This is a genomic window from Kitasatospora sp. NPDC030952 (assembly GCF_055571335.1).
The window spans coordinates 223,744-281,002 of sequence record NZ_JBVIFM010000009.1 but is presented as its reverse complement, the minus strand read 5'-3'; the positions used below and the strand labels follow the sequence as shown (position 1 = coordinate 281,002).

General features: G+C 72.9%; 48 protein-coding genes and 3 tRNA genes (2 of these 51 running past the window's edge). 17 read left to right on the top strand and 34 right to left on the bottom strand.

Translation table 11 applies throughout. From position 1 onward, the window contains the following. Positions 1-252, top strand: partial view of a phosphoenolpyruvate carboxylase gene (gene ppc, locus ACZ47G_RS18685; RefSeq protein ID WP_465743934.1) — the 3' end only. It extends 2,544 nt beyond the left edge of the window; 252 of the gene's 2,796 nt are visible here — the last part of the coding sequence; the start codon falls outside the window, past its left edge; its stop codon occupies positions 250-252. 64 nt (positions 253-316) lie between these two features. Here the strand turns inward: ppc and ACZ47G_RS18680 are convergent, their stop codons facing one another. The 6 genes from ACZ47G_RS18680 to ACZ47G_RS18655 form a co-directional block, all read right to left on the bottom strand. Further along, positions 317-640, bottom strand: coding sequence for a hypothetical protein (locus tag ACZ47G_RS18680; RefSeq protein WP_465743932.1), 324 nt, complete (start codon positions 638-640; stop codon positions 317-319). 138 nt (positions 641-778) lie between these two features. After that, entirely contained in the window at positions 779-1,357 is a 579-nt protein-coding gene (gene pth, locus ACZ47G_RS18675; protein ID WP_380457239.1) for an aminoacyl-tRNA hydrolase, read from the bottom strand. Between the two features lie 105 nt (positions 1,358-1,462). Next, positions 1,463-2,050 (bottom strand): 50S ribosomal protein L25/general stress protein Ctc, encoded by a 588-nt coding sequence (locus ACZ47G_RS18670; protein WP_465743929.1) that lies wholly within the window; start codon positions 2,048-2,050, stop codon positions 1,463-1,465. A 301-nt stretch (positions 2,051-2,351) separates the two neighbouring features. After that, positions 2,352-3,329, bottom strand: a complete 978-nt coding sequence (locus ACZ47G_RS18665) for a ribose-phosphate diphosphokinase (protein WP_465743927.1) — start codon at positions 3,327-3,329, stop codon at positions 2,352-2,354. 202 nt (positions 3,330-3,531) lie between these two features. Next, positions 3,532-4,986, bottom strand: a complete 1,455-nt coding sequence (gene glmU / locus ACZ47G_RS18660; protein WP_465743925.1) for a bifunctional UDP-N-acetylglucosamine diphosphorylase/glucosamine-1-phosphate N-acetyltransferase GlmU — start codon at positions 4,984-4,986, stop codon at positions 3,532-3,534. Positions 4,987-5,140: 154 nt separating this feature from the next. Further along, a tRNA-Gln gene (locus tag ACZ47G_RS18655) sits at positions 5,141-5,211 on the bottom strand. A 267-nt stretch (positions 5,212-5,478) separates the two neighbouring features. Between ACZ47G_RS18655 and ACZ47G_RS18650 the strand changes: the two genes are divergently transcribed. Both ACZ47G_RS18650 and ACZ47G_RS18645 read left to right on the top strand, forming a co-directional pair. Then, positions 5,479-6,471: an acyl-CoA desaturase gene (locus ACZ47G_RS18650; protein ID WP_380457231.1), complete on the top strand. Its 993-nt coding sequence runs from the start codon at positions 5,479-5,481 to the stop codon at positions 6,469-6,471. A gap of 230 nt (positions 6,472-6,701) precedes the next feature. Further along, positions 6,702-7,304 carry a TetR/AcrR family transcriptional regulator gene (locus ACZ47G_RS18645; protein ID WP_380457256.1) on the top strand — a complete coding sequence of 201 codons (603 nt, stop codon included), beginning with the start codon at positions 6,702-6,704 and terminating at the stop codon, positions 7,302-7,304. An 85-nt stretch (positions 7,305-7,389) separates the two neighbouring features. Here the strand turns inward: ACZ47G_RS18645 and ACZ47G_RS18640 are convergent, their stop codons facing one another. Continuing rightward, complete coding sequence (locus tag ACZ47G_RS18640) at positions 7,390-8,181, bottom strand: methyltransferase domain-containing protein (protein ID WP_465743923.1); 792 nt, start codon at positions 8,179-8,181, stop codon at positions 7,390-7,392. Between the two features lie 110 nt (positions 8,182-8,291). Here ACZ47G_RS18640 and ACZ47G_RS18635 point away from each other — a divergent pair, with 110 nt between their 5' ends. After that, positions 8,292-8,789, top strand: a complete 498-nt coding sequence (locus tag ACZ47G_RS18635; RefSeq protein ID WP_380411794.1) for a MarR family winged helix-turn-helix transcriptional regulator — start codon at positions 8,292-8,294, stop codon at positions 8,787-8,789. Positions 8,790-8,805: 16 nt separating this feature from the next. Here the strand turns inward: ACZ47G_RS18635 and ACZ47G_RS18630 are convergent, their stop codons facing one another. From ACZ47G_RS18630 to ACZ47G_RS18610, 5 genes are all read right to left on the bottom strand, one after another. Further along, entirely contained in the window at positions 8,806-9,795 is a 990-nt protein-coding gene (locus ACZ47G_RS18630; protein WP_465743921.1) for a LuxR C-terminal-related transcriptional regulator, read from the bottom strand. Between the two features lie 294 nt (positions 9,796-10,089). Beyond that, entirely contained in the window at positions 10,090-11,052 is a 963-nt protein-coding gene (gene galE, locus ACZ47G_RS18625) for a UDP-glucose 4-epimerase GalE (protein WP_380457226.1), read from the bottom strand. Between the two features lie 313 nt (positions 11,053-11,365). Beyond that, a complete protein-coding gene (locus tag ACZ47G_RS18620; protein WP_188306005.1) occupies positions 11,366-12,034 on the bottom strand; it encodes a response regulator transcription factor in 669 nt (222 codons plus the stop codon). A 168-nt stretch (positions 12,035-12,202) separates the two neighbouring features. Then, positions 12,203-12,275 (bottom strand) — tRNA-Thr (locus tag ACZ47G_RS18615). Between the two features lie 171 nt (positions 12,276-12,446). Further along, a complete protein-coding gene (locus tag ACZ47G_RS18610) occupies positions 12,447-12,929 on the bottom strand; it encodes a winged helix-turn-helix transcriptional regulator (RefSeq protein ID WP_465743918.1) in 483 nt (160 codons plus the stop codon). A gap of 175 nt (positions 12,930-13,104) precedes the next feature. Here ACZ47G_RS18610 and ACZ47G_RS18605 point away from each other — a divergent pair, with 175 nt between their 5' ends. Then, positions 13,105-13,701, top strand: coding sequence for a flavodoxin family protein (locus ACZ47G_RS18605; RefSeq protein ID WP_465743916.1), 597 nt, complete (start codon positions 13,105-13,107; stop codon positions 13,699-13,701). Between the two features lie 15 nt (positions 13,702-13,716). Here ACZ47G_RS18605 and ACZ47G_RS18600 read toward each other — a convergent pair whose 3' ends face one another. The 4 genes from ACZ47G_RS18600 to ACZ47G_RS18585 all read right to left on the bottom strand — a co-directional run bounded on the left by ACZ47G_RS18600 (position 13,717) and on the right by ACZ47G_RS18585 (position 19,329). Then, positions 13,717-15,051, bottom strand: coding sequence for an MFS transporter (locus tag ACZ47G_RS18600; RefSeq protein WP_465743914.1), 1,335 nt, complete (start codon positions 15,049-15,051; stop codon positions 13,717-13,719). Between the two features lie 579 nt (positions 15,052-15,630). Next, on the bottom strand, positions 15,631-16,950 hold the full coding sequence (locus tag ACZ47G_RS18595; protein ID WP_465743989.1) for a S8 family serine peptidase: 1,320 nt from the start codon (positions 16,948-16,950) through the stop codon (positions 15,631-15,633). Positions 16,951-17,093: 143 nt separating this feature from the next. After that, positions 17,094-18,674: a WXG100 family type VII secretion target gene (locus ACZ47G_RS18590; protein WP_465743912.1), complete on the bottom strand. Its 1,581-nt coding sequence runs from the start codon at positions 18,672-18,674 to the stop codon at positions 17,094-17,096. Positions 18,675-18,768: 94 nt separating this feature from the next. After that, positions 18,769-19,329 (bottom strand): hypothetical protein, encoded by a 561-nt coding sequence (locus tag ACZ47G_RS18585; protein WP_465743910.1) that lies wholly within the window; start codon positions 19,327-19,329, stop codon positions 18,769-18,771. Positions 19,330-19,706: 377 nt separating this feature from the next. Here ACZ47G_RS18585 and ACZ47G_RS18580 point away from each other — a divergent pair, with 377 nt between their 5' ends. Further along, positions 19,707-21,515 carry an FUSC family protein gene (locus ACZ47G_RS18580; RefSeq protein WP_465743908.1) on the top strand — a complete coding sequence of 603 codons (1,809 nt, stop codon included), beginning with the start codon at positions 19,707-19,709 and terminating at the stop codon, positions 21,513-21,515. A 29-nt stretch (positions 21,516-21,544) separates the two neighbouring features. Here the strand turns inward: ACZ47G_RS18580 and ACZ47G_RS18575 are convergent, their stop codons facing one another. The 7 genes from ACZ47G_RS18575 to rsmI form a co-directional block, all read right to left on the bottom strand. Further along, the gene (locus tag ACZ47G_RS18575; RefSeq protein WP_465743906.1) at positions 21,545-23,374 is read right to left on the bottom strand and encodes an ABC-F family ATP-binding cassette domain-containing protein; all 1,830 of its coding nucleotides are present in this window, start codon (positions 23,372-23,374) and stop codon (positions 21,545-21,547) included. Between the two features lie 330 nt (positions 23,375-23,704). Beyond that, positions 23,705-24,619, bottom strand: a complete 915-nt coding sequence (locus tag ACZ47G_RS18570) for a 4-(cytidine 5'-diphospho)-2-C-methyl-D-erythritol kinase (protein ID WP_465743904.1) — start codon at positions 24,617-24,619, stop codon at positions 23,705-23,707. Continuing rightward, positions 24,616-25,497, bottom strand: coding sequence for a 16S rRNA (adenine(1518)-N(6)/adenine(1519)-N(6))-dimethyltransferase RsmA (gene rsmA / locus ACZ47G_RS18565; protein WP_380457208.1), 882 nt, complete (start codon positions 25,495-25,497; stop codon positions 24,616-24,618). The genes ACZ47G_RS18570 and rsmA overlap by 4 nt, the downstream gene beginning before the upstream one ends. A gap of 59 nt (positions 25,498-25,556) precedes the next feature. Next, the gene (locus ACZ47G_RS18560) at positions 25,557-26,435 is read right to left on the bottom strand and encodes a TatD family hydrolase (RefSeq protein WP_465743901.1); all 879 of its coding nucleotides are present in this window, start codon (positions 26,433-26,435) and stop codon (positions 25,557-25,559) included. Further along, on the bottom strand, positions 26,435-28,054 hold the full coding sequence (gene metG / locus ACZ47G_RS18555; protein ID WP_465743899.1) for a methionine--tRNA ligase: 1,620 nt from the start codon (positions 28,052-28,054) through the stop codon (positions 26,435-26,437). Before metG ends, ACZ47G_RS18560 begins: the two co-directional genes overlap by 1 nt. Positions 28,055-28,223: 169 nt before the next feature. Then, positions 28,224-28,649, bottom strand: coding sequence for a hypothetical protein (locus tag ACZ47G_RS18550; protein ID WP_465743897.1), 426 nt, complete (start codon positions 28,647-28,649; stop codon positions 28,224-28,226). Positions 28,650-28,884: 235 nt separating this feature from the next. Continuing rightward, entirely contained in the window at positions 28,885-29,754 is an 870-nt protein-coding gene (gene rsmI / locus ACZ47G_RS18545) for a 16S rRNA (cytidine(1402)-2'-O)-methyltransferase (RefSeq protein WP_465743895.1), read from the bottom strand. Positions 29,755-29,850: 96 nt separating this feature from the next. On the opposite strand from rsmI, the gene ACZ47G_RS18540 reads away from it, so the two are divergent. After that, positions 29,851-31,674, top strand: a complete 1,824-nt coding sequence (locus ACZ47G_RS18540; protein ID WP_465743893.1) for a dolichyl-phosphate-mannose--protein mannosyltransferase — start codon at positions 29,851-29,853, stop codon at positions 31,672-31,674. A gap of 198 nt (positions 31,675-31,872) precedes the next feature. Further along, positions 31,873-32,670 (top strand): NUDIX domain-containing protein, encoded by a 798-nt coding sequence (locus ACZ47G_RS18535; RefSeq protein WP_465743891.1) that lies wholly within the window; start codon positions 31,873-31,875, stop codon positions 32,668-32,670. Here the strand turns inward: ACZ47G_RS18535 and ACZ47G_RS18530 are convergent. Further along, positions 32,654-33,727: an XRE family transcriptional regulator gene (locus ACZ47G_RS18530; protein ID WP_465743987.1), complete on the bottom strand. Its 1,074-nt coding sequence runs from the start codon at positions 33,725-33,727 to the stop codon at positions 32,654-32,656. The genes ACZ47G_RS18535 and ACZ47G_RS18530 overlap by 17 nt on opposite strands. 389 nt (positions 33,728-34,116) lie before the next feature. On the opposite strand from ACZ47G_RS18530, the gene ACZ47G_RS18525 reads away from it, so the two are divergent. The 6 genes from ACZ47G_RS18525 (at position 34,117) to ACZ47G_RS18500 (ending at position 42,204) form a co-directional block, all read left to right on the top strand. Further along, positions 34,117-34,572, top strand: a complete 456-nt coding sequence (locus ACZ47G_RS18525; RefSeq protein ID WP_465743890.1) for a hypothetical protein — start codon at positions 34,117-34,119, stop codon at positions 34,570-34,572. A gap of 699 nt (positions 34,573-35,271) precedes the next feature. After that, positions 35,272-35,856, top strand: coding sequence for a hypothetical protein (locus tag ACZ47G_RS18520; RefSeq protein ID WP_465743888.1), 585 nt, complete (start codon positions 35,272-35,274; stop codon positions 35,854-35,856). Further along, a complete protein-coding gene (locus ACZ47G_RS18515; protein WP_465743886.1) occupies positions 35,856-37,169 on the top strand; it encodes a DUF3987 domain-containing protein in 1,314 nt (437 codons plus the stop codon). The genes ACZ47G_RS18520 and ACZ47G_RS18515 overlap by 1 nt, the downstream gene beginning before the upstream one ends. A gap of 1,210 nt (positions 37,170-38,379) precedes the next feature. Then, positions 38,380-38,613 (top strand): helix-turn-helix domain-containing protein, encoded by a 234-nt coding sequence (locus ACZ47G_RS18510; RefSeq protein ID WP_465743884.1) that lies wholly within the window; start codon positions 38,380-38,382, stop codon positions 38,611-38,613. 205 nt (positions 38,614-38,818) lie between these two features. Continuing rightward, positions 38,819-40,084, top strand: coding sequence for a tyrosine-type recombinase/integrase (locus ACZ47G_RS18505; protein ID WP_465743882.1), 1,266 nt, complete (start codon positions 38,819-38,821; stop codon positions 40,082-40,084). A 359-nt stretch (positions 40,085-40,443) separates the two neighbouring features. After that, complete coding sequence (locus ACZ47G_RS18500) at positions 40,444-42,204, top strand: penicillin-binding transpeptidase domain-containing protein (RefSeq protein WP_465743880.1); 1,761 nt, start codon at positions 40,444-40,446, stop codon at positions 42,202-42,204. Between the two features lie 106 nt (positions 42,205-42,310). Here ACZ47G_RS18500 and ACZ47G_RS18495 read toward each other — a convergent pair whose 3' ends face one another. From ACZ47G_RS18495 to ACZ47G_RS18470, 6 genes are all read right to left on the bottom strand, one after another. Further along, complete coding sequence (locus tag ACZ47G_RS18495; RefSeq protein WP_465743878.1) at positions 42,311-43,720, bottom strand: glycosyltransferase 87 family protein; 1,410 nt, start codon at positions 43,718-43,720, stop codon at positions 42,311-42,313. A 139-nt stretch (positions 43,721-43,859) separates the two neighbouring features. Then, positions 43,860-45,512, bottom strand: coding sequence for an APC family permease (locus ACZ47G_RS18490; protein WP_465743876.1), 1,653 nt, complete (start codon positions 45,510-45,512; stop codon positions 43,860-43,862). Between the two features lie 84 nt (positions 45,513-45,596). After that, the gene (locus ACZ47G_RS18485) at positions 45,597-47,135 is read right to left on the bottom strand and encodes a penicillin-binding transpeptidase domain-containing protein (RefSeq protein ID WP_465743874.1); all 1,539 of its coding nucleotides are present in this window, start codon (positions 47,133-47,135) and stop codon (positions 45,597-45,599) included. Then, positions 47,135-48,466, bottom strand: coding sequence for an FtsW/RodA/SpoVE family cell cycle protein (locus tag ACZ47G_RS18480; protein WP_465743872.1), 1,332 nt, complete (start codon positions 48,464-48,466; stop codon positions 47,135-47,137). The genes ACZ47G_RS18485 and ACZ47G_RS18480 overlap by 1 nt, the downstream gene beginning before the upstream one ends. A 169-nt stretch (positions 48,467-48,635) precedes the next feature. Then, positions 48,636-49,319 (bottom strand): ABC transporter, encoded by a 684-nt coding sequence (locus tag ACZ47G_RS18475; RefSeq protein ID WP_465743870.1) that lies wholly within the window; start codon positions 49,317-49,319, stop codon positions 48,636-48,638. After that, positions 49,316-50,161 carry an ATP-binding cassette domain-containing protein gene (locus ACZ47G_RS18470; protein ID WP_465743868.1) on the bottom strand — a complete coding sequence of 282 codons (846 nt, stop codon included), beginning with the start codon at positions 50,159-50,161 and terminating at the stop codon, positions 49,316-49,318. Before ACZ47G_RS18470 ends, ACZ47G_RS18475 begins: the two co-directional genes overlap by 4 nt. A gap of 174 nt (positions 50,162-50,335) precedes the next feature. On the opposite strand from ACZ47G_RS18470, the gene ACZ47G_RS18465 reads away from it, so the two are divergent. The 3 genes from ACZ47G_RS18465 (at position 50,336) to ACZ47G_RS18455 (ending at position 53,025) form a co-directional block, all read left to right on the top strand. Beyond that, positions 50,336-51,658 (top strand): VWA domain-containing protein, encoded by a 1,323-nt coding sequence (locus tag ACZ47G_RS18465; protein WP_465743866.1) that lies wholly within the window; start codon positions 50,336-50,338, stop codon positions 51,656-51,658. A gap of 2 nt (positions 51,659-51,660) precedes the next feature. After that, complete coding sequence (locus tag ACZ47G_RS18460) at positions 51,661-52,524, top strand: peptidase (protein WP_465743864.1); 864 nt, start codon at positions 51,661-51,663, stop codon at positions 52,522-52,524. Positions 52,525-52,590: 66 nt separating this feature from the next. After that, on the top strand, positions 52,591-53,025 hold the full coding sequence (locus tag ACZ47G_RS18455; protein ID WP_465743862.1) for a universal stress protein: 435 nt from the start codon (positions 52,591-52,593) through the stop codon (positions 53,023-53,025). Here the strand turns inward: ACZ47G_RS18455 and ACZ47G_RS18450 are convergent. The 4 genes from ACZ47G_RS18450 to sepX form a co-directional block, all read right to left on the bottom strand. Continuing rightward, on the bottom strand, positions 53,015-54,637 hold the full coding sequence (locus ACZ47G_RS18450) for a DUF2079 domain-containing protein (RefSeq protein WP_465743860.1): 1,623 nt from the start codon (positions 54,635-54,637) through the stop codon (positions 53,015-53,017). The genes ACZ47G_RS18455 and ACZ47G_RS18450 overlap by 11 nt on opposite strands. A 26-nt stretch (positions 54,638-54,663) precedes the next feature. Next, positions 54,664-56,010: a glycosyltransferase 87 family protein gene (locus ACZ47G_RS18445; protein WP_465743858.1), complete on the bottom strand. Its 1,347-nt coding sequence runs from the start codon at positions 56,008-56,010 to the stop codon at positions 54,664-54,666. 244 nt (positions 56,011-56,254) lie between these two features. Next, positions 56,255-56,328, bottom strand: a tRNA-Ala gene (locus ACZ47G_RS18440). 73 nt (positions 56,329-56,401) lie between these two features. Then, positions 56,402-57,259: the 3' portion of a divisome protein SepX/GlpR gene (sepX, locus tag ACZ47G_RS18435; protein ID WP_465743856.1), read on the bottom strand. Its footprint extends 156 nt past the window's final position; only the last 858 of its 1,014 coding nucleotides appear in the window; its start codon lies off the right edge, out of view; the stop codon is at positions 56,402-56,404.

Below are 57,259 nucleotides of genomic sequence, written 5' to 3'. Positions count from 1 at the left end.
GAGCACGAGCTCACCCTGCGCGAGGTGCTCCGGCTCACCGGCGAGAGCGAACTGCTGGAGCACAACCCGGTGCTGAAGCAGACCTTCACCGTCCGCGACGCCTACCTCGACCCGATCTCCTACCTCCAGGTCGCGCTGCTGCGCCGCCAGCGCGAGGAGGTCGCCGCCGGCCGCCCGGAGGACCCGCTGCGCGCCCGCGCCCTGCTGCTCACCGTCAACGGCGTCGCCGCCGGCCTGCGCAACACCGGCTGACCGCCGCCCGGACACGCGTCGGGGCCGGTGCTCTCCACGAGCACCGGCCCCTCGCCGTAGGTCCCTACTCCGCGGGCTCGCCCGCGCGCCGGCGCTTCAGCCACAGCGCCGCGCCGCCGGCCGCGACCACCAGGCCGCCGCCGACCGCCAGCAGCCCCGCGTCCGGGCCGACCGACTCACCGAGCACCGGGGCGAACTGGGCCGCCGCGGGCTCCGGCGAGACCACCGGATCCGGCTCGGCCACCGGTTCGGCGTGCGCCACCGCACCGCCGGACAGCAGCACCCCGGCCGCCCCCAGCGCACCGGCGGTGCCCATCCGTCGTCCGAGCTGCTTCAGCCGGACCACCCGGAGCCGCCGAAGTCGGCGGACCGGACGCAATCTGCGCATCGAGAACTCCCCAGGACCCGTTCGCCTACCGGGCCGACGCTATCCGATCCCGCACAGGCTTCTCACACGGATTCAGGTTTGCCGGGCAAGCGTTGTACGACTGTTGTGTACCCGGCACAGCGTGCACATGACGCCGCGTCAGGAGTTGTACGAACCCTGCGCCCGCTCCAGCCCCTCGGACAGCAGCGCCTCCACCGCGTCCGCCGAGCGGTCCACGAACCAGTCCAGTTCCTTGCGCTCGGTCGAGGAGAAGTCCTTCAGCACGAAGTCCGCGACCTCCATCCGGCCCGGCGGCCGGCCGATCCCGCAGCGCACCCGGTGGTAGTCCGGGCCGAGCGACTTGGTGATCGACTTCAGCCCGTTGTGACCGTTGTCGCCGCCGCCCAGCTTCAGCCGCAGCGCCGCGTAGTCGATGTCCAGCTCGTCGTGGACGGCGATCAGCGCCGAGGCGGGCGCCTTGTAGAAGTCCCGCAGCGCCGTCACCGGCCCGCCGGAGAGGTTCATGAAGGACTGCGGCTTGGCCAGCACCACCCGCTTGCCCGCCAGCCGTCCCTCGGCCACCTGGGCCCGGCTCTTGTGCGCCTTGAACTTGGCGCCCATCCGCTGCGCCAGCAGGTCCACCACCATGAAGCCGATGTTGTGCCGGTTGCGGGCGTACTGCTCGCCCGGGTTGCCCAGCCCCACCACCAGCCAGGGGCCGTCGTACTCGTCCGCCATCCTCTTCCTCCTTCGCGCTCGACGTCATCATCCCGGACACACCGCTGCCCCGGCCGCTCCAGGGGAGCGACCGGGGCAGCGGTCAAAAGCTCAGACGCGGGAGGCTCAGGCCTCGGCGCCCTCGGCCTCGGCGGCCTCGGCCTCGGCCGGGGCGGCCTGGGCGGCGATGACCTGCAGCACGACGGCGTCGCCGTCGACGGCCAGCGTGGTGCCGGCCGGCAGGACGATGTCCTTGGCGAGGATGGAGGCGCCGGCCTCCAGGCCCTCGATCGAGACGGTGACGGCCTCGGGCAGGTGGGTGGCCTCGGCCTCGATCGGCAGGGCCTGCAGGACGTGCTCCAGCAGGTTGCCGCCGGCGGCCAGCTCGCCCTCGGTGTGGACCGGAACCTCGACGCTGACCTTCTCGCCACGCTTGACCAGCAGCAGGTCGACGTGCTCGATGGTGCGCTTGATGGCCTCGCGCTGGACGGCCTTCGGCAGGACGTACTCGTCCTTGCCCTCGATCGGAACGACCAGCAGGGCGTTCGGAGTCTTGAGGGCCATCATCAGGTCGTGGCCGGGCAGGTTCAGGTGAACCGGGGTGTGACCGTGGCCGTAGACGACACCGGGGACGAAGCCGGCGCGGCGGGCGCGACGGGCGGCACCCTTGCCGAACTCGGTACGGGTCTCAGCGGCAAGGCGGATCTCGGACACGACTGCACTCCTCGTGAAGACTGGCGCGGGGGTGCAGGCAACGCGAAAAACCGCCGGGCCACACCCTCAGTACGTTCGGGGGTCACTCGGCGGCAACGAACTCTGCCGACGGACGGGATCCGCCACCGGCAGCGCGTCGATCACGGTGTCGGTGTCCGTCGAGCGGGCACACGGCATCCCTCGCCGAGCAGTTTCACGAGTCTAACCGCACCGGCCCCCTCCCGCGAAATCGGCCCCCGGCGGCCGAACGGCGGGCGGCCCCGGACCGACGTCGGTCCGGGGCCGCCCGCGTGGGGCTTCGTCAGTGCACGCCCTCGAAGAGGCTGGTGACCGAGCCCTCCTCGAACACCTCGCGGATCGCGGCGGCGATCGACGGGGCGATGGAGAGGGTGGTGATCTTGTCGAGCTGGAGCTCCGCCGGGGTGGGCAGGGTGTTGGTGAACACGAACTCGCTCACCCGGGAGTTCTTCAGCCGGTCCGCGGCCGGGCCGGAGAGCACGCCGTGGGTGGCGGCCACCACGACGTCCGCGGCGCCGTTCTCGAACAGCGCGTCGGCGGCGGCGCAGATGGTGCCGGCGGTGTCGATCATGTCGTCGACCAGGACGCAGACCCGGTCCTTGACGTCACCGACGACGTCGGCCGACAGGATGGTGTTGGCCCGGGTGATGTCGCGGCGCTTGTGGATGATCGCCAGCGGGGCGTCCAGCCGGTCGCACCACTGGTCGGCGACCTTGACCCGGCCGGCGTCCGGCGAGACGACGGTCAGCTTGTCGCGGTCGACCTTCCCGCCGATGTAGTCGGCCAGCAGCGGCAGCGCGAACAGGTGGTCCACCGGGCCGTCGAAGAAGCCCTGGATCTGCGCGGTGTGCAGGTCGACGGCCATCAGCCGGTCGGCGCCGGCCTGGCGCAGCAGGTCGGCGATCAGCCGGGCCGAGATGGGCTCGCGGCCGAGGTGCTTCTTGTCCTGGCGGGCGTACCCGTAGAACGGCAGGATCGCGGTGATGCTCTTGGCGGAGGCCCGCTTGAGAGCGTCGATCATGATCAGCTGTTCCATGATCCACTGGTTGATGGGAGCCGTGTGGCTCTGCATCACGAAGCAGTCCGCGCCGCGCGCCGACTCCAGGAAGCGGACGTAGATCTCGCCGTTGGCGAAGTCCAGGGCCTTGGTCGGGACCAGCTCGGTCCCCAGCGCCTCGGCAACCTCCTTCGCCAGCTCCGGGTGGGCACGGCCGGAGAAGAGCTTGAGCTTCTTCTCACCCGACGTCGTGATCCCGCTCACTGCACCGTCTCCTCGCGTTGCGGACGCTGAACCCCGTTCCCGACGAGGGCAGGCGCAGCCCGCACTCACGGAGGATCGGGGAATTGTCGGTACGCCTGGACACGGGCGGAAAGCCCAGTGGCGCACGTATGTCCCCCAGGTTACGCGCCCGCGCAGAAACCGTCCGCCCCGGGGACCGGCCGACCGGCCCCCGGCGGGAGCGTCAGGCCTGCGCGGCGCCGTCCGCCGCGGCCTTGGCGGCCTGCGCGGAGGTGCTCCCGGGGCGCTTGCGCTCCACCCAGCCCTCGATGTTGCGCTGCTGCGCGCGGCTCACGCCGAGTGCGCCGGGCGGAACGTCGGTGGTGATGACCGAACCCGCGCCGGTGTACGCGCCGTCGCCGACGGTGACCGGGGCGATGAACATGTTGTCCGAGCCGGTGCGGCAGTGCGCGCCGATGACCGTGCGGTGCTTGTTGACCCCGTCGTAGTTCACGGTGACCGAGGCCGCGCCGACGTTGCTGCCCTCACCGATGGTGGCGTCGCCGATGTAGGAGAGGTGCGGCACCTTGGCGCCCTCGCCCAGCTCGGAGTTCTTCACCTCGACGTAGGTGCCGACCTTCGCCTTGCGGGCCAGCTTGGCCCCCGGCCGCAGGTAGGCGTACGGGCCGGTGGCGGCCAGCTCGCCGATCTCGGCGCGGTCGGCCGTGGTGTTGCTCACCCGGGCGCCGGCGCCGACCAGGGTGTCCCTGAGGGTGGAGTTCGGGCCGACCTCGCAGTCCTCGCCGAGGTGGGTGGCGCCCTGCAGCTGGGTGTTCGGCAGCACGACGGCGTCCGGCTCGTACGTCACCTGGACGTCGATCCAGGTGGTCGCCGGGTCGACCACGGTGACGCCCGCGCGCATCGCCCGCTCCAGCAGGCGGTCGTTCAGCAGCCGGCGGGCCTGCGCCAGCTGGACCCGGTCGTTGATGCCCAGGATGTCCCGGTGGTCCTCGGCGACCACGGCGCCGACCCGGTGCCCGGCCTTGCGCAGGATCTCCAGGGTGTCGGTCAGGTACTCCTCGCCCTGCGAGTTGTCCGTGGTGAGCTCGGCCAGCGCCTCGGTGAGCAGCTTGGCGTCGAAGGCGAAGACGCCCGAGTTGATCTCGGCGATCGCGCGCTGGGTGTCGGTGGCGTCCCGCTCCTCGACGATCGCGGCGACGGTGCCGTCCTCGTCGCGCAGGATCCGGCCGTAGCCGAAGGGCTCGGGGACGACGGCGGTCAGCACGGTGACGCCGTTCTGCTGCGCCTCGTGCGAGCGCGCCAGCCGGCGCAGGGTGTCCCCGGTCAGCAGCGGCGAGTCCCCGGCGGTGACGATCACCGTGCCGTCCAGCGTCACTCCGTCGGCGGCCAGCACCTCCAGCGCGGTGCGCACCGCGTGGCCGGTGCCGTTCTGCTGCTCCTGCACCACCGGGCGGGCGGCCGGGTAGTGCGCCGCCAGGTGCTCCTCGACCTGCTCGCGCTGGTGGCCGACCACCACGACGAGCTGGCCGGGCGTCAGTTCTCCGGCCGCCGAGACCGCGTGACCCACCAGCGAGCGCCCGCACACCTCGTGCAGCACCTTGGGCAGCTTGTTCGACTTCATCCGGGTCCCGCCACCGGCGGCGAGCACGACAACGGCGGCAAGCGAATTGGCACCCATGCGGGGAGGCTCCTCAGTAGGTTCACAGAGAGGGCAGAGCAGGCCAGAACGCGGATCCGCACATGTGCTCTGGCAGTTCGAGGATAGTGCGAGCCCGCGGGCCGGAATGCCAGCAGCCCGGCTCGCGCATGCCTGCCCGCGGCCTTACTCAGTGCTCCCGGAGGAGGATTCGAACCCCCATAAGCTGGACCAAAACCAGCTGTCCTGCCCTTAGACGATCCGGGACCGGAGCTCCCGCCGCCGGAGGGCCGGCGGCGCGCTGGGCCAAGACTACGGGGTAGCGCGCTTCACATCTACCACCTGTGCCGACCGCCCCGGCCGCCGGATCCCTTGACCGGGGCGGCCCCCGGTTCATCCATCCAGTCGGGTGAATTCACTCAAGCGCCGCGCGGCGGTGTGTTCCCGCGGACACGGAGCGCAACCTACGATGCCGTAGGTTACGCCAACGTAGGTCCGCTCTGTCCCGCTCCGGGACGCCGCGAAGGGACGCCCATGACCATCCAGGCCGGCGAGGCGCGCGCGGGGTCCGCCGCGCACCCCGATCCCTCCTCCGATCCCTCCGCCGACGCCGCGACCCGGCTGTCCGCCACCCGCGGCGGGGAGAAGCAGGGTCTCGCCGAGCGGATCGCGCTCGCCCTGTTCATCCTCCTGCCGTTCACCGCGCTGGTCGCCGCCGTACCGGTGGCCTGGGGGTGGGGACTGGGGTGGACGGACGTGGCGGTCACCGTCGCCATGTACTTCCTCACCTGTCACGGCATCACCGTCGGCTACCACCGCTACTTCACCCACGGCGCCTTCAAGGCCTCCCGCCCGATGCGGCTGGCGCTGGCCGTAGTCGGCAGCCTCGCCGTCGAGGGCCCGCTGGTGCGCTGGGTGGCCGACCACCGCAAGCACCACCGGTTCAGCGACAAGGACGGCGACCCGCACTCGCCCTGGCGCTACGGGGAGAGCGTCCCGGCCCTGATCAAGGGCCTGTGGTGGGCCCACATGGGCTGGATGTTCGACGAGGAGCAGACCCCCCAGCTCAAGTACGCCCCGGACCTGATCGGCGACCCGGCGATGCGGCGGATCTCCCGGCTGTTCTGGCTCTGGACCACCATCTCGCTGCTGCTGCCCGCGCTGGTCGGCGGCCTGGTGAGCCTCTCCTGGGAGGGCGCGCTGTCCGCCTTCTTCTGGGGCTCGCTGGTCCGGGTCGCGCTGCTGCACCACGTCACCTGGTCGATCAACTCGATCTGCCACGCCGTCGGCCGGCGCCCGTTCCGCTCCCGGGACCGCTCCGGCAACGTCTGGTGGCTCGCGGTGCTCTCCTGCGGCGAGTCCTGGCACAACCTGCACCACGCCGACCCGACCGCGGCCCGGCACGGGGTGCTGCGCGGGCAGATCGACTCCTCGGCCCGGCTGATCCGCTGGTTCGAGCTGGCCGGCTGGGTCCGGGACGTCCGCTGGCCGGACGCGGAGCGGATCGCCGCCCGCCGCGCCGCATGAGGCGGCGCTTCCAGCATGATGTAGGGGTGAACGGGAGCAGCGCAGACAGCACAGGCGGTCACCACAGCACGCGGACGGACCCGGCGCCCGGAACGGCGCCGGCCCGTCCGCGGGCCGCTGCGGCGCCGGGCGCGGCCCCCGCCGGCGGTGCCCCCCACGGCGCGGCCGACCAGGCCGCCGACGGGCCCGCGACAGCGGCGGCCCCGCGCCGCCGGGGCGGCCGGGTCCGGATGACCGGCAAGCAGCGCCGGGAGCAGCTGCTGGAGATCGGCCGGACGGTCTTCGCCGAGCGCGGCTACGACGGCACCTCGGTGGAGGAGATCGCCGAGCGCGCCGGGGTGTCCAAGCCCGTGGTGTACGAGCACTTCGGGGGCAAGGAGGGGCTGTACGCGGTGGTGGTGGACCGCGAGATGCAGCTGCTGCTGGACATGGTGACCGGGGCGCTCACCGGCGGGCACTCGCGCGAGCTGCTGGAGCAGGCCGCGTTCGCGCTGATGGACTACATCGACACCTCGACGGACGGCTTCCGGATCCTGGTCCGGGACTCCCCGGTGGCCCAGTCGACCGGCACCTTCGCCTCGCTGATCAGCGACATCGCGACCCAGGTCGAGGACATCCTGGGCCTGGAGTTCAAGTCCCGGGGCTTCGACGCCCGGCTGGCCCCGATGTACTCCCAGATGCTGGTCGGCATGGTCGCGCTGACCGGCCAGTGGTGGCTGGAGGTCCGCAAGCCGGACAAGGCGACGGTGGCGGCGCACCTGGTGAACCTGGCCTGGCACGGCCTGGAGGGCCTGGAGCGGCACCCGAGGCTGGTCGGCGACCGCCTGGCCTGACCCGCCGGGTGCCGCCCGGGCCGCCGACTCGCCCGACTCCACGGCCCACCGCTCGACCCGATGGCCCACCGCTCGACCCCGACGGCTACCGCTTGACCCCGACGGCGAAGATCCGCCGGAACGGGAAGACCGTCCCGTACGGCCCGGCCGGGTAGGCCTCGCGCAGCAGCCGCCCGTACTCGGCGAGGAAGGCGGCCCGCTCGGCCGGATCGGTGAGCCGGCCGAGGACGGGGCGCAGCGCGGTGCCCTTGACCCACTCCAGCACCGGGTCCGGCCCGGGCAGCAGCGTGCTGTAGGTGGTCTCCCAGACGTCGACGGCGCAGCCGGCCCCGGCGAGGGCGTCCAGGTACCGCTCGGGCCGGTGGACGCCGCTGCGGACCGCCTCGGTGCCGAGCGCGTCGCGCCAGCGGGGGCTGCGGCGCAGGTCGGCGAGGAGGGTGTGGCTGGGGGCCTCGAAGTTGCCGGGCACCTGGAAGGCGACCACCCCGCCGGGCTTGAGGGCCTCCGCCCAGCGCGGCAGCACCGCGAGGTGTCCGGCCACCCACTGGAGGGTGGCGTTGGAGGCGATCAGGTCGGGCGCGGCCGGGGCCGGGTCGTAGTGGCCGGCGTCGGCGAGCAGGTAGTCGGCGCTGGGCTCGCCCTCGGTGCGGGCGGTCTCCAGCATCGGGGCGGAGTTGTCGACGCCGGTGATCCGGGCCTGCGGCCAGCGTTCGCGCAGTACGGCGGTGGAGTTGCCGGGGCCGCAGCCGATGTCGAGGATCGTCGCGGCGGGTTCGTTCGGCAGGGCGGGGACGCGGGCGAGCAGGTCGCGCAGCGGGCGGGTGCGTTCGTCGGCGAAGCGCAGGTACTGCGCCGGGTCCCAGACGGGGCTGGTCATGGTTCACCTCGCAGGTATCTCGACATCAAGATATCTCCGAAAGCCTCGCTGGCACATTTCTCGATGTCAAGAGACTTCACATCGACACATCCACCGATACACTGATCGTCATGGAGGACGAGGTCGACAGGCTGGTCGCAGCATGGCGCCGGGAGCGCCCCGACCTCGACGTGGAGCCGCTGGAGGTGCTCAGCCGGGTCAGCCGGCTCGCCCGCCACCTCGACCGCGCCCGCCGCACCGCCTTCGCCGAGCACGGCCTGGAGCCCTGGGAGTTCGACGTCCTGACCGCCCTGCGGCGGGCCGGCTCCCCGTACCAGCTCTCCCCCGGGCAACTGCTCACCCAGACCCTGGTCACCTCCGGCACCATGACCAACCGGATCGACCGCCTCACCGGCAAGGGCCTGGTCAAGCGGCTGCCCGACCCCGACGACCGGCGCGGCGTGCTCGTCCGGCTCACCGACGACGGCCGCGACCGCGCCGACCAGGCGCTGGCCGGCCTGCTGGCGCACGAACGCGAACTGCTGGCCCAGCTCAGCTCCGGCCAGCAGGGCGAACTCGCCGCCCTGCTGCGGCTGCTGGTCGCCCCCTTCGACAACATCCCGGGCTGAAACCGGACTCCGGCGGCTACGGCGCGGAGGCGATCGACGGCGGTACGACCGGCTCCGCCGGACTGACCCCGGCCCGGCGGGCCACCGCGACGGCGGCCAGCGTGGAGTGCACCCCCAACTTCCCCAGCACGTTCTGCATGTGGGTGCGGACGGTGTGCGGCGACAGGTACAGCCGCTCCGCCACCGCCTGCCGGCCCAGACCCGCCACCATGCAGCGCAGGATCTGCTTCTCCCGCGGGGTCAGGGTGTCGACCAGCCGCTCGCTCTCGGTGCGGTCCCGCCGGGCGGTGGTGAGCTCCCGGATCACCCCGGTGAGCAGCGCGGGCGGCAGGTGCGTCTCGTCCCGCAGCACCCCCCGCACCACCGCGAGCAGCCGGGCCAGCGAACTCTCCTTCGCCACCCAGCCGGTGGCGCCCGCGTGCAGCGCCCGGGCCGCGCGGTGCGGGTCGTCGGCGGTGGCCAGCACCACCGCGCGCAGCCCCGGGTGGGCCCGGCGGAGCCGGCCGAGCAGGGTGATCCCGTCCGGCGGCGGGGCGGCGGGGCGGAGCTGCTCGGCGCGCAGTGGGTCAGGGCGCGGCTGGTCGGCGCGCAGTGCGTCGGGGCGCGGCTGGTCAGGGCGCAGTGCGTCGGGGCGCAGCTGGTCATGGCGCAGTGGGTCATGACGCGACTGGTCCGCCGGTCGGGTGGCGGGCCCGGGCGGCACGGGTGCGGCGCCCGGGCGTCGCGGCGGCGGCACCGCCATGGCCTGCCGGCGGGCCTCCTCGGCCGCCTCGCCCGCGGGCCGCCCGCGCAGGCCCGCTCCGCCCGCCTCGGTGCCCAGGTCGGCGTCGACCAGCACCACGTCGTAGGCCCGCCCCTCGGCGGCGGCCCGCTCCAGCGCCCGCTCGGCGGCGGCCGCGCTGCCGGCCGCGCCCACCTCCACGTCGGGCTCGGCGGCGAGGGCCGCGGCCAGCGCCTCGGCGAAGATCCGGTGGCCGTCGACCACCAGGACCCGGATCCGCCCCATCGTCACTACCCCCTGCTCAGAGCGCCCGAGCCCGGGAGGCGGGGACCGGTACGGCGTCCGCGTTCCGGACCCGCCGCTCCGCCCGCCCACCGGTGGCCGGTGAAGCCGAAAGGGCGCCGGCCCCCACCGGTACCGCACTCAGCGTACGGGCCGGGAAACGCCCCCGTGGCGGTTCGGTGAAGTTTCGTCAGGAGGTGTGCGAGCGGCCGGACTTGTCCGGTCGGGCCGCCCCCGGGGGTGCCGTACGCGCCCCCGGGGCAGCCCGGTCGACCGGCTCGTCCGGGCCGTCGGCGGTTACTTCGCGCTCTTCTCCAGGGCGAACTTCCAGGCGTCGGCGACGATGTCGTCCAGGTTCGGCCGGCGCGGCGTCCAGCCCAGCTCCTGGTGGGCCCGCTCGGCGGAGGCCACCAGCACCGCCGGGTCGCCCGCCCGGCGGCCGACGACCTGCACCGGGATCTCCCGGCCGGTGACGCGCTTGACCGACTCGATCACCTCGCGGACCGAGAAGCCGCTGCCGTTGCCCAGGTTGCAGATCAGGTGCTCGCCCGGCTTGGCGGCGTCCAGCGCCAGCAGGTGCGCGTCGGCCAGGTCGGCGACGTGGATGTAGTCGCGGATGCAGGTGCCGTCCGGGGTCGGGTAGTCCTCGCCGAACACCGCGATGTGCGGACGCTGCCCGAGCGCGGCCTGGAAGACCAGCGGGATCAGGTGCGACTCGGGGTCGTGGCGCTCGCCGTAGGCGCCGTACGCGCCGGCCACGTTGAAGTAGCGCAGCGAGACGGCGGCCAGGCCGTGGGCGACGGCCTCGCTGGTGATCATGTGGTCCATGGCGAGCTTGCTGGCGCCGTAGGTGTTGGTCGGCGAGGTCCGGGCGGTCTCGGCGATCGGCACGACCTCCGGCTCGCCGTACACGGCGGCGGTGGAGGAGAACACCAGCTTGCGCACGCCCGCCGTACGCATCGCGGTGATCAGCTCCAGCGAGCCGGCCACGTTGTTGCGCCAGTACTTCTCCGGGTCCACGACCGACTCGCCGACCTGCGAGGAGGCGGCGAAGTGCAGCACGCCGTCGAAGGAGCCGTCCAGCACCCGGCCGGCCTCCTGGATCCGGCCCTCGACGAACTCGGCACCCGCCGGGACGCCCTCGCGGAAGCCGGTGGAGAGGTCGTCCAGGACGGTCACCTGGTGACCCGCCTCCAGCAGGTGGGCGGCCACCACGCTGCCGACGTAGCCGGCGCCACCCGTGACCAGGTACTTACTCATGATGAGACCTCCAGCGGGCGATGGTCCGCCCGCTCGGCGGGGCCATCGACGGAATGCGTGCGTACGACTGGGGTCAATTGTCCCTGTCCGACGGGGTGCTCGGGACCACCCGGGTGGTCGCCCGGGCGCATTCTCACCCACTCCTCAGGCGGCCCGGCCGGTTGTTCTCCGGCTGTTCTCCGGCTGCCCTCCGGCCGTTCCGGGTCATCGTTCCGGGTCACCGTTCCGGGGGTGGCCGTGCCCAGCCGTCGCAGGTGGGCCGTGCTCGGCCGCCTCGGGTGGACCGTGCTCAGTCGCCTCGGGTGGACCGTGCTCAGCCGCCGGCCAGCCGCTCCAGCAGACCGGTGCGCGCGGCCACCGCGGCCGCCTCCAACCGGGTCCGGGCGCCGAGCTTCATCAGCACCCGCTGGACGTGGGTCCGGGCGGTGCTCGCGGCGATCCGCATCCCGGCGGCGATCGCCGCGGTGTCCTCGCCGTCCGCGATCCGGGCCAGCACCTGCACCTCACGGCGGGTCAGCAGCCGCAGCAGCCGGACCGCCTCGTCGTCCGGTTCGGCCACCGGGCGCAGCAGCTGGTCGAAGGCGCCGCGGAGCACGTCCACCGTCACCGCGGCCTCGCCCGCCCGGGCCCGTCCGATCGCCCGCTCGACCACCTCGATCCGCTCGTCGCTGGGCACGTAGCCCGCCGCCCCGGCCGCGAACGCGCAGGCCACCCCCCGGAGTTCACCGACCGGCCCGAGCACGATCACGGCCACCTCGGGGCGCTCCCGGCGGATCCGGCGCAGCCCGTCGAAGGCCCCCGGCTCCCCCGGCGCGGCCACCCCCAGCAGGCACACCTCGGGCCGCCGCCCGGCGACCAGGTCGGCGGCGACCCCGGCCGGCGAACCGACCGCGAGCACCCGGTGGCCGCGCAGCTGCAGCGCGGTGGCCAGCGCCTCGGCCAGCAGCCGGTGGTCGTCGACAACCACGAGTCGAACGCCCATGACGCCCTCCCGGTCGGGGTCCGGCTCGCGCCCGCACCCCTCGGGCGGGCGGCCGATGACGCACCATCACAACGCATTCCGTACCCGACCCGCTAGGCCACCGTGTGCCGCCGGACCAGGTGCGGGAACGCGAAAGACCCCCGCCGTGAGGCGGGGGTCTTTCAGTTGAGCCCCCATGCGGAATCGAACCGCAGACCTTCTCCTTACCATGGAGACGCTCTACCGACTGAGCTATAGGGGCTTGCCGGGCTTTTGTTTTGCCGGGCCGGTCGAACAAGGAAGACATTACACGGCGGTCGGCCCGGAAGGGAAATCGGCTCCGCTCCGCCCCTCGGGCACCCTCGGGCACCCCGCAGCCGCCCGCCCGCCACCCGCTCGCCCGCCTGCCTGGACCATCCGGACCGGCGGGTCGCTAGCGGGGCGCCTCGGTGTGCGCCGCGTCGAACTCCTCGCGGGCCGCGAGCATCTGCGGAGCCCGCCGCTCCGTCCAGCGCCCGAGCGGCAGGACCAGCTCGGCCAGCTCCCGGCCCAGCGGCCGCAGGTCGTAGACCACCCGCGGCGGCGTCTCCGGGAAGACCGTGCGGAGCACCAGGCCACCGCGCTCCAGGTTCCGCAGGGACTGGGTGAGCATCTTGCGGCTGACCCCGCCGACCCCGCGCTGGAGTTCGGAGAAGCGCTGGGGGCCGCAGGTGAGGAGGCTCATCAGGATCAGGAGTGACCACTTGTCGGCGAGCTCGGCGAACAGGTCGCGGCTGGGGCAGAGCTGGGCGAAGACGTCCCACTCCTGCTCGTCGCGCTCCTGTTCCTCGCGCTCCTGCTCGCCGCTCCCCCGCTCCCCGCAGCCCCGCTCCCCGTGCCATCCGGCCCCGGTCCGGGCCGCTTCCTCCGTCGTCATACCGTCCAGGGTAGACCCACGGTCTCCGATCCATACCTGGTCTCCACTGGAGACCTGGTCTATATTGGAGACCGTTCGACGGTTCGGGCCGCACCGAGCCCCTCGGGGCCCCGCTGTGTCCGCCCCGCCCGTCCCATCCGTTCCCCTGTTCCTCCGCCCGCACAGGAGTGCCCGCATGACCGCCATCCGCCCGACCGTCGTCCTCGCCTACCACTCCGGCTACGGCCACACCGCCGTGCTCGCCGAGGCCGTCGCCCGGGGCGCCGCCGCCGCGGGCGCCGAGGTCACCCTGATCTCCGTCGACACCATCACCGAGGAGCAGTGGGCCCAGCTGGACGCCGCCGACGCGATCGTCTTCGGCTCCCCCACCTACATGGGCACCGCCTCCGGCGCCTTCCACGTCTTCGCCGAGGCCACCAGCAAGCGCTGGTACACCGACGCCTGGAAGGACAAGCTCGCGGCCGGCTTCACCAACTCCGCCTCCAAGAGCGGCGACAAGGCCGACACCCTCGGCTACTTCCAGACCCTCGCCGCCCAGCACGGCATGAACTGGGTCAACCTCGGTCTCAAGCCGGGCTGGAACGCCACCACCGCCTCCGAGAACGACCTCAACCGCCTCGGCTTCTCCAACGGTGCGGCCGCCTCCACCCCGGCCGACGCCGGCGTCGAGGCCGTCCACAAGGCCGACATCGCGACCGCCGAGCACCTGGGCGAGCGCGTCGCCCGGCACACCGCCGTCGTGCTGGCCGGCCGCGCCGCCCTGGCCGGCTGAACCACCCCCGCACGGCTACGCCGCCGGATCCGCCCCCAGCACGGGCGCCCGGCGGCGTCCGCCGTCCACCGCTGCCAACTCCGCACCCGTGGTCTCCGGCAGTAGCCACAGACAGCCCATCGCCACCACCCCCAGCACCGCCAGGTACCAGCCGACCGGCTGCGCCGTCCCGTACGCCTCCGTCAGCCGGGTCGCCACCAGCGGCGTCGTCGCCCCGCCCACCACGCCGCCCAGGTTGTACGTCAACGCGGCACCCGTGTACCGCACCCGGGTCGGGAACAGCTCCGGCAGGAACGCCGCCACCGGGCCCATCAGACAGCCCAGCACCACCATCGCCCCGGCCAGCGCCAGGAACATCAACGGCCGGCGCACCGTCTCCAGCAGCGGGAACAGCACCAGCGACCACCCCGCCGCCAGCGCCGTCGCCCACCGCATCGTCCGCCGGCGGCCCCACCGGTCACTGCGCGAGGCGCTCAGCCACACCGTCACCGCCCCGCCCACCGCGCCGACCAGCAGCATCGACAGCACCAGCGTGCTCGCCACCCCCAGGCCGGAGGTCGCGTACGCCAGCGCGTAGGTGGTGGTCAGGTAGAACAGCGCGTACCCGACCGTGATCGCCCCACCGCCCGCCAGCACCGGCCGCCAGTGCTCGCGCAACACCTCCACCACCGGCGGGCGGTCCCGCCGCTCGTCCGCCCGGAACAACGGCGTCTCCGCCAGCCGCAGCCGCACGAACAGCCCCACCGCCACCAGCGCGAGCGAGGCCACGAACGGCACCCGCCAGCCCCACTCCCGGAACGACCGCTCGTCCAGCCCCAGTTGAAGCGCCAGGAACGCCCCGTTCGCCAACACGAACCCGCCCGACGGCCCCAACTGCAGGAACCCCCCGTACCGCCCGCGCCGCCCGGCCGGCGCGTTCTCCGCGATCAGCAGCGCCGCCCCGCCCCACTCCCCGCCCAACCCCACGCCCTGGCACACCCGCAGCACCACCAACAGCGCGGGCGACCACCACCCCCACACCGCGAACCCCGGCAACAACCCCACCGCCGCCGTCGCCGACCCCATCAACAGCAACGACACCACCAGCGTGGCCTTCCGGCCCACCCGGTCCCCGAAGTGCCCGAACACCACCGCCCCCAACGGCCGCGCCAGGAACGCCACCGCGTACACCGAGAACGCCGCCAGCAACGCCCCCACCCGGCCCAGCCCGGGAAAGAACACCGGCCCGAACACCAAGGCCGCCGCCGTCCCGTACAGGAAGAAGTCGTAGAACTCGATCGCCGTCCCGATCAACGCCGCAGCCGCCGCCCGCCGCAACTGCCCGACCCGCCCAGCACCCTCCGCATCCATACCACCCACCCTCGCCACCCCCGGGCCACCCCCACCAGCCCCCACCCGAGTGACCCCGGCGCACACCCCCACCCCCACGCCCACCAAAAAGCCCGAGCGCCGCCCCACGGCGCCCGGGCCCACCCGCCAACCGGCCGGCGACGTCACATACGACTGGCCCGCCGCCGCCACACCACGAACACCGCCCCGGCGATCAGCACCAACCCGGCCACCACCCCACCCACGACCGGCAGCGCACTGCCCGCCCCGGACGACGCCTCCGCCTTCGGCCGCGCCGTCTGCGCGCCAACCGCCACGTCACTCGAACTTGCTGCAGGGCTCGGAGCTGACGACGCCGGAGTCCGGGCGCCCGCAGATGCGGACGGGCTCGCCGTAGGCACAGGATCCGTCACCGAAACCGGCGACACATCCGCCGGCTCGGGATCCCCCGGGTCCGTCAGCACAACCCGGGGACGCACAACTCCGTATCCGACATCACGACATTGGGTAGCGCGCCCGGGTACTCGACGAGGTTTCCGGACTGGGCCGAATTTCCGACGCTGGATACGCATCCCGCGATCCCCCACGTCACAACCTGACCTACTTCGCGTACGGGTTGTCCTCCGGCGGCGCCGTCGGTTGGTACGACGGCGGAACCGGCGGGGTCACATCGCTCATCGGCTGTCGCGGCGGGACAGCCGGCACGGCCGACTTCCGCCTCCGCACCATGGCGAACACCACCCCGGCGATCAGCACCAACCCGGCCGCCACCCCGCCCACGACCGGCAGCGCACTGCTCGACCCGGACGACGCCTCCGCCTTCGGCTGCGCCGTCGGCGCGCCGACAGCCGCTCCAGCCGGGCTAGGCGTCGAGGACACCGGAGCAGACACACTCGCCGAAGGCGACGGGGCAGCCGACGGCGTGACCGCATCGGCCGGCAGGGGCGATACATCCGCCGGCCCGGGGTCACCTGGGTCCGTCAACGCAATTCGAGGCCGTACCGCACCCCACCCGGCATCGTTTGTCCGGGCGTTCCCACCGTTCGCTCGGCCGGCCGTATTGATGAGCACCCGCAGAATCTGGTTCGGCGACCAGCCCGGATGGATCGACCAGACCAGCGCCGCCGACGCGGATGCCAGGGCGGTCGCGTCCGAGGTTCCATGGCCGGTGCAATACCCAGATGGGGCTGTGCAGGCTGCGATGGTGTCTGCACCAGGGGCAACGAGAGTCACCTGTGGCCCGACCTCTGATTCATCGGTCACATTCCCGTTCCGACCGAAGGCCCCGATGCCGACGACATTGGGCAATCCTCCTGGATAATCAACCGGGTTCCCCGACTTTGCCTCATTTCCCACTGCGGCGAAGACCAGTGCCCCCTTGGACCGCGCCGACGCGAGGGTTCGATTCAGCTTGGCCACGGACTCACTGGAGGCTGTGACAGAGTTCGTCCCCTGAGAAATACTGATGACCTTGGCGCCGTTTTCAACTGCATAATTTACGGCCTGCCCGACCTGCTCCAGGAAGTCAGCTGAAAGTACAGACCCCTCGGATCCGGTATTGATCTTCAAAGGCAGGATCTTGACTCCGGGCGCCAACCCATAAGCACCCTTCCCGTTATTCGCCTTTCCGGTCCCCGCGATCAGCCCAGCCATCTGCGTACCATGCCCATTGGCATCAGCGCCAACTCCCCCCTGACTACCGCTGAAGTCCTTTCCGGGCAAGAACTGCCCGGAAAGGTCAGGGTGATCCAGCTTGAACCCACCGTCGATCACCGCGACCGTAACGCCCTGCCCTGTGGAGACCTTCCACATCTCCGACGCATGCATGACATCCAAATGCCATTGGTCATCACGAACCGAACCATCTGCGGCAGCCGATGCTGCAACAGGGCCAACGACGACTCCAGCAGCTACGAGCATCGCCACGAACAGCCGTCCAGGCACCCGCCCTATCACTCGACTCATCACAACTCCTCGTCGATTTCCCCGCCTGCCGAAGCGGGGCCCTGAACAGAACTGCCCGGCCACTGGGCGAGCCCAGTGGCCGGGCAGACGATGCCGTCCTACTCAATCACGTCCGGATTGCTGTGCGGCGTACCGCTGATCCAGGTCTCCTCGTCCTCGTGCAGATAATCCGCACGGTCGCGGCGGTCGCGCTCCTTCCGGCTGCCGTGACCGCCGGCACCCGGGGCCATCATGCCGTTCTGCCCGGACCGGGCACCGCCCTCGGCCGCTTCCGCCGCGGCCGCACGGTTGCGCAGACCCGTACCGCCCGGGGTGAACTCGCCACCTGCGGAAGGTCCCTTTCGGCCGCCGACCGTACCGCCCGAGGTCGAGGTCAGGCCCCGGCCGCGCGAGCCGCCGGTGCCGCCGACGACGCCGTGGCCGCCGCCCATGCCCGGGTGCATGCCGCCCATGGACGGCCCGCCGGCCCGGCCTCCACCGGGCGCGCCCTCACGGCCGAAGACCGTTCCGCTCGGCAGGCCCGGGGTGCCGGACTTGCCGGGGATCGAGCTACCGCCGAAGGGGCCCGTGCGGAGCGGCACCGAGCTGCCCCCCTTGCCGGGGATGCTGCCGATGCCCCGGGTGGGAACGGGACCGCCACCGGGCCCGCCCGGGAAACCGGTGATCGGGCCGCCGCCGGGGAGTCCGGGCAGTCCCCCTCGGCCGTCGGGCCCGCCCGGGTAGCCGGGGTTTCCGCCGGGGCCACTCGGCAGCCCAGGACCGCTGCCAGGACCGACCGGGGTGGTCTGGTCCGGCAGGGTCGGGATGCTGTCGAGACCGGTGCCCGGGCGGGTGACCGGGTCCGACGGGTCCGACGGGTGGGACGGCGGGGTCGGGGTGCCCGGGTCCTGCGGCGGAGGCGGCAGCTGGCCTCCGCCGTACGGAGGAGTCGGGCCGGGGTGGGTCGGGTTGGACGGGTCCTGCCAGCTCGTCGCTGGGTCGCGGGGCTTCATGGAGACGCTGCCGTAGCTGCCATCGGGCGTGCTGTAGCTGCCGTTGCTCGTACGAGGACTGCGGGTGGCGCCATAGCCCCCGTAGTTGCTGGATGTCCCGCTGCCGCCGTACTCCGAAGCCGAGCCCTTGTCCTTGCCCGTGCCAGGAGTCCCCGGCAGCACCACGTTGTCGTCGATCCCGTTCAGCGTCGTCGTCGCCGCGCTGTACGCCTGCGCCAGCTTCTCCATCTGGAGAACGGCTTCCTGCTTCTCCTTCTCAATCGTCGCCGCGGCCTGATCGGCCTGGGCCTTGCTCACCCAGTTCGGGTTGAGGGAAAACATGAAGTCGTCGACTGACTTGCCGCCCAGGTTCACGCTCGACGGCATGTAGACCGACTGCGTCTTGGCCTTGGCCAGCAGATCGATCTCCGTCTGCGGAGGCTTGGGCACAGCCGACTGGGCCGTGCTCAGTGCCTCGCCGGCCTGGACCATGGCGTTGCCGGCGGTCGTGGAGTGCTGGGCGATGATCGCTGCGGACTTGTACAGATTCCCGACCCAGGTCTTGAAGCTCTCAGCCGCCGGCCCTTCCCAGCTGACCTGGCCCAAGTGCCCCTGGAGAGCCTGGCTGAGGTCCGTAAGGACGCGGCCGGCGTCCTGGAGCTGGTTCGCTCGCTTCAGTACATCGGCCGGCTTCCCGCCGTCGACCATCCCCTTGAGTACGGCGTGGTCGATACCGCTGAACTCCGTCGTTCCTGACATGGTCTGTTCCCCGTCTCCCCGTAGATCTCTCCCAGCGCCGTTGTCAGGCCGTCACGTTGGACGTCGGCGCCGTTCCGTTCGCCCCCGCCGGCGGCAGGTTGTTGCCCGTTCCCCTCGCGACCGCCTTCTGAGCCTCTGTCGCGTTGTCCTCGTTGCTCGTGTACTGGCTGTTCGTGTCCGAGACCGCCGCCTTCATCGCCTCGATCTGCGCCGCGAAGTCCTTGTGGAGCTTGACGAGCTGGTCATGGACCTTGTCGTAGGCGGTGTGCAGGGCCACGGCCTCCGGGAACTTCGCCGCGTCGGAGGCGTTGATGAAGCTGCCCTGGGAGACTTTCTGTTCCTGGAGCTTGTACGGCGCGGCCGCCGATCCCTCCATGGCCTGGAGCAGCGCTTCGACCTTGTTCGCGAAGGTCGTGAGCGTGTCGAGCTCGACCTTGACGTCTTGCTTGCCGAACGCCGTCACCAGGTCGTTGGCACTGAAGCTCGTCTGAATGGAGCTGATCGCGCGGCCGATCCCGAAGGGGCCGCCCCCCAACACGAACGGCGTCGAGTCCGGCGAACCCGGCGGGTTCGTCCCCGCGGCCGGCGTACTCGGATCCGTCACAGCAATCCACCTCTCCCCCGTACGGCCGGCGCGCCCCGGGCGTCTCCCGGGGCCCGCCGTGCCACAACACACCGTCAACTTCTGGGTCTTACCGTCCTGGTCGGTCAGACCGCCCGCCCTGTGGGCGGTCTGCGCCCCTGTCATCGTAGCCACCGCCCCTGTCGGGCGGGCAGGGCCCTTGGGCTGCCCGGGCTCGATCGGTACGAACTTGACACGTACGGTCCGTGCCCCGGGCCGCTGGGTAGACTGACCCGGTACGCCCCATCTGCCGCGCAATGTCGCACAGCAGCGACCCGAGGCCGCGGAACGGACGTGACATGCCGACCCCTACCCCTACCTCCTGGTGGGCCCGTGCCGTGCGGCCGGTGAGGCCGCCGGTGCCGGTGGTGTTGATGGTGCGGGCGGCGGTGGGCATGGCGGTGCCGCTGGCGGTGGGGTTGTGGGCGCACCGGTTGGATCTGGGGGTGTTCGCCGGACTGGGGGCGATGCACGCGACGATGAACGACCGGCTGGAGCCGGTGCGGTTGCGGGCGGTCCGGATCGGGTCGGCGGTGGCGGCGTCGGCGGTGGGGATGCTGGCCGGTACGGCGTTGCAGCACGCTCATGCGGGTGTGCTGGTGCTCGGTGCGGGGTTGACCCTGACGGCGTTCGTGTCGGGGGCGTTGAGTGCGACGGGTCCGCGGGGGTCGGCGGCCGGGATGCTGTTGCTGGTGTCGGCGGCGTTGGGCAGTGGGATGCCGTTGCCGGGCCCGTGGTGGGCTGCGGCGCCGATGATGCTGGTGGGGGCCGCGTTCGTCGTGCTGCTGGGTCTGCCCGGTCGTGCGGCCGAGCCGAGCCGTCGGGCGCTGGCCGCCGTGTACGAGGCGCTCGGCCGTACTCTGGCCGACCTGGGCACCGCGCGGGGTGCGGAGTCCCGCCGGGTGCTGACGACCAGCCTGAACCGGTTGCAGGACCTGCTTCCCGAGCAGCACCGGACCGGGACGGCCCTGCGCCCGATGTACGAGGCGGCGCTGGCCGCCACCGAGGCCGCGACCGGCCTGCTGTGGGCCCGGCGCCCGGTGCCGCCGGAGGTGGCCGAGGTCGCGAACCGGTTGGCGCGGGCCGTACGGCAGGGCGGCGGCGAGGTGACGGTGCCCGACTGGCGGCCGGACACCCCGGCCCGTCAGGCGCTGGACGTGGCGTTGCGCGCCGCCGCCGACACCGTGGCCGGGCGCGAGACCCGCCTCGGCACCGCCCCCGCACCCCCGCCCGACCCCTGGCGGCTGAGGGGCCGGCTGTGGCGGGGCCCGTCGGTCCGGTACGGCCTGCGGGTCGCGCTGTGCATCGCGGTGGGCTCGGCGGTCACGGCCAACTACCCGCTCAGCAAGAGCTACTGGGTGCCGATGACGATCGCGTTCGTGCTGAAGCCGGACTTGGGTTCGGTGTTCCTGCGCGCGGTGAGCCGCGCGGTCGGCACGGTGCTGGGCGTGGTGGTGGCGGCGGCGCTGCTGTCGCTGACCACCCAGGAGTGGGCGCTGACCGCGGTGGCGGCCGGCTGCGTGGCCCTGCTGCCGTACGTGACGGCGGCGCACTACGGGCTGAACACGGTGGCGATGACGCCGATGGCACTGGTGCTGCTGCAGTTGGGCGGGCAGTCCGGTGCGGCCGAGTTCTGGCCGCGGGTGCTGGATTCCGTGCTGGCGAGTGTGATCGTGCTGCTCTTCGGCTACCTGCTGTGGCCGGAGCGCCCGCGCCACCGGATCGAGCCCCGGCTGGTCGCCGCGACGACCGCCCTGCGCGCCTACCTGGACGCCACCACCGGGAACGGCGGCGCCGAGGCCCAGGTCTGGCTGCGCCGTACGGCCTACCGGTCGTTGGCGGACGCCCGGCAGGAGGTGCGGCAGGGCCTGGCCGAGCCGCCGCCCACCGGCCGGCTGGCCGAGCAGTGGCTGCCGGCCACCGCCGCGCTGGAGCGGCTCGGCGGCGCGGTGGCGGCGTTCGCCGCGCAGATCCGGTACGGCGGCCGGGTGCCCGACCCCGTCGAGACCGAGCGGGTCCGCCGGGCGCTGGACGAACTGACCGCCGCCGCCCGGGAGCACCGCCCGCCGACCAGGCCGGCGGCCCGGCCGGACGCACCGCACGACCCGGCGCTCAGCGCGCTGGGCCGTGCGGCGGACGAGCTGGAACTGCTGCTCAGGAAGCCGTAGTCCCGAACTCCCGCTCGAGAAGCAGCAGTTCAGACCTGCTCGGCCAGCTCCAGCCAGCTCATCTCCAGCTCCTCCTTCTCCTCCCGGACGGCCCGCAGCTGCCCGTCCAGTTCGGCGACCTTGGAGAAGTCGGCGGCGTGCTCGGCGAGTTGGGCGTGCAGCTTGGACTCCTTCTCGTCCAGCTTGGCGATCTGCCGCTCGATCTTCTGCATCTCCTTCTTCGCCGCCCGCAGGTCCCCGCCGGACAGCGCCGGGGCGCCGCCCTCCTCGGCCACCGGAGTGCCGGCGGAGGCGGACGGGGAGGATGCGGGAGCAGCCGTGGCCGCCATCCGCGCCCGTCGCTCCAGGTACTCGTCCACCCCGCCGGGCAGCATCCGCATCTTCTTGTCGCCGAGCAGCGCGTGGACGACGTCCGTGGTGCGCTCGATGAAGAACCGGTCGTGGCTGATGACGACCATCGAGCCGGGCCAGCCGTCGAGCAGGTCCTCCAGCTGGTTGAGGGTCTCGATGTCCAGGTCGTTGGTGGGCTCGTCGAGGAACAGCACGTTGGGCTCGTCCATCAGCAGCCGCAGCAGCTGGAGCCGGCGCCGCTCGCCGCCGGAGAGGTCGCCGACGGGCGTCCACTGCTTGTCCTTGCCGAAGCCGAACTGCTCGCACAGCTGGCCGGCGCTCATCTCGCGGCCCTTGCCGAGGTCGACCCGCGAGCGGACCTGCTCGACGGCCTGCAGCACCCGGATCTCCGGGTCCAGTTCGGCGATCTCCTGGGACAGGTAGGCCAGTCGTACGGTCTTGCCGACCTTGACCACGCCCGAGGAGGGCTGCACGTCGCCCTCGGAGACGTACGCGTCCCGGAGCGCCCGCAGCAGCGAGGTCTTGCCGGCGCCGTTGACGCCGAGCAGGCCGATCCGGTCGCCGGGGCCGAGCTGCCAGGTGAGGTTCTCGAGCAGCAGCTTGGGGCCGGCCTTGACGGTGACGTTCTCCAGGTCGAAGACGGTCTTGCCGAGCCGGGCGTTGGCGAACTTCATCAGCTCGCTCTTGTCGCGGGGGTCCGGCACGTCGGCGATCAGGGCGTTGGCGGCCTCGATCCGGTAGCGCGGCTTGGAGGTGCGGGCGGGGGCGCCGCGGCGCAGCCAGGCGAGCTCCTTGCGGGCGAGGTTCTGGCGCTTCTGCTCCTCGACGGCCTCGATCCGGGAGCGCTCGGCGCGGGCGAAGACGTAGTCGGAGTAGCCGCCTTCGTACTCGTGCACCTCGCCGTGCTGGACGTCCCACATCCGGGTGCAGACCTGGTCGAGGAACCACCGGTCGTGGGTGACGCAGACCAGTGCGGAGCGGCGCTTCTGGAGGTGCTGGGCGAGCCAGTTGATGCCCTCGACGTCGAGGTGGTTGGTGGGCTCGTCGAGGATGACCAGCTCGGGGGAGCCGAGCAGCAGCTTGGCGAGGGCGATCCGGCGGCGCTCGCCACCGGAGAGCGGGCCGATGACGGTGTCCAGGCCGTCGGCGAAGCCGGGCAGGTCGAGGCCGCCGAAGAGCCCTTCGATGATGTCGCGGATCCGGGCGTCGCCGAGCCACTCGTGGTCGGCGCGGCCGGCGATGACCTCGTGCCGGATGGTGGCCTCGGGGTCGAGCGAGTCGTGCTGGGTGAGGACGGCCGGTTCGAGGCCGCCGCTCCAGGTGATCCGGCCGCGGTCGGGCTCCTCCAGCTTGGCGAGCATCCGGATCAGGGTGGTCTTGCCGTCGCCGTTGCGGCCGACGACGCCGATCCGGTCGCCCTCGCTCACGCCCAGGCTCACCGCGTCGAGCAGGGTGCGGGTGCCGTAGACCTTCGTGACGGACTCGATGGTGGCGAGGTTGACGGCCACGTGTGCTGCGCTCCTGGGTTCGGCGGTCGGGGTGGGCCCAGCCCGCCCCTCTCTCGGGGACGCCCCGATCACCCCAGCCTAATGGGCTGGCCGCGACACCCCCGCCGCACGAGCGGCACCCTCGCCCCGCGAGCAGCGCCCCCGCCGCACGAGCGGCACCCTCGCCCCGCGAGCAGCGCCCCCGCCGCACGAGCGGCACCCTCGCCCCGCGAGCAACACCCTCTCCCCACAAGCGGCACCCTCACCGGACGAGACGCCCCGCGAGCGCACCCTCACCGGGCGAGACGCCGCACGAGCGGCACCCGCACCGCGAGCGGTCCCCGGACCTCCCTAGACCACCGACGCCCCCGGCACCGGCCCGTACGTGGCGTGCGCGGCCCTGCAGGAGCCGGAGGCCAGCAGTGCCGCGGCGACGGCGGTGGCCGCCTCGGCGTCCTTGGCCAGGAAGGCGCAGGTCGGCCCGGAGCCGGAGACCAGGGCGCCGAGCGCGCCGGCCTCGGTGCCGGCCCGCAGGGTGGCGGCCAGTGCGGGGCGCAGCGAGAGCGCGGCGGGCTGGAGGTCGTTGGTGAGCGCGGCGGCCAGGGCGACGGCGTCGCCTTCGGCGAGGGCGGCGAGCAGCGCCCGGTCGGCGTCGGGCGTGGGCACCTGGACGTCGCTGGAGCCGGTGCCGGCCTCCTCGCGGAGCCGGTCGCACTCGCGGAAGACGGCGGGGGTGGAGAGTCCGCCGTCGGCGACCGCGAAGACCCAGTGGAAGGTGCCCTCGGTCGGCAGCGGCGCGAGGATCTCGCCCCGGCCGCGGCCCAGCGCGACGCCGCCGAGCAGGGCGAACGGCACGTCGGAGCCGAGTTCGGCGGCGAGGTCGAGCAGCACCGGGAGGGGGGTGTCCAGCTGCCACAGCGCGTCGCAGGCGACCAGTGCGGCGGCGCCGTCGGCGCTGCCGCCGGCCATGCCGCCGGCCACCGGGATGGCCTTGGCGATGTGCAGGTGCACGCCGGGGTCGGCGATGCCGTGGTGGGCGGCGAGCAGCCGGGCGGCGCGGGCGGCGAGGTTGCTGTCGTCGAGCGGGACGGCGTCGGCGTCCGGCCCGGAGCAGCTCAGCGTGACGCCCTCGCCGGGGGTCGCGGTGACCTCGTCACCCAGCGCGACCGCGAAGAAGACGTTGGCCAGGTCGTGGAAGCCGTCGGCGCGCAGGCCGCCGACCCCCAGCTGGACGTTGACCTTGGCCGGTACCCGTACGGTGATCACTCACTGTCCTTCGCGGGCTTGTGCTCGGCGATCGCGGCGAACTGTTCCACGGTCAGCATCTCGCCGCGCAGCTTGTGGTCGATGCCGGCGGCCGCGAGCGCCTGCTCGGCCCCGGCGGCGGAGCCCGCCCAGCCGGCCAGTGCGGCGCGCAGGGTCTTGCGGCGCTGGGCGAACGCGGCGTCGACCACCGCGAACACCTCGGTCCGGCTGGCGGTGGTCTTCGGCGGCTCGCGGCGGACCAGCGAGACCAGTCCGGAGTCGACGTTGGGGGCGGGCCAGAACACGTTCCGGCCGATGGCGCCGGCCCGCTTCACCTCGGCGTACCAGTTGGCCTTGACCGACGGGACGCCGTACACCTTGTTGCCCGGCTTGGCGGCGAGCCGGTCGGCGACCTCGCTCTGCACCATCACCAGGGTCCGCTCGATGCTGGGGAAGGTCGCCAGCATGTGCAGCAGGACGGGCACGGCCACGTTGTACGGCAGGTTGGCGACCAGCGCGGTGGGCGCCGGGCCGGGCAGCTCGGTGACCTCCATGGCGTCGCTGAACACCAGGTCGAAGGCGTCGGCCTTGCCGGGCATCCGGGCCGCGACGGTGTCCGGCAGGTGCTGGGCGAGCACCGGGTCGATCTCGACCGCGGTGACGTGCCGGGCCACCTCCAGCAGCGCCAGGGTGAGCGAGCCGAGGCCGGGCCCGACCTCCACCACGGCGTCCTGCTCCGTCACCTCGGCGGCCCGGACGATCCGCCGTACGGTGTTGCCGTCGATGACGAAGTTCTGCCCGCGCTGCTTGGTCGGCTTCACGCCGAACGCGGCCGCCAGCTCGCGGATGTCGGCGGCGCCCAGCAGGTGGCTGTCAGGGGTGGGGTCGGTGGTGCTCACGCGCCAAGGATACGGGCGCACGGGGTGCCGTCCGGACGCGCCGATCCCGATGTCACGCCTCAGTAGCCGAAGGCCCGCGCCGTGTTCGCCGCGATCGCCGCCGACAGCTCGTCCTCGTGCAGCCCCAGGGTGGCGGCCATCGAGCGGACCGTGACCGGGATCAGGTAGGGCGCGTTGGGCCGCCCCCGGTACGGGTGCGGGGTGAGGAAGGGCGCGTCGGTCTCGACCAGGATCCGGTCGAGCGGGGTGGCGAGCAGCGCGTCGCGCAGCGGCTGGTTGGCCTTGAAGGTGACCGGGCCGGCGAAGGACAGGTACCAGCCGTGCTCGGCGCAGACCTTCGCCATCGCGGCGTCGCCGGAGTAGCAGTGGAAGACGGTCCGCTCCGGGGCGCCCTCGGCCAGCAGGACGGCGATGACGTCCTCGTGGGCGTCGCGGTCGTGGATGACCAGCGCCTTGCCGTGCCGCTTGGCCATCTCGATGTGGCGGCGGAACGACTCCTTCTGGATCTCCACCCCCTCCGGCCCGGTGCGGAAGTAGTCCAGTCCGGTCTCGCCGACGGCGCGGACCTGTGGCAGGGCGGCCAGCGCGTCGATCTCGGCGAGCGCCTCGTCCAGCGCCGCCTGCCCGCCCGCGCGCCGCTGCTGGCCGGACCAGCCGTCGGCGTCGCCGAGGAAGATCCGCGGCGCCTCGTTGGGGTGCAGGGCGACGGCCGCGTGCACCTGCTCGTACTGCGCCGCCAGCTCGGCGGCCCAGCGCGAGCCGGGCACGTCGCAGCCCACCTGGACGACCGTGCCGACGCCGACCGAGGCGGCCCGGGCGAGCCCCTCGGCCGGGCTGCCGGCCTGCATGTCGAGGTGGGTGTGCGAGTCGGCCACCGCCACGGCCAGGGGTGCCGGCAGCGGCGGCGGCGTCGACCGGTCGTCGTCCTTCTTGGCCATCAGGAGGCGGGCTTCTCTTCGAGGCGCGGGAACAGGATCTCGCCCTTGGTGACGGTGGCACCGGCGGGCAGCCGGCCCCAGTCACCGGCGGTGGCGACGCGCTGGTCGGCGAGCGCGCCGAGGCCCTCGGCGGCGCCCAGCGAGGTCCACAGCTTCTCGGCGGTGGACGGCATCACCGGGTTGAGCAGCACGGCGGTGCCGCGCAGCGCCTCGGCGGCGGTGTAGAGGATGGTGGCCAGGCGGGCCTGCCCCTGCTCGGACTCGTCCTTGGCGACCTTCCACGGCTCCTGGGTGGTGAGGTAGCCGTTGACCTGCTTGACGAACTCGAAGATCGCCGCGAGGCCGCCGGCGAAGTCCAGCTCCTCGCCGATCTTCGCGTCGGCGGCGGCGACGGCTGCGGCCAGCCCGTCCGCGACGGCCTGCTCGGCCTCGCCCGCGGCGGTGGCGGCCGGCAGCGCCCCGCCGAAGTACTTGCCGACCATCGCGGCGACCCGGGAGGCCAGGTTGCCGAAGTCGTTGGCCAGCTCGGAGGTGTAGCGGGCGGTGAAGTCCTCCCAGGAGAACGAGCCGTCCGTGCCGAACGGGATCGCCCGCAGGAAGTAGTAGCGGTAGGCGTCCACGCCGAAGTGCGAGGTGAGGTCGGTGGGCGCGATGCCGGTCAGGTTGGACTTGGACATCTTCTCGCCGCCGACCATCAGCCAGCCGTTGGCGACGACCCGCTTGGGCAGCGGCAGGCCCGCGGCCATCAGCATGGCCGGCCAGATCACCGCGTGGAAGCGCAGGATGTCCTTGCCGACGAGGTGGACGGAGGCCGGCCACAGCTCGGCGAAGCGCTCCGGGTCGCTGCCGTAGCCGGCCGCGGTGATGTAGTTCTGCAGCGCGTCCACCCAGACGTAGAGGACGTGCTTCTCGTCCCAGGGCAGCGGCACGCCCCAGTTGAAGGTGGAGCGGGAGATCGAGAGGTCCTTGAGGTCCTGCTCGACGAAGCGCAGCACCTCGTTGCGGGCCGAGGCCGGCTGGATGAAGTCGGGGTTGGCGGCGTAGAACTCCAGCAGCCGCTCGCCGTAGGCGGACAGCCGGAAGAAGTAGTTCTCCTCCTCCAGCCACTCGACCGGCTTCTTGTGGACGGAGCAGAGCTTCTCGTCCTCGGTGGCGCCGTCGAGCAGTTCGGCGGGGAGCTTGAACTCCTCGCAGCCGACGCAGTACGGGCCGGAGTAGCCGCCCTTGTAGATCTCGCCCTTGTCGAACAGGTCCTGGACGAACTCCTGCACCCGGGCGGTGTGCCGCTCCTCGGTGGTGCGGATGAAGTCGTCGTTGGCGATCTCCAGGTGCCGCCAGAGCGGCTTCCAGGCCTCCTCGACCAGCTTGTCGCACCACTCCTGCGGGCTGACGCCGTTGGCCTCGGCGGTCCGCATGATCTTCTGACCGTGCTCGTCGGTGCCGGTCAGGTACCACACCTTCTCGCCGCGCTGGCGGTGCCAGCGGGTGAGGACGTCGCCCGCCACGGTGGTGTACGCGTGGCCCAGGTGGGGACGGTCGTTGACGTAGTAGATCGGAGTGGAAACGTAGAACGCCGGGGCGCTCGCCCCGGTGGTGCTGTGGTCTGCAGTGGCCGCCATGGTCGGAAAGCTTAGTCGGGCCCGAACACACCCTTGAACCGAATAACCCGGGGCCGCCCGCACGACCGCCGGACGAACCGGGGGCGCCCGCCCGACCGCCGGACGGACCGGGGCCGCCCGCCGCACTGCTCGCGGCGGGCGGCCCCGGCTGCGCTCCCCGGGCCGGCGGTCAGCCCAGCAGCCGCGACCAGAACCGGGCCCAGCGTCCGCGCGGCCGGGTGGGTTCGGACACCGGGGGCGCCCCGGCCGGCTCGGCGTGCGCCGGGTAGCCGGGAGCGTGCTGCCAGGGCTGGTCGGCGGAGGCCACCCGGCCCTCGCGCATGATCCGGACGGTGTGGCCACCGCAGCCCGGGCAGGTCGGCTTGAGCAACGGGGACGGCACCCGGACGCCGTTGGCGTGGTACTCGAACACGATGTGGCCGTCCTTGGCCATGTGGTGCTCGATGTCGTACGCCTGCTCCCAGCCGTACCCGCAGCGCAGGCAGGCGAAGGAGTAGGCCTCCCGTACGGTCTCGACGGGAGTGTGCGCCCGCCCCGCCAGGCCGGGGGCGCTCAGCGCGTTGCCACTGCGGGGGCTACCGATCGTGTCGCTCATAGCCGTCTCCCAGTGCCCGTCGGGCGCTCGCCCGGCTGGGTCTTTCCATTCCAGCAAATGCCCGGACCGCTGCGCCCGACGCCCTTCTTGTGAAGACTTGGATGCGGGTTGGGGAGTCCTATACGAAAGGCCTCCCGGGGCCTCGTCAACGCGGCCGAACCTTCAGCTCAGCGGGCGTTTAGCCGGGCCTTCACTCCAAGGTACGACTCCCCGCCCGCCTCGCAACCCCCGGAATTCACCCCTTTTTCAGGGCCGCGCCGGAAGCGTCCTTCTTGGCCGCCACCACCGCGTCGAAGACCTCCCGCTTGGGCACGGACAGTTCGACCGCGACCGCCGCGATGGCCTCCTTGCGCCGCTCCCCGGCCTCCTCCCGGACGGCCACCAGCCGGGCCAGCTCGGCCGGGGTCAGCTCCTGGGGCGCGGCCGGCGGGGCGCCCGCGACCACGACGGTGATCTCACCCTTGACGCCTTCCGCCGCCCAGGCCGCCAGCTCGCCGATCGGCCCGCGCTTGACCTCCTCGTAGGTCTTGGTGAGCTCCCGGCACACCGCGGCCGGCCGCTCCGGTCCGAAGGCCTCGGCCATCGCGGCCAGCGCGTCGGCGATCCGGTGCGGGGCCTCGAAGAAGACCATGGTGCGCGGCTCGGCGGCGACCGAGGCCAGCTGCCGGGCCCGGTCGCCGGTCTTGCGCGGCAGGAAGCCCTCGAAGGTGAAGCGGTCGACCGGCAGGCCGGACAGTGCGAGCGCGGTGAGCACGGCGGACGGCCCGGGCACCGCGGTGACCTTCACCTCCGCCTCGACGGCCGCCGCCACCAGCCGGTAGCCGGGGTCGGAGACCGAGGGCATCCCGGCGTCGGTGACCAGCAGCACCCGGGCGCCGCCGAGCAGCGCCTCGACCAGCTCGGGGGTGCGGCCGACCTCGTTGCCCTCGAAGTAGGAGACGACCCGCCCCGCCGGTGTCACCCCGAGCGCCTGGGTGAGCCGGCGCAGCCGCCGGGTGTCCTCGGCCGCGATCACGTCGGCCGTGGCCAGTTCGGTGACCAGCCGGGGCGGGGCGTCCGAGACGTCGCCGATGGGGGTGCCTGCGAGAACGAGTACTCCTGTCACGGGCCCCATCCTTGCAGTTCCGCGCCGCCGGGGCTTTTGGTGACGATTCGGGCAGCTTGCGAGGGACCGCTCACACGTACGAGGAGCGCCCCTACGATGTGGCGGATGAACGGCGACACGGCGGCGCAGGCGCCCACTGGTACGGACCACTCCGCGCAGGGCGGTGCCGGCCTGCCGTCCCCCCGCTCACCCGGATCAGCCGGATCACCCGGATCAGCCGGATCGGCCGGATCACCGCTGGACTGGCGGCAGCGCCTGGCCGGGTTCGGCTACCGCACCCGCCCGGCCGGCACCCTCACCGAGCGCCTGGTGCCGCCGATGCCGGACGGCCCCCGGGTCACGCCGCCGGACGTCCCGCAGTCCTCGCTGCTGCTGCGCCTGGGCCTGCGGCTGCCGCAGGGCCTCTGGTACTTCCTGTGCCGCTGGTCCGGCTGGCTGGGCCCGATCGCGGTGGCGGTCTTCGCCGGACTGCTGCGGTTCACCGACCTCGGCCAGCCGAACGCGATCATCTTCGACGAGACGTACTACGCCAAGGACGCCTACGCGCTCTGGCACGGCGGCTACGAGATCAACTGGCCGGAGGACGCCAACACGACGCTCATGACGCCGGGCGCGGCCGTCCCCTACCGCCCGATGGCGTCGTACGTGGTGCACCCGCCGGTCGGCAAGTGGATCATCGGCGCCGGCGAGCAGCTGTTCGGCATGCACCCCTTCGGCTGGCGCTTCTCGGTGGCCCTGCTCGGCACCCTGTCGGTGCTGATGCTGGCCCGGATCGCCCGCCGGATGTTCCGCTCCACCCTGCTGGGCTGCGTGGCCGGCCTGCTGCTCTCGGTGGACGGCCTGCACCTGGTGCTCAGCCGGACGGCGCTGCTCGACCTGGTGGTGATGTTCTGGATGCTCGCCGCCTTCGGCTTCCTGCTGCTGGACCGCGACCGCACCCGGGCCCGGCTGGCCGCCCGGCTGGGCGGGGTGGAGGACCCGCTGCTCGCCCAGCGGCTCAACCTGGGCTGGCGCCCGTACCGGATCGCGGCCGGCGTCTGCGTCGGCCTGACCTGCGCCACCAAGTGGAGCGGCCTGTACGTCGCGGCGGCCTTCGGCGTGCTGACGGTGCTCTGGGACGTCGGCGCCCGTCGGCTGGCCGGCGCCCCGCGGCCGTACCTGGCGGTGCTGGCCCGGGACGTGGTGCCCGCCTTCGTGTCGGTCGTCGTGGTCTCGGTGGCCGTCTACCTGGCCTCCTGGTGGGGCTGGTTCGCCAGCAGCAACGCGCCCGGTCGGGGCGGCTGGGGCCGGGACTGGGCGGTCGGCCGCACCACCGACTACCCGTGGATACCCGAGGGCCTGCGCGCCCTGTGGCACTACCACTCGACGGTCTACGAGTTCCACACCCACCTGACCGACCCCCACACCTACCAGTCCAACCCGTGGTCCTGGCTGGTGCTGGGCCGCCCGGTCTCCTTCTACTACGAGTCCCCCAAGCTCGGCCAGAACGGCTGCACCGTCGCCGACTGCGCCCGCGAGGTGCTGGGCATCGGCACCCCGCTGCTGTGGTGGACGGGCGTGCTGGCGCTGGTCTACTGCCTGTGGCGGTGGGTGTTCCGCCGGGACTGGCGGGCCGGCGCGCTGCTGTGCGGCCTGGCCGCCGGCTACCTGCCGTGGTTCCTCTACCAGCAGCGGACGATCTTCCTCTTCTACGCGGTGGTGTTCGTCCCGTTCCTGGTGCTCGCCGTGACGATGCTGATCGGTGCCCTGATCGGGCCGCCCGGCGCCTCCCGGGACCGCCGGATCATCGGGTCGGCGGCGGCCGGGCTGCTGGTGCTGCTGATCGTCTGGAACTTCCTGTACTTCTTCCCGCTGTTCACCGGCGAGACCATCCCGCTGCAGGACTGGCGCTCCCGGATGTGGTTCAACAGCTGGATCTAGCAGGCGAAACGGCCCACCGCTCAGCCAGGCTCGCCCGTCGTCAGCTGTCGTTGTTGGTCATCATTGGCTGCCATCGGACGGCCCCCAGGCGGCCCAGGACCAGGCCCCAGCGGATGGGCTGCCCAAGCCGCTTACGGCGGCCGTAGGGGGCCCCTACAGTGGTGCGTACCAGTTAGCCGAATCTGGAGCGTGGAAGCCATGGACGGGAAGACCGACCGAGTTGAGCGGACGATCCGTGAGCGGATCAAGACCGGCGAACTGGCGGCGGGCGCGAAGCTGCCATCTGAGCGCACGTTGGTGACCGACCTGGACGCCAGCCGAACCACGGTCCGGCTCGTGCTGGCGAGGCTCGCGGCCGAAGGCCTGATCGAAGCTCAGCACGGACGCGGCTACTTCGTCACCAAGTCCAAGGTGGGGCACCGAAGCGTGAGTGCTCAGGGCGAGCTTGAGCCGTGGCGCATCCACGGCGAGCGGACGATCTATGACAACCCGTGGGTGAAGCTCACCCTGGTGGACGTGGAACCGCCGGGGGTCGAGCGGTACGAGAGCCACGTCGTCCGGCTTCACCACGTGGCGATCACGGCCGTGGTGGACGACCAGGACAGGGTCCTGATGCTGTGGCGCTACCGGTTCGTCCCGAAGAAGTGGGGCTGGGAACTCCCCGGCGGCATCGTGGACGCCGGCGAGGACGCGGCGACAGCTGCCGCACGGGAGGTCGAAGAAGAAACCGGCTGGCGCCCCACCAAGCTCCAGCACGCCGTGACCTTCCAACCGATGGTGGGCATGGTCGACTCCCCTCACGAGATCTTCGTGGGACAGGGCGCAACGCTCATCGGTGACCCCACGGACGAGGAAGAAGCCGGACGGATCGAGTGGATTCCGCTGGCCGACATCCCCAGCCTGATGGCCCAGGACAAGCTGCAAGGCTCCGGCACGCTGGTGGCGCTCCTCCACGTCCTCGCGTCTCGCGCTGGCGGGCTCACACCCTCCGAGTGAGCTGCTCGATCCGCCTCCTGGTCCTGACCGAACCCGTTCGGTTGGCCAGGAGGCGGGCCTGTTGCAAGTGCTCCTTCGCCTGCCCGAACTCCCCGCGCACCAGGTGCGCTTGAGCGAGGTCGCACCGCAGCCCTGCCGTCGCCCGGATGAACGCCGGGTCCATCTGCGACAAGGCCGTGTAGAGCTCGGCCACGGCGTCATCCTCGCCGAGCATGGCCAGCGCGTTGCCGCGCCAGCGGGCCAGGTGGTTGGCGTTCAGGAAGATGCTCGCCATCTCCGGATCGCGGCTCTCATTGCCGTCCGGGAGCACCGACGCGGCCTGGTCGAGTGCCCGTCGGCAGTCGTCGGCCAGACCGGCCTTCGCGCACATCTCCGCCTCCGCCGCCAGGAGCCAGGCAGCAAGCCGCGGGGACACCTTCGAGCCTCCGGTTCGCCGGGCGTCCCGGACCAGGTCCACGGCCATCTGCACCCGTCCGGCATCGACCAGTACGTACGCCTGCTCAGCCATCGCGTGAGCAAGGTACATCGGCGCCTCCGCCTCCGCAGCCGCCCTCTTCCCCAGCTCGTAGTGCCGCCAGGCTCGTTCCACCGCGCCCACGTCGAGGGCCTGCCAGGCGGCGAGCGTGGCTGCCCCGGCCAGCGCTTTGGCCACCGGCCGGCGGGCGTCCGGCAGGACGGCGAAGGTCAACGCGTCCTCCAACGAGTCGAGGTGCGCCCGCATCTGGTCGACCAGCGCCGCGGCTCCCATCTGCCGGTCGAAGCTGCGGAGTAGCTCGGTCTGGTTCAGGAAGGCGTCGACCATCCCCAGGCTGACGGTCCGGGCGGAGTCGATGCGCCCGAGAAGTTCGGCATAGCCGTCCGCCGCTGGCTGAGCACCCGCAGGCGGCTCGCCGAACAGCTCGTCGTCCGTCATGCCCAGCAGCGCCCGGAGGATCGCCCTGTAGGTCTCCGAGACCGTCCGGCGACCGTTCTCCCACTCCGAGACGTAGACCCGGAGGCTCGCCGGAGTCGCTACGTCGACCAAGTGCCGCTCCGCGTAGCTGCCCACCTCCCGCACCAGCCGGTCCTGCGACCAACCGCGCCCCTTCCGGGCCTGCCGTAGACGCTCTGACACGTGCTCACCCCTGCCGTGGTGATGCTGCTTTCCAGCCAGCATCCCCCATTCGACGGCGCTGCACTGGGGGTTAACAAAACTGGGTTAACCCCTGCTGGCTACCGGGTTGTTGGCCCACGTCGTTCCATAGAGACGTGGCCGGAACTGACGGACACGCAGCGAGCCACTTGACCACTGGTGCGCACCAGTTGCAGACTACTGGTGCGCACCAGTTGAGAGGCCGGTTCGACCGGTCGACGGTGCCCGCAAAGGCCCAGGTAGCAGCAGTGGGAGCGACGCCCAATCCGCCAAGAAAGACCGTCGCCCCCACCCCCAGTGAAGGGACTTCCATCATGCACGCAGCTCTCACCAACCAGCGAGTTTCGACCGGCGCCCTCCAGTCCGGCGTGGACATGTTCGGGGACAAGGACCGGACGGAGACGGCGCCGCGCGTGGCCATCCAGGTCACGCTGAACCCGTCGTTCGCGGAGATCCTCGGCCTGCTGATCTTCAACGTCTGCGAACTGACGGAGGAGGAGGCCGCCGACGACGCGGCGGTCCTGGAGACGCTGCGGTTCGAGCTGTGCAGCTCCTCCTACGCCAAGATCACGGACGGCGGGGTCACGGCGATGGACTACTTCACCGGCCGTCGCCCCTACCCGGCTCCGTCCTACCTGCGGACCCTGGGGCACGCCGTCACCCGGGTCTTCGGAGTCGCTCCCGACGAGGCGTTCGCCGCCCGCGAGAGCGCCGCCCGGTGGGTGCGCGTACCCGCCGGTGCCCTGCCCGCTGACCGCTGCAGGGTCTGAGCGCTCACTGACACTCACGGGCGCTCACGGCCCGCTCACCCGGCCGCCCGGCCGACCCCGGTTTCAACCCCGGTCGGCTCCGTTTCAGGGGCACGCCGAGGCGGTGAACACCCGACCGTTCACCGCCGCTCACGGAACCGTTCCCGGCGTTATCCGCCGACCGTTCCCGCGCTCACGGGAAGCGTTCCCGCCCCGTTCCCCCAAGCATCGGTCGCCCCCTGACCAGGCGTCACGGCCCGACCGCTACCCGACTCGCTCACCGGTGAACATCCCGGCCGTTCACCGGTGAGCACCCCGACTCCAGCCCGACTCCCGACTCTTGCAGGAGTAGCTGTGACCAGCCAGAACGGGGCCGACTCCCGCCCCCAGGAACCTCCACCACCCGGACCTGAAACCCGGGCCGCCACCGCTGAAACCGGCGCCCCTGGACCCGAAACCGGCGCTGCCGTGAGCGGTGAACGCCCCGCCGTGAGCGCCGTCCAGTCGGGTGCTCACCGCCCCGTTCACCCCGCCGGTGAAGCGTTCACCGGCGCGGTTGAAGCTCCGGACCTTGCCCTTGAAACGGCGCCCGGCGGACCTGAAACCGACACCGCCGTGAGCGGTGAACACGGCGCCGTGAGCGCCGGTGAGCACCCGGTGAACACCCCCGCCGCCGGTGCCGCTGAAACGCCCGCCGGTGTCCTTGAAACGGACCCGGACGTGGTTGAAGCGCCGGTGCTGCCCGACCCGATCGCGCTCCCCGCTCCGCTCCGGGACGCGCACCGCTCCACCGCCCGGTGGGCCGCCGACCGGTTCGTGAGCGCGCTCCGCAGGATCAGCCCGGCCGTGGTCCTCGACCGGTGGGGACAGCCGGTCGGCATCCCCGACTACGGCTCCCCCGCCTTCGCCGCCCTCCCGCCGGGCGACCCGCGCCGCGAGGCCGCGCTCATCACCGCCGCCGAGGCCTGGCGCCAGCAGGCCGAGACCGCCCCGGAGTTCATCCACGCCAGCCTGCGCAACGCGCTGGTCTCGGGCGAGCAGGCCCGCGCCGCGTGGGTGGCCGAGGACGAGGCCTCCTGGAAGGAGCTGGTGCGCACGGTGCGGGCCTGGTCCAACCACCCGACCGCGCTGGAGCTGGCCGAGCGCCGCACCCGCGCCGCCGAAGCCGCCCACCGCCCCGTGGTGGCTTCTCCGGCCTGGCCGCCGGTGGCCGTCCCCGGCCGCCCCGGCTGGCACCGCCACCGCCACCCCTCCGGCCGTCAGGTCGACCTGCCCGACACCCAGCCCCTTGCGGAGAGCGCCTGATGCCCGTCGAACTCCACCTCGCCACCACCCCTGACGGCCGACCACAGGCCCGACCGAACCCGATGTACGACCCGGCGCCCGGGATCGACCGCCCCTCGCGGCCGGGCCCGGTGCCGGACCCGGAGGTGTTCTGCGGCTGGGCCGGGGACACCGTCCGCGACCTCGACCCGACCACCGAGGCCGACCCGGTGGGCGTTCTGGTGAACCTGCTGTCGGCCGGCGGGGCCGCGATCGGGCCGGGGCCGTTCATGTGGATCGGCAACGACCGCCACCCCGCCCTGATCTGGGCGCTGACGGTCGGCGCCACAGCCGCGGGAAGGAAGGGCGCCGCCACGAACACCGCGAAGCGGCTGTTCAAGGCGGCCGTGCCGGACTTCATCGCCTGCAACATGCGCTCCGGCCTGTCCTCCGGTGAGGGCCTGATCGAGATGGTCCGCGACGGCGACGGCGACAAGGACCCCGGCGTGGTCGACAAGCGCTTGTGGGTGGTCGAGTCCGAGTACGGCGTCACCATGGCCCGGGGCCGCCGGGAGGGATCGTCTCTGAGCGGCATCCTGCGCCAGGCGTGGAACGGCGAAGACCTGGGCGTCATGAACCGGGACGCGCTGCACGCCACCGCCCCGCACATCGCCGTCATCGGCCACATCTCCCCGCGTGAGCTGCGGGCGAAGATGCAGGACGCCGAGATGGCGGGCGGCACCTACAACCGGTTCCTGCCGGTCTTCGTGCACCGCAACCTGCTCGACCCGGACGGCGAAGGCGCCCCGGACGGGCTGATCGACAACCTCGCCACCGCGTGGAAGACCGTGCTCACGGACGCCCGCCGGGTCGGAGAGGTCCGGCTCGACCCGCAGGCCGCCCAGCTGTGGCGGGAGGAGGTCTACCCGGCCTTGTGCGGGGACGAGGGCGACGAAGGCCCCATCGCCGAGTTCACCGCCCGCGCCGCCCCCTACGCCAAGCGCGCCGCCATGGTCTACGCCCTGCTCGACCACACCGACCGCATCGGCGAAGCCCACCTGCGCGCCGCCTGGGCCTTGGTCCGGTACGCCCGCGCCAGCGCCGCCCACATCCTCGGGCCGACCGCCGCCGCCAGCACCGGTGACCCGCACCTGGACAAGCTCATCCAGGCCGTGAAGACCGCCGGGCCCTCCGGCATGACGCAGTCCCAGGTGCAGGTGCTGTTGAAGCGGCTCAACGCCACCCAGCGCGCCGACGTCACCTCCCGGCTCTGCCAGTTGCCCGGCTTCGCCGCCGCCCAGCTCTCCACCGGCGGACGCCAGCAGACCACCTACCTCTACGCCCCGCCCGACTGAGGAGCGGTCCGAAAAGGCCGGAAAGGCCGGAAAGCCCTCTGACCTGCGAAAACAGCTGCCGGAAAGTGGTCCGGAATGGTCCGGAAAGTGGTCCGCGATCCCCCCGGCCCGAACCTCCCGGACCCTTTCCGGACCATTCCGGACCACTTTCCGCCACGCAAAACCCCAGCTCAGACCCCTTTACGGCCTTTCCGGCCTTTCCGGACCACCCCCGGACCCGAACGGAGACCACCCCATGACCTGCCCGACCACCACCCGAACCACTCGACCGGCCACCCGGACGGACACCCCACCGGCCGCCACAACGCCCCGGGCCCGCTCCCCACCAAGCCCCGGCCGCCCTCCCGACAGCCACCCGGCTAGCGCCACCGGTCGCTAGACCTAGCACCCCCGCTAGCGTCCACCACCGCCGTGACCAGCCGCCCAGCGTCTAGCACCCCGGCCGGCCGAAGCCCGCGAACCGGCCACAACCCGGCACGACACCCCACTCCCGGCCGCTAGGGCCGGACGACGGACCCGCGTCCCGCCCGGTGACTGCCCGTGATCTCCCACCCCCCACCCCCCACCCCGGAAATGCCACCCCCCACCCGCTCAGGGGCCCAGGAGGACGTTCTCCGGCCGGGTGGGGGGTGGGTGGGAGGTCACTCTCCGCGCTCATCATCACCACCCGCTCCGCCCCTCCGGCCGCCCCAAGCACGCGTGCACGCGTACGCGCGAGGGGCTCAAAGGCCGCCACCCAGCGTCACGAAGGCCCGGCATCCCGACCGTCAGGCCCCAGGTGTCAGAAACCGCCTGACACCGCTGACGGCCAAATCCCTAGACCAACGCGCACGCGCGCGCGAGAAACCCCCGTCTGACACCCATGCCTGACGCCTCTGACACCCCTTCCTGACGCTCCTGACACCCCCTCCGGCGCCGATTCTGACGCCTCTGACACCCCCGACCAACCACACGAAGGCCCGTTCTGACGGTCCTGACGCCTCTGACACCCGCCCTGACACCCCGGACGCCACTACCCACCGCAACCACCCCGGTCAGCCCGACCACCGCCCGCTCGCCCCACCTGTCACCTGTCGCCTGTCACCTGTCGCCCCCACCCCGAAACAGGGCCCCGCAGCCCCAAAACCACCCTCTGACCTGCGGACGACAGGCGACAGGACAGGTGACAGGCGACAGGTGACAGACAGGCCCGACCCACCCGGAGGACACCGTGACCAACCGCCGCACCCCGGCCGACCCGCGACCCACCGTGGTCGTTCTCCCCACTCGATTCCTCACCCCCGAGGACCTGGTCGTCATGTTCGACCTGCCCTCGGTGGAGACCGTCTACCAGTGGCGCCGCAAGCGCACCGGCCCGCCCGGCTTCCGCGCCGGCCGACACCTCCGCTACCACCCCGACGCCGTCGCCCAATGGGTCACCGACCAGACCCAGCAGGCCGCCTGAACCACCAGGGAGGCGCCAGGGAGGCAGGGAGAAGTCCCTGAGCGCCTCCCTGGCCATCACCCTCCCCCCCACCAGCAGGAACAGCTCCGCAGGGAGGCAGGGAGGCGCCCCCGGGCACCCCGCCGACAGCCCCGAGCCCACCCTCACGGGCCGCTGGCGGCCTCCCTCCCTGCCCCACCAACACCTCGACCCAAGGAGCGGCCCCATGGCCGGACACATCCAAGACCGCTGGTACAAGACCGAGAAGGGCCCCGACGGCAAGCCGCGGCGCGTCCGCACCGACCGCTATGGCACGGGCAAGCGCTACCGGGCCCGTTATGAAGGCCCGGACGGCAAGGAGACCAGCCGGAGCTTCCCCGACCGGCAGAAGCGCCTGGCCGAGAACTGGCTGATCGAGATCGCAGCCGACATGTCCCGGGGCACATACACCGACCCTCGGGCAAGTCGGCTGACCTTCCGTCAGTTCGCGGAGAACTGGCTCAGCAGCCACCAGGGCGACACCAACGAGCGGGGTGCGCTGGAGCGGCACCTCCGGCTGCACGTCTTCGACGTCATCGGCTCCCGGCCGCTCGTCTCGTTCCAGCCCGGCCACGTGCGCACCTGGCTGACCAGCCTCCCGAAGACCGCCCCGGCCGCCTCCTACCAGCGGATCATCTACGGAACGGTGTCGGCTGTGTTCAGCGCCGCCGTGGACGACGGCCTGATCCCCAAGAACCCGTGCCGAGTGAAGTCCGTCCGGATGCCGAAGGCGGAGCCCACCCGCGTCGTCCCCTGGACGCCGGACCAGGCGTTCACCGTTCAGGGGGCCCTGCCGGAGCGTTTCCGGGCCATGGTCGACCTTGGCGGCGGGTGCGGCCTCCGACAGGGCGAGATTTTCGGGCTGCCGGTCGAGGAGATCGGGTTCGATGGCGGCTGGCTCACCGTCCGGCAGCAGCTCAAGCGGGTGCGGGGGAAGTTCGTCTTCGCCCTCCCGAAGCGGGGCAAGATCCGCGACGTACCGTTGCCTCCGGCCGTGGCGGCGGCGCTCCGGGAGCACATGAAGCGCTTCCCGCCGGTGGAGATCACCCTTCCGTGGGGAGCGGTGGACGGGCCGCCGGTGACCCGCAAGCTCGTCTTCACCGGGGCGACGCAGGACTTCGTCCGCCCGAGCCACTTCGACGACCACCTGTGGAAGCCCGCCCTGGCCGCTGCTGGCATCATTCCGGAGGCCTCGAAGGGGGAACGGTACAAGAGCGCCCGCGAACACGGCATGCACGCCCTGCGGCACTTCTACGCCTCCGTCCTGCTGGACGCCGGCGAGAACATCCGGGCCCTGAGTCAGTACCTCGGTCACGACGACCCGGGGTTCACGCTGCGGGTCTACACCCACCTGATGCCGAGCAGCGAGAGCCGCACCCGGAACGCCGTGGACGGCATGTACCGGGCCTCCGGCAAGCTGCTTGACGGCCCCGAGACGGCCCCAGGGGCCTGACGCGGCCCAGGATCGGGGCATGTGGCCAGGTCAGAGCCATAGAGGCAGGGGAAGTCGAAACTACCTGTACTTCTTCCCGCTGTTCACCGGGCAGACGATCCCGCTGCAGGACTGGCGCTCCCGGATGTGGTTCAACAGCTGGATCTGACGCCGCGGCCGGGCGGGCGGCCGCTCGGGCGGACCACCTGCACACGCTTCCCGCGAATCGTCCGTACCCGGTCCACGACACGTACCAGATCCGTCACAAGTCCCCGGCCTTTCGTCGGCGGACCGATCGGCCCTGCCTAGGGTGGGAGGCGTACCGCGTTTCCGGCCCCGCCGGTTGCGCCCGGCCGCGATACCCCTGGGGGCTCAGCACCATGCGCAGTGGCGCGAAGATCGGCATCATCACCGGCGTGTCCATCGCCGTCCTCGCGGGCGGCGGCTACGGGGCCTACAGCCTGATGGGCTCGGACTCCGGGTCCTCCGGCGACAAGAAGCCCCGCACGGTGGTGGCCGAACCGCCCTCGGCCGATCAGGCCGCGGCCGGTGCGAAGGACTTCCTGGCGGCCTGGGCCTCCGGCGACATCGCCAAGGCGGCCTCGCTGACGGACGACCCGGCGGCGGCCACCACCGCGCTCACCGCCTTCAAGGACCAGGTGAAGCCGAGCGCGCTGACCCTCGCCCCGGCCGGTCCGGCCACCCCGCAGGCCTTCGCCTCGGCCACCGGCACCCCGGCCCCGGCCAAGCCCGGCGGCGCGGCCTCGGCCACCCCGTCCGCGACCGGCACCCCCGGCGCCACCGACTCGCCGTCCGCCGCCGCCACCGGGCCCACCGGCGTGCTGATGGGCTTCAAGGCCCGCGCCGAGTTCGAGGGCACCAGCCGGGTCTGGGACTACAACGGCTTCCTCGGCGTCGTGAAGATGAGCGACAACACCCCGGCCGTGCACTGGGCCCCCTCGGTGATCCACCCCCACCTGTCCGGCAACGAGACCATCGCCACCCAGCAGGTCTTCGCCCCGCCGTCCACCGTGGTGGACCGCAACGGCAAGCCGCTGCAGGGCGCCTCGCTCACCCCCGCGCTGATGGCCGCCCTGCAGGACAACGCCCACAAGCTGCTGCCGCCGGACCCGAACAAGGACAAGGACGCGGGCAGCGCGGTGGTGATCACCGACCCGTCCGGCAAGACCGCCGCGGACAAGCTGTTCACCATCGTCGAGCCCAAGCCCGGCCAGCCGTTCAAGGTGACCATCGACAACACCCTCCAGGCCGCCGCCGAGAAGGCGATGACCGACCTGGGCGGCAAGCAGGGCTCGATCGTCGCCCTCGAGCCGAGCACCGGCCAGGTGCTGGCCTTCGCCAACGCCCCGGCCACCGGCCAGAACCGGGCCTTCACCGGCCTGCTCGCCCCCGGCTCGACGATGAAGATCGTCACCTCGACGGCCCTGCTGGAGGCCGGGCTCACCCCGGACTCCACGGTGGCCTGCCCGGAGAAGAGCAGCAACCCGGTCGCGATCCCGAACGACTTCCCCGGCGCCTTCCCGGACAACACGCTCCAGAAGGACTTCATGGTGTCCTGCAACACCGCCTTCATCAACCAGGGCCTGACCAGCCTCAAGCCCGAGACGCTGTCCGGCACCGCCAAGGACGTGTACGGCATCGGCCTGGAGTGGAAGACCGGCCTGCCGAACGCCGACGGCAAGATCCCGGCGACCCCGGGCAGCAAGGACGAGCAGGCGATGAACTACATCGGCCAGGGCAAGGTCCAGATGAACCCGCTGGCCATCGCCTCGATCACGGCGACCGTCCAGAGCGGCGGGTTCAAGCAGCCCATCCTGGTCGCCGGCCTGCCGCAGCAGCAGGCGGCCCGGCAGATCTCGCCGGACGTCGCCGCCAAGCTGCGCGCGATGATGAACGCCACCGCCGTCGGCGGCACGGCCAGCCAGGTGATGGCCGGGATCACCGACAACGCGGGCGCCAAGACCGGCTCCGCCGAGGTCCAGGGCGCCTCCACCACCAACAGCTGGTTCACCGCCTTCCGCGGCAACCTGGCGGTCGCCGCCGAGGTCCAGGGCGGCGGCCACGGCGTCGACGCGGCGGGCCCGGCGGTCGCCTCGCTGCTCAAGACCGGCAACAAGTAGCCCGGGTACACCCACCGCCCCGAGCGCCCCGGAGAGGCGGGCGGGCGAACGACAGAGCCCGCTCCGCCGACCCGGCGGAGCGGGCCCCCCGCGTCCCCGGCCCGGCTCAGCCCCTCGGCAGGGCCGGTTCCGGCGCGTCCGGCGCGGGCCTCGGCGGCACCGGGCGGCGGCTGGTCCAGCGCCGGGCGGCCAGCCGGGGCCAGATCACCAGCACGGCCGGCAGCGCCAGGTACCCGAACCGCCCGGCCGGGGCGAGCGTGAAGGCGATCGCGAGCCCGGCGGCCAGCAGGTCGGCGGCGGCGATCGCGGAGACCGGCGGCCGGGCCAGCAGCCAGATCGCCACCCCGACCAGGGCCATGGTCATCAGCGCCAGCGAGACGGTGTGCCCGGTCGGCCCGAAGCCGGCCAGCACCTTGCCGGGCAGCGGGCTGCCGGCCGGGGTGCGGATCGCGGTCATCCCGAGCGGGAAGCGCACCACCTGGTCGCGCAGCGCCTGCGGCTGGGTCAGCACGGACGGCAGCAGCACCGCCGCGCTCACCCCGACCCCGATCAGCGCGGTGCGGGCGGCGGGCCGACGGCCGTACAGCCGCCACAGCAGCAGGACGGCCACCGGCAGGGCCGGCCAGGCGGTCCACTTGAGGCTGCAGGCGAGGGCGAGCACCAGTCCGGCGGCGACCGTGCGGTCCCGCTCGGCGAGCGCCATGGCCAGGCAGCAGACCCCGATCAGCGGCAGGTCGACCCCGCCGACCACCAGGGCGAGCGCTATCAGTGGCGAGGCGGTGAGGACGGCCAGCGGCAGCAGCGGGGCGCGGTCCCTGGAGGGCCGCAGCAGCCGCCAGGCGGCCAGCAGGCAGACGACGAAGGTGAGGGCGAACCAGATCCGGGCGTCCCCGGCGACCCGGGCGAAGGCGGTGGAGCTGCCGAGCAGCTGGCGGGGCAGTCCGAACAGGGACATCGCCGGGAGGTACGGGTTGTAGTCGGTGACCACCACCGGGTGCGGGAGGTAGACGTCACCGGTGGTGAGCAGCAGGTGGGCCGAGCGTTCGACCACCATGACCTCGGACTGGTGGCGGCCGGTGACGGCGAGCAGTCCGAGCGGCGCCAGGACGGCCCCGAGCAGGGCGACCACGGCGGCGGCCTCGGCCGCGAAGCGGCGCGGCAGGGTGAGGCAGAGCAGCCCGGCCACCACGTAGGCGGGGGCCGCGACGAGACCCCACAGCCGCTGGTTGGCCAGGTCGGAGACGAGCGGGAAGGCCGCGGCCCAGCCGGCCGCGATCAGACAGCCGAGCAGCTGCACCCAGCGCAGCGAGGCGAGCCGGGCGGGATTCCACCGATCGAGCGTGGGCGGGAAGGTGCTCTCACCACGCTGTCGGGGGAACGGACGGGGCGTGGCGCCCCTCGCCGGTGGCCCGGGTCTGGCCGGGAGTTCGGTGCTGATGGTCGGGGCCGGCGTTCTGGCGCGGCCGGTGAAGCGGCCGCGCGGGCGGGAGAAGCCGGGCGTGCGGGTGCTCACCATGGTGGAAGGTTATGGCGGCCAACCGGGCCCTGTCGCCATCGCCTCGGGCCCCGTTCGGCACGCTACGCGCGTAGGGCCGCCGGGTGTCGTACCGGGCGGCGGCCCTTCACGATTGGGTAACGGCCGGTCGGCCGACCGGTCAGCCGGCGCTGCTGTCGGCCGGGACGCCCTGCTGTCCGGCCCGCTCCAGCCGGGAGTGCTTGATGCTGTAGCCGAAGTAGACGACCACGGCGACACCGAGGGCGATCGCCCCGGCCCGGAAGGTGTCGGCGTGCAGGCCGGTGATCAGGTAGACGCAGAAGCCGATGCTGATCAGCGGGATGACCGGGTAGCCGGGGACCTTGAAGCCGCGCGGCAGGTCGGGCTGGGTGCGGCGCAGGACGATCACGCCGATCGAGACCACCGAGAAGGCGATCAGGGTGCCCAGGCTGGTGATGTCGGCGAGCACGTTCAGCGGGATGAACGCGGCCAGCGCGCCCACGCCGACCCCGACCACCAGGGTGTTCCAGACCGGGGTGCCGGTGCGCGGGGAGAGTGCGGCGAAGCGCTTGGGCAGCATGCCGTCGCGGCCCATCGAGTACAGGATGCGGGTCTGGCCGTAGATCACCACCAGGGTGACGCTGAAGATCGAGATGATCGCGCCGACCGCGAAGAGCATCGCGGGCCAGCTCTGGCCGGTGATGTCCTGCAGGATCTGGGCGAGCCCGGCCTCCTGGCCCTTGAAGTCCTGCCAGGGCTGGGCGCCGATGCCGGCCAGGGCGACCAGGATGTAGAGCAGGGTCACCACGACCAGCGAGATGATGATCGCCATCGGCATGGTGCGGCGCGGGTCCTTGACCTCCTCGCCGGCGGTGGACACCGCGTCCAGGCCGATGAAGGAGAAGAAGATGCTGGAGGCGGCCATCTGCACGCCGCCGATGCCCAGCGGCATGAACGGGGTCAGGTTGCCGGACCGGAAGCCGGTGAGCGCGATGCCGACGAACAGCAGCAGGATGACGATCTTGATCCCGACCATGGCCGCGTTGACCTTCACCGACTCGCTGACGCCGCGGACCAGCAGGAAGCAGATCATCGCGACCAGCAGCAGCGCCGGCAGGTTGAACCAGTGGGTGGCGTCCGGCGCGCCGGACAGCTGCTCGGGGATCTTGACCCCGAAGGACAGGTCGAGGAACTTGTTCAGGTACTCGGCCCAGCTGACCGCGATCGCGGAGGCGGAGACGCCGTACTCCATCAGCAGGCAGATGCCGACGCCGAAGGCGACGCCCTCGCCGAGGGTGGCGTACGCGTAGGAGTACGAGGAGCCGGAGACCGGGATCGCGGAGGCCATCTCGGCGTAGCAGAGCGCGGTGAGCCCGGCGGTGACGGCGGCGATCACGAAGGACAGGATGACGGCCGGCCCGGCGTCCGGCACCGCGGTGCTGAGCACGAAGAAGATGCCGGTGCCGATGGTGGCGCCGATGCCGATCGCGGACAGCTGCCAGAGGCCGATCGAGCGGCGCAGGTGGATGCCGGAGCGTCCGCCCTCCTCGGGGGCGCCGGCCGGGAGGCCGTGGCCCTCACTCTCCGCGATCAGGGTCGCGACGGGCTTGCGTCGCAGCAGACGTGCACCAAGGGTGTTGCTGGCCAAAACGGCGGTCCTTCTAGGCGGGGGAGGGTGTCCTAGGGGCCGGTCACCCGTGGCACCGGGGGGTGTCTTCGGGGACCAACCGAACAAACATGGGACAGTACCCCGCGAAGACACCAGTGTCGCAAACAAACAATACCGATCGGCGCATTGTACGAATCGGCACATCAGACATAACAAACCGGACACTTCGCACCCGTCGCACCTCCGGCCGTTCCACTTGAACGTCCAGCTCAGCCCGCCCGATTGGCCTCAGCGGCCGAGCACCGCCCGCAGCACCGCCCGGGCGATCGGAGCGGCCAGCGCGCCACCGGTGACATCCGTGGCGTCACTGTCCGCGACCACCACGGCCACCGCCACCGGCGGCACCGCGTCCGAACCGGCCGGCTTGGCCCAGGCGATGAACCAGGCGTACGGCGTCCCGCTGTTGTCCACCCCGTGCTGGGCGGTGCCGGTCTTGCCGCCGACCACCGCCCCGTCGATCCGGGCGTTGCCGCCGGTGCCCTTCTCCACCACGTCGGTCATCAGCCGCCGCACCTGCCCGGCCACCGCCGGGGTCAGCGCCCGCCGGTACACGGCCGGCTTCATCCGCTCCACCTCGGTGCCGTCGCTCCTGGTCAGCCGGTCCACCAGCTGCGGCCGCATCACCGTCCCGTCGTTGGCGATCCCGGCCGCGACCATCGCCATCACCAGCGGGGTGGCCGCGGTGTCGAACTGCCCGATCGAGGAGAGCGCCAGCTGGGACGGGTCCATCGCGGTGTCCACGTTGGAGCGGGCCGGGCGCACCGGCACGTCCAGTCTCGGGTCGTTGAAGCCGAAGCCCTCGGCCGTCGCCACCAGCTCGGACAGCCCGCTGCGCACCCCCAGGTAGCCCAGCACGCTGTTGCAGCTGACGGTCATCGCCGTGTCCAGCGAGAGCCCCGGCCGGTCGCAGGCCGCGCTGTCGTTGACCAGCGGCGTGGTCGTCCCGGGCAGCACGTACGGGAAGGGCGCGGCGGTGGGCGCGTCCGGGTCGGTGACCACCCCGGCCGACAGCGCCGCGGCCGCGGTGACCACCTTGAAGGTCGAGCCCGGGGGGTAGGTCTGGCGCAGCGCCCGGTTGAGCATCGGCTGGTCGGTGTCCTCCTGCAGCCGGTTCCAGGCCGTCTGGTCGGCGCCGGCGGACCCGGCGAAGGAGCCCGGGTCGTACGAGGGGGTGCTGGCCAGCGCCAGGATCCGCCCGGTGGCCGGCTCGATCGCGGCCACCGCGCCCTTCTGGTCGCCGAGCCCGCGCATCGCGGCCTGCTGGGCCGCCCGGTCGATCGTGGTGTACACGTCCCCGCCGGGGTCGCGCCGACGGGAGACCGCGTCCCAGAGCGACCAGCCGCTCAGCCGCCCGTCGGTGCCGGTCAGCAGGTCGTCCTCGATGCCCTCCAACTGGCTGTTGCCGTACGCCTGGGAGGCGAAGCCGGTGACGGCGGCGTAGGTCGGGCCGTCGGCGTAACCGCGCTTGTACGCGTACCGGCCGCCGGTCGGGCGGGAGCCGGTCACCGCCTGGCCGCCGACCAGGATGTCGCCGCGCGGCTGGGCGTACCGCTCGACGGTGAGCCGCTGGTTGGCCTGGTTGCGGTCCAGGCCGTCGGCCTCGAACACCTGCACCCGGGTGGCCTGCACGCACAGCGCCCCGACCAGCAGCAGGCAGAAGGTGGCCGCCCGCCGCCCGGTGACCGAGATCCCGGGCAGCCCCTGCGGGCCGTTGCCGCCGGGCCGGACCCCTCCGGGCCGGACTCCTCCGGGCCGGTTCCGGGCCATCACACCCCCTCCGGAGCGGGCCGCCGGGCGTCGTCGCTCATCCGCACCAACAGCGCCACGATGATCCAGTTGGTGACCACCGAGGAGCCGCCCTGGGCGATGAACGGCATGGTCATCCCGGTCAGCGGGATCAGCGCGAGCACCCCGCCCGCCACCACGAACACCTGCAGCCCGACGATCGCCGCCAGCCCGATCGCCAGCAGCCGCCCGAACGGGTCGCGCAGCGCGATGCCGGTCCGGAAGCCGCGCGAGACCAGCACCGCGTACAGCAGGAACACCGCGGTCAGCCCGGTCAGGCCGAGCTCCTCACCGATGGTGGCGAGGATGAAGTCCGACTTGGCGGCGAAACCGATCAGCACCGAGTGCCCGTTGCCCAGCCCGGTGCCCAGCTCGCCGCCCCAGGCGAAGGCGAACAGCGACTGGGCGATCTGGTTGGCGCCCCGGCCGGCCGTGATCGAGCCCAGTGGGTCCAGCCAGTCCACCACCCGGCTGTGCACGTGCGGCGAGAGCCAGCCCACCGTCACCGCGCCGACCGCCGCCAGCCCCAGCCCGATCGCGATCCAGCCGGTGCGCGCGGTGGCCACGTAGAGCATCACCACGAACAGGCCGAAGTACAGCAGGGCCGTCCCGAGGTCGGTCTCCAACACCAGCACCCCGACGAAGGCCGCCCAGATCATCAGCACCGGCCCGAGCACCCGCCCGCGCGGCAGCTGCCAGCGCCAGACCCGGCGGCCGGTGAGCGCCAGCGCGTCCCGGTGCACCGCCAGGTAGGCCGCGAAGAAGACGGCCAGCAGGATCTTGGCGAACTCCCCCGGTTGGAAGGACAGCGGCCCGACGACGATCCAGATCTGGGAGCCGTACACCGGCGGGAACAGGATCGGCACCACCAGCAGGACCAGCGCCAGCAGCGCCCCGACGTGGGCGTAGCGGCGCAGCCGCCGGTGGTCGCGCAGCAGCAGCACCACGGCGGTGAACAGCGCCACCCCCAGGGCCGACCAGAGCAGCTGGGTGGAGGCGGCCTCCCGGCCCGGGGTGGCCCGGTCGAGGCGGTAGATCACCACCAGCCCGATCCCGTTGAGCAGCACCGCGATCGGCAGCAGCAGCGGGTCCGCGTACCGGGCCCGCCACCGGATCACGCCGTGCGCCGCCAGGGCCAGCACACCGAGCGCGGCCCCGTACTGGGCGGCGTCGGCGGGCGCCTCGCCGTCCAGGTCGACGCCGACCTCGACGTAGCCGAACACGGCGGCCAGGACGGCGGTCAGCACCAGCACCAGCTCGGTGGTGCGCCTGGTGGGCACCGGCCGGGCGGGCCGGGCGGCGGATCTCGTCACGGCGGAGGGTGTCGCCACGGACCGTCCTGGGAGGGGAGGCGGGAGTCGAAGGGGCCGACCGGGTCCGGGCACCGGCACCCCGGTTCGTCACCCTAACGAGCGTTGTCCCCAGGTATCTGCTGTTCGTCACGGTGTGTCCGCCATTGCCGCTTCCACCCCTACCGGGCCCTCACTCCGGCCGCCGCCCGGCCAGCGCCGCCACCCCGGCCCCGACCGCGGCCGCCAGGACGAGGGAGAGCAGCAGTTCGCCCCAGGGCACGGCGAGCCGCCCGGTCCGGGCCGCCGCCACCAGCCCGCGCACCGCCGCGTTGGCCGGCGAGACCGGCACCACCAGCGCCGCCGCGGCCAGCCCGAGCGCCGCCAGGATGCCGTACGGCGAGCGGACCAGCACCGGGCGGTTGCCCAGCGCCCCGGCCAGCACCCCCAGCAGCGCGCACACCACCGAGGTCGCCAGCCCGGCCGGCAGCGCCCGGCCGACGCCCGGGTCCTGCCCCGCCCCCGGGTTCGCCACCGCCCCGCTGGTCCACCACAGCGCCGCCACCTCCCCCACCGCCAGCAGCAGAGCCGCCGTCAGCGCCGCCAGCAGCGCCCCCAGGTGCACCCGCGCCGGGCCCGCCACCGCGACCAGGCAGGCCCGCGAGGCCGGCGGCTCCGCGGTCAGCGCGCTGCGCACGAACCAGGCGCTCACCGGCACCAGCAGCCCCGCGCCGAAGCCCAGCCCGCCCAGCAGCGGGTCCCCCGGCGTCACCCCGATCACCAGCACCAGCGCGAACGCCAGGAACGGCGGCAGCCAGGCGTGCGAGCGCACCAGCAGCTCCAGGTGGTACCGGGTCAGCGCCCCGACCTGCCTCACCGGGCCACCTCCCGACGACGCACCGCCAGCACCCGCACCGCCGGACGGCTCACCAGCAGGGCTCGCAGCAGCGCGTCCGAGTGCGCGGCCGGCACCGCCAGCCGCACCGCCGTCCCGCCCAGCGGGGTCGGCTCCGGCGCGCCGGGCAGCCGCTCCGGCAGCGGGGCGCCGTCCGGGAGGTCCAGCTCGATCTCCATCACCGGCCCGCCCCGGTCCACCGCCACCGGCTCCTCGGCCGGTTGCAGGCCGCCGCCCGGGCCGACCCGGTACGCCGCGCTGGTCCGCCCGGCCAGCCGGGCCGGGTCGTGGTCCACGAACAGCACCGTGCCGCCCGCCGCCGCCCGCTCGGCGGCCGCGTCGTCCAGCACCGCCCGGGCCCGCGGGTCGAGCCCGGTCCAGGCCTCGTCCAGCAGCAGCACCCGGGCCTCGGCGATCAGCGCCTGCGCCACCGCGACCTTCTGGCAGGTCCCCTTGGACAGCCGGCTCAGCGGGGTGCCCGCCCGGTCCGCGATGCCGAACCGGTCCAGCCACTCCCCGGAACGCCGCCGCGCCGCCTCCGCCGACAGCCCGTGCACCCGGCCCACCCGCAGCAGGTACGACGCGGCATCGAAGGGCAGCGCCGGCGGGAAGCGCTCCGGCACGTACGCCGCGGCCCCGGGCCGCACCACCCGGCCGGTGCTCGGCCGCTCGATCCCGGCCGCCAGCCGCAGCAGGGTCGACTTGCCGCTCCCGTTCGCCCCGGCGATCCGCACCAGCTCCCCCGGCCCGACGGCCAGCCGGACGTCCCGCAGGATCCACCGCCCGCTCCGCCCGTACCGCTTGCCGACCCCGGCCAGCTCCATCCGCGCCCCGCCTCCATCCGGTCCCCCCGAAGGCTATCCACCGCGGGTAAGGCCGCCGTGAGCATCGCGTCGCGCAATCCCCCGGCCACGCGCCGGAGTTCACGCCGGGGCAGGTGGGGGCACCGTCCGGTCCCGTTTGGCCTTGACGAACTGATGATCCCTAGGATCGGCCGGGTGAATACCGGACGACGACCGAAAACCAGGCTCGGCAGCCTGCTGGCCGCCCTGGCGATAACGGGCGCCTCGCTGCTCCTCGGCCTGCCCGCCCAAGCCGACGAACCCTCAGCCGGCGCCTCATCCGCACCGAAGGAGGCCCCCAAGGTCGATCTGATCCTGGACGTCAGCGGCTCCATGAACATCGCCGACATCCAGGGCAAGAGCCGCATCTCGGTGGCCCAGCAGTCGCTGAACGAGGTGATCGACGCCCTGCCCGCGGAGACCGAGTTCGGCATCCGCACCCTCGGCGCCACCTACCCCGGCAACGACAAGAACGTCGGCTGCCAGGACACCAAGCAGCTCTTCCCGGTCGGCAGGACCAACAAGGTGGAGGCCAAGACCGCGGTCGCCACCCTGCGCCCCACCGGCTGGACCCCGATGGGCCTGGCCCTGCGCGGCGCGGCCCAGGACCTCGGCAAGGGCGACGCCACCCGCCGGATCGTGCTGATCACCGACGGCGAGGACACCTGCACCCCGCCCGACCCGTGCGACGTGGCCCGCGAGCTCGCCGCCCAGGGCATCCACCTGGTGGTCGACACCCTCGGCCTGGCCCACGACGACAAGACCCGCCAGCAGCTGCTCTGCATCGCCAACGCGACCGGCGGCACCTACACCGACGTCCGCACCCCGCAGCAGCTCACCGACAAGGTGAAGCAGCTGGTCGACCGCTCCAACGACACCTACACCGTCAACCCGGTCAAGACCGCCGGCACCGACAAGTGCGAGAGCGCCCCGGTGCTCACCCCCGGCGTCTACAGCGACCGGGAGAAGTTCTCCGAGCACCGCGTCTACAAGGTCCCGGTCAAGGCCGGCCAGGAGCTGCGCGCCTCGGTCAGCGTGGGCCTCGACCGCGCGGTGGCCCGGGACTACGGCGTCCTGCTCCAGGCCACCAGCGCCACCGGCCAGGAGCTGGTCCGCGGCACCGACGCCGGCAGCAACCGCACCGACGTCATCTCCACCGGCCTGCGCTGGTCCACCGCCGACTCCCAGGGCTACGTCACCGCGAGCCCGACCGCCTCGGCCAAGGACAAGCCGGACACCGCCGTCTGCCTGGTCGTCAGCAACTCGCTGGCCCCCCAGTCCGGCGTCCAGGCCGACCCCGGCATGCCGCTGGAGCTGACCGTGGACCTCGCCTCCGCCTCGCCCGCCCCCGAGGGCGCCGCGATGGGCCTCGGCCGCGGCTGGATCCTGCTGCTCACCCTCACCCTGGCCGGCCTGGTCTTCGGCCTGGTCTCCGGCTGGATCGCGCGCTGGCGGATCGCCGTCTGGCGGGAGAACTGATCATGCGTACGACGATCCGCGGCGCCCTCGCCGCCCTCGCCCTGCTGCCCGCCCTCGCGCTGGGCACCCCGGCCGCCTCCGCCGCCTCGCCGTCCCCCACGGCGACCGCGAGCGGCACCCCGGCCCCGGCCACCAAGGCCGGCACCTCCTTCCTGACGGCGGTCAACCTCTCCCCCGGCCAGGACGCCGACGTCGCCGCCTCTACCGGCGACTACCTGTACTGGGCGTTCGGCGCCTCCGAGGGCCAGACCCCGACGGTCAGCCTGACCGTCAACCTGGCCCCGGCCGCCGACCGGCACGGCCCGCAGACCTGGAGCGTCGAGGTCTTCGACGGGCTGCGCCGCCGCCAGGCCTGCACCGCCGGCACCCAGAACGCCACCGGCGACCAGAGCGCCACCAGCGTGGCGCTGAACTGCACCCTGCGCGAGGTCCGCACCTGGGCCGAGCCGTGGTCCGGCGACCCGCTGCCCGGCACCTACTACGTCCGACTGTCGGTCACCGACGCCCCGCAGCCCGACCTCGGCCTGGCCGCCACCGCCCAGCTGCACGTCGCCGCCAAGGGCAACGCCGACAACGCCCAGCCCGAGGGCGGCGAGCTCAAGGCCCCGCTGGTCCCGCCGGTCGGCGGAGGCGCCAGTACGGCCAAGGCCGCGGCCCCGGTCGCGGAGAAGGAGCACTGGTACACCGGCTGGTTCTCCGGCTGGAACAGCCGCTGGTACTGGACCATCGGCGGCGGCTTCCTGGCCGCCCTGGCCGGCGTCCTCGGCTACCACCTGACCCGCCACCCGCGCGGCCGACGCCCCGGCCACCACGGCGCCGTGCCACCCCAGGGCTCCCAGCACGACCACTACGCCGAGCGCCCGTAACCCCGCCCGCCCGAGGGCCGGCCGGACACCTTCCGGCCGGCCCTCCGGCATGTCTACGCTCGAAGCATGCAGCCGCGCGGCCGGATCGTGGTCGGCGTGGACGGCTCCGCCCCCGCCCGCGCCGCCGCCCGGTGGGCGGCCCGGCTGGCCGGCCTCACCGGCGGCCCGCTGGAGGCGGTGGCGGTCTGGGACTTCCCCTGCCTGTTCGGCGAGCACGGTCTCGTCCCGCCCGCCCTGGACGGCTTCGAGCCGGAGCGCCGCGCCGCCGAGATCCTCGCCGAGACGGCGGCCGACTGCGCCCGCCCGCTGCGCCGCCGCCTCACGGCCGGGCCACCGGGCCCCGCCCTGGTCACCGCCGCCGCCGGCGCCGCCCTGCTGGTCCTCGGCAACCGCGGCCACGGCACCCCGCCGGACGCCCCGCTGGGCACCGTCGCCCAGTACTGCCTGTGGCACGCGCCCTGCCCGGTGGTCATCGTGCGCGCGGCCGGGCTCAGCCCTTGAACAGGTTGTGCCCCACGTCGGACGGCACCTCGTCCTGGACCGGCTTGCTGCCCGGCCCCGGCACGTGCTCGCCGGGCACCGGCTGGTCGCCCTCGCGGTGCAGCAGCACCACCCCGTCCTGGGCCCAGATCTGCCGGTAGCCGTGCGCCAGCAGCAGCTGGATCCGCTCGGCCTGCTCCTTGTCCGTCTTGAACGGGAAGGACCGCTTGTCGGAGCGGGTCAGCACGTAGTCGCGGCCCCGCGGCGTGCCGTCCACCAGCACCACGTCGGTCCGGGCGGTCAGCCGCGGCGCGATCTGGTTGTCGGCCTCCACCGAGGCGCCGTCCGGGATCAGCGCGGCCGCCCGGACCAGCGCGGCCTCGCTCGCCCTGGGCTCCCAGGAGGACGGCACCGCCAGCTGCAGCAGCCCGATCGGCACCGCCGCCACCAGCGCCACCCCGACCGCGCCCAGGCCCAGCAGCCGGGCCCGCCGCCGGGTCCGCTCGGGCCGCTCGGCGCTGCTCAGCCGCCCCAGCACCTCGAGGGTGGCGGTCAGCAGGACGGGCCAGAGCATCGAGTCGTAGTGCCGGGCGATCGACCAGTGGTTGGGGTTGCTGGAGAGGATCCGCTCGGCCAGCAGCGGCAGCATGCACAGCACGGTGGCGGAGCGCAGCGGCAGCAGGAACAGGGTGCCGAACAGCCAGAGCAGCAGCAGCGGCTTCAGCGGCTGGTCGAAGGCGGTCTGCACCAGCAGGAACGGGTCGTGCAGCAGGTTGGTGACCGCCTGGCCGCCGTCCTTGCCGAGGGTGTCGTAGTTCCAGTAGTAGCCCGGCTCCCCGCCCATCGCCGGGATCAGCCACTTGATCGCCACCGCGGCGGCGACCGGCCCGCCCAGCAGCAGGCCGATCCCGGTGAAGCGCCCGGCGCGGTCCGCGGTGCGCCGGGTGCGCAGCAGCAGCACCAGCCCGTACGCGCCGACCAGCAGGCCCAGGTCCTCCTTGGTGCAGCACAGCAGCACCGCGGCGAGCAGCACCGTGCCGTAGCGGCGGGCCTGGCCGCGCTCCAGCATCAGGAGAATCAGCGGGACGGCGAAGGCCACCTCGTGGAAGCCGACCCGGGAGGCGACCAGCAGCGGCCAGCCGAGCGCGTAGGTCAGCCCGGCCAGGTCGGCGGCCCGGCGGGCGGTGCGCGGCTCGGCGGCGGCGAAGGAGTGCGCGGCGATCCGCCGGATCAGCGGCACCCCGAGCGCGAACAGCAGCGCCTGTCCGATGATCAGCGAGCGCGGGTCGTCCCAGATCCAGTACAGCGGCGCGAGCAGCGCCAGCACCGGGGAGAAGTGGTCACCGAGCAGCGAGAACCCGGGCGGGAACTCGTGGTGGTAGGACTTCAGCGTGGAGACCGGCAGCCCGAAGTGGGCGTAGCCGCGTATGCCCTGGTCGAAGATGCCGAGGTCGAAGCCGCCGAGCGAGACGGAGGCCCAGCCCTGCATGCCGATGGCGCACATCACCGCGAAGCACAGCAGGCTGAGCAGCAGGGTGCGCCGGGCGGGCGTGCCCAGGACGGTCGCGGCCCTGCGGGCGGCGGCGGGTACGGCGGCCCGGGGCGTCGGCGGGATCGCGGTCTGGGTGGTCACGTCGGCTCTGGTCCGTCTCTGGTCCGTCAGGACCGATTGGTCAGGGCGGGGTCACGTTCGGGCTGGTGGCCGAGCTCGTGGCCGGGCTCGTGGTCGAGCTTGGCGCCGAGCAGCGCCCAGGCGCCGGCCGAGGCGTCGACCGCCTGCCGCCGGGCCCGGTAGAGCCGCACCCCGATGACGAGCAGGACGGCGATGGCCAGCGGCGGGTAGATCGAGCCGGGCAGCTGCCAGTTCCAGGTGACCCCGCGGCCCCAGCGGTGCGGCACCAGCCACATCACGTGGGAGAGGAACACCAGCAGCGTCACCCCGAGCAGCACCCGGCGGCCGGTGCTGCGGGCCTCGGCGGCCAGCAGGGCGATCAGCGGGATGCACCAGACCCAGTGGTGGGTCCAGCTGATCGGCGAGACCAGCAGCGCGGTGAACGCGGCGCAGACCCCGCCCCAGGCGTCGGCCCGGCGCAGCACCCGGACGGAGCGCCCGGCGAGCACGGCCACCCCGAGCCCGAGCGTGGCGACCAGCGCGGAGGCGATCAGCCCGACCAGCCCGGGGTCGTTGACGTCGAGCAGCCGGCAGACGGCCCCGCGCAGCGACTGGTTGTCCACCAGCACGGTGACGCCGACCCGGCTCGGGTCCCACAGGTACCGGGTCCAGAACCCGTACGAGCCGTCCGGCAGCAGGATCCAGCCGATCAGCCCGGCCGCCAGGAAGGTGCCCATGGAGACCAGGGCGGCCCGGATCCGGCCGGTCAGGAACAGGTAGACGGCGAACAGCCCCGGGGTGATCTTGATCGCGGTGGCCAGGCCGATGCCCACGCCCTTGGCCCGGCTGTGGTCGGGGCGGGTGAGGTCCCACAGCACCAGGCAGAGGATGCCGAGGTTGACCTGGCCGTACTGGAAGGTGGTGTAGACCGGCTCCAGCCAGACCGCGAGGCCGGTCCCGAGCACGGTGAGCGCCGTCCGGTGCCGCCGGGCGGGCCAGCCGGCCAGCTTGAGCGACAGGAACACCGCCAGGCCGAGCAGCGCGTAGTTGCCGAGCATCACCAGGACGCGCAGGGTGCTCACGTCGAACCAGGTGCTCGGTACGAACAGCATCGCGGCGAACGGCGGGTAGGTGGCCGGCAGGTCCCAGCCGGGCAGCCGCATCGCGTACAGGTCGTCGCCGTTGACGACGGCCTGGCCCTCGGCCCGGTAGACGAGCATGTCGACCATGGTGGCGCCGTGCAGGTGCCGCTGGACGACGAAGGCCGCCACCGACAGCACCGCGACACAGGCCGCCGCGATGGTCCAGGAGTTCGGTCTTCCGTTCGCCGGGCGGCCGTCGGGCCCCTCCGGGTCCGCTTGCCGCGTCCAACGTTTCAGACCGAACTCGCGCACCGCGATGGCACCCCGTCGAGATAGACCAGATCGTTCCCTCGTCAGCGTCTGGGCCCACCCACCATAACCGACCCCTCTGAGACTCCCCTGAGTCCCAAAGCACGTCAGATTCCGCCCTGGTGAGAGCGGTGTGACCTCGGTCACGGACACCGTCGCCCGGCCTTGCGAGCCGCAAAACGCGAAGTCCCGCCGGGAGTTGACTCCCGGCGGGACTTGGTGGACCGGTCGGAGCCGGTCCGTTGGGTGGAGCTGAGGGGATTCGAACCCCTGACCCCCTCGATGCGAACGAGGTGCGCTACCGGACTGCGCCACAGCCCCAACGAGAAGAAACTCTAGCACCTTCCGGAGGGGGTCCGTGACCACCCCCCTGGTCGGGGGTGGTCACGGGGGATCATTCGTTGGCCGCGCGGGGGCGGGACTCCGGAGCCGGGGCCTCGGCGTACTGGTCGAACAGCGGGGTGCTGCGGGACTCGGTGGGGCGACCGGCGGTCCAGGTGCCGGGGGCCGACAGGTCGAGGCCGCGGGACACCCGGGGGGCGACCGGCGCGGTGACGTAGGTCGGCAGCGGAACGGGCACCGGCTCCCAGGAGTCCGGGCCGGCCGCACCGCGCTCGCGCATGCCGTCGACCCACTCCTCGTGCTCGGTGGCCTCGGCCACCGCGGAGGCGGACGGCACCGCGACGGTGGCCTGCTCGGGATCGGCGGCCAGCCGCAGGTGCGCCCGGCCGGGCCGGTGCCCGGCGGGCGCGGCCGGGGCCGGCTCCACCGGGGCGGCGGCCTCGACCGTCGGCCGGTCGTCCACCGGGGCCTCGGCCCGCTGCCGCTCGCGCTGGCGCAGCCGCTCGGCCGCCTGGGCGGCCCGGTTGCGGTCCAGCTTCACCTCGTACCGCTCGCGCTCCAGCTTGCGCAGGTGGCCGATGTAGAAGGTGAGGAGGAGTGCCGGGACGGCCGGAACCCAGAGGAAGGCGAGGCCGGCCACCGCGGCGACCACCGCGCCGAGCGCGAACGCCAGGAAGAGGACGGTGACCATCCGGCGCCGGCGGGCCAGCAGCCGCGCCCGGCGCTCCCCACCGCCCTGCCGCACCGGGGCCGGCCGTTCGGCCAGGCGCTCCGCCGGGGGTTGCGCCGGGGGTTCGGGCTCCCGCGCCACGGGATCGCCGGGGGCGGCCCCGTCCCGTTCGGGAGGGCCGTCGTTGCTGTGCTCGTCGTCACGCGGTTCGTCGCCCAGGGCCCGGGCTGCCCGTCGCTC

Coding starts and splice junctions, on each gene's coding strand:
- ACZ47G_RS18680 (WP_465743932.1), bottom strand. CDS start 640: ATGCGCAGATTGCGTCCGGTCCGCCGACTTCGGCGGCTCCGGGTGGTC.
- pth (WP_380457239.1), bottom strand. CDS start 1,357: ATGGCGGACGAGTACGACGGCCCCTGGCTGGTGGTGGGGCTGGGCAAC.
- glmU (WP_465743925.1), bottom strand. CDS start 4,986: ATGGGTGCCAATTCGCTTGCCGCCGTTGTCGTGCTCGCCGCCGGTGGC.
- ACZ47G_RS18650 (WP_380457231.1), top strand. CDS start 5,479: ATGACCATCCAGGCCGGCGAGGCGCGCGCGGGGTCCGCCGCGCACCCC.
- ACZ47G_RS18645 (WP_380457256.1), top strand. CDS start 6,702: ATGACCGGCAAGCAGCGCCGGGAGCAGCTGCTGGAGATCGGCCGGACG.
- ACZ47G_RS18640 (WP_465743923.1), bottom strand. CDS start 8,181: ATGACCAGCCCCGTCTGGGACCCGGCGCAGTACCTGCGCTTCGCCGAC.
- ACZ47G_RS18635 (WP_380411794.1), top strand. CDS start 8,292: ATGGAGGACGAGGTCGACAGGCTGGTCGCAGCATGGCGCCGGGAGCGC.
- ACZ47G_RS18630 (WP_465743921.1), bottom strand. CDS start 9,795: ATGGGGCGGATCCGGGTCCTGGTGGTCGACGGCCACCGGATCTTCGCC.
- galE (WP_380457226.1), bottom strand. CDS start 11,052: ATGAGTAAGTACCTGGTCACGGGTGGCGCCGGCTACGTCGGCAGCGTG.
- ACZ47G_RS18620 (WP_188306005.1), bottom strand. CDS start 12,034: ATGGGCGTTCGACTCGTGGTTGTCGACGACCACCGGCTGCTGGCCGAG.
- ACZ47G_RS18610 (WP_465743918.1), bottom strand. CDS start 12,929: ATGACGACGGAGGAAGCGGCCCGGACCGGGGCCGGATGGCACGGGGAG.
- ACZ47G_RS18605 (WP_465743916.1), top strand. CDS start 13,105: ATGACCGCCATCCGCCCGACCGTCGTCCTCGCCTACCACTCCGGCTAC.
- ACZ47G_RS18600 (WP_465743914.1), bottom strand. CDS start 15,051: ATGGATGCGGAGGGTGCTGGGCGGGTCGGGCAGTTGCGGCGGGCGGCG.
- ACZ47G_RS18595 (WP_465743989.1), bottom strand. CDS start 16,950: ATGCTCGTAGCTGCTGGAGTCGTCGTTGGCCCTGTTGCAGCATCGGCT.
- ACZ47G_RS18590 (WP_465743912.1), bottom strand. CDS start 18,674: ATGGTCGACGGCGGGAAGCCGGCCGATGTACTGAAGCGAGCGAACCAG.
- ACZ47G_RS18560 (WP_465743901.1), bottom strand. CDS start 26,435: ATGGCCAAGAAGGACGACGACCGGTCGACGCCGCCGCCGCTGCCGGCA.
- metG (WP_465743899.1), bottom strand. CDS start 28,054: ATGGCGGCCACTGCAGACCACAGCACCACCGGGGCGAGCGCCCCGGCG.
- ACZ47G_RS18550 (WP_465743897.1), bottom strand. CDS start 28,649: ATGAGCGACACGATCGGTAGCCCCCGCAGTGGCAACGCGCTGAGCGCC.
- ACZ47G_RS18540 (WP_465743893.1), top strand. CDS start 29,851: ATGTGGCGGATGAACGGCGACACGGCGGCGCAGGCGCCCACTGGTACG.
- ACZ47G_RS18535 (WP_465743891.1), top strand. CDS start 31,873: ATGGACGGGAAGACCGACCGAGTTGAGCGGACGATCCGTGAGCGGATC.
- ACZ47G_RS18525 (WP_465743890.1), top strand. CDS start 34,117: ATGCACGCAGCTCTCACCAACCAGCGAGTTTCGACCGGCGCCCTCCAG.
- ACZ47G_RS18515 (WP_465743886.1), top strand. CDS start 35,856: ATGCCCGTCGAACTCCACCTCGCCACCACCCCTGACGGCCGACCACAG.
- ACZ47G_RS18505 (WP_465743882.1), top strand. CDS start 38,819: ATGGCCGGACACATCCAAGACCGCTGGTACAAGACCGAGAAGGGCCCC.
- ACZ47G_RS18500 (WP_465743880.1), top strand. CDS start 40,444: ATGCGCAGTGGCGCGAAGATCGGCATCATCACCGGCGTGTCCATCGCC.
- ACZ47G_RS18495 (WP_465743878.1), bottom strand. CDS start 43,720: ATGGTGAGCACCCGCACGCCCGGCTTCTCCCGCCCGCGCGGCCGCTTC.
- ACZ47G_RS18490 (WP_465743876.1), bottom strand. CDS start 45,512: ATGTGCCGATTCGTACAATGCGCCGATCGGTATTGTTTGTTTGCGACA.
- ACZ47G_RS18485 (WP_465743874.1), bottom strand. CDS start 47,135: ATGGCCCGGAACCGGCCCGGAGGAGTCCGGCCCGGAGGGGTCCGGCCC.
- ACZ47G_RS18470 (WP_465743868.1), bottom strand. CDS start 50,161: ATGGAGCTGGCCGGGGTCGGCAAGCGGTACGGGCGGAGCGGGCGGTGG.
- ACZ47G_RS18460 (WP_465743864.1), top strand. CDS start 51,661: ATGCGTACGACGATCCGCGGCGCCCTCGCCGCCCTCGCCCTGCTGCCC.
- ACZ47G_RS18455 (WP_465743862.1), top strand. CDS start 52,591: ATGCAGCCGCGCGGCCGGATCGTGGTCGGCGTGGACGGCTCCGCCCCC.